The 56,606-nt window shown below is 61.3% G+C and carries 51 protein-coding genes and 1 pseudogene (1 of these 52 running past the window's edge); 24 read left to right on the plus strand and 28 right to left on the minus strand.

The genetic code is table 11. From position 1 onward, the window contains the following. Positions 1-62: 62 nt before the first annotated feature. A complete protein-coding gene (locus tag ACM6IO_RS15565) occupies positions 63-2,645 on the plus strand; it encodes a TonB-dependent receptor plug domain-containing protein (RefSeq protein ID WP_414911799.1) in 2,583 nt (860 codons plus the stop codon). 33 nt (positions 2,646-2,678) lie between these two features. After that, the gene (locus ACM6IO_RS15570) at positions 2,679-3,764 is read left to right on the plus strand and encodes an LLM class flavin-dependent oxidoreductase (RefSeq protein ID WP_192417609.1); all 1,086 of its coding nucleotides are present in this window, start codon (positions 2,679-2,681) and stop codon (positions 3,762-3,764) included. Positions 3,765-3,912: 148 nt separating this feature from the next. Here ACM6IO_RS15570 and ACM6IO_RS15575 read toward each other — a convergent pair whose 3' ends face one another. The 8 genes from ACM6IO_RS15575 to ACM6IO_RS15610 form a co-directional block, all read right to left on the minus strand. After that, positions 3,913-4,371, minus strand: a complete 459-nt coding sequence (locus ACM6IO_RS15575; protein ID WP_414911800.1) for an REP-associated tyrosine transposase — start codon at positions 4,369-4,371, stop codon at positions 3,913-3,915. A 202-nt stretch (positions 4,372-4,573) separates the two neighbouring features. Next, positions 4,574-6,382: a dipeptide ABC transporter ATP-binding protein gene (locus ACM6IO_RS15580; RefSeq protein WP_414911801.1), complete on the minus strand. Its 1,809-nt coding sequence runs from the start codon at positions 6,380-6,382 to the stop codon at positions 4,574-4,576. Further along, positions 6,379-7,224 (minus strand): ABC transporter permease, encoded by an 846-nt coding sequence (locus tag ACM6IO_RS15585; RefSeq protein WP_192229264.1) that lies wholly within the window; start codon positions 7,222-7,224, stop codon positions 6,379-6,381. Before ACM6IO_RS15585 ends, ACM6IO_RS15580 begins: the two co-directional genes overlap by 4 nt. Positions 7,225-7,234: 10 nt before the next feature. After that, positions 7,235-8,296 (minus strand): ABC transporter permease, encoded by a 1,062-nt coding sequence (locus tag ACM6IO_RS15590; RefSeq protein WP_008029155.1) that lies wholly within the window; start codon positions 8,294-8,296, stop codon positions 7,235-7,237. Then, on the minus strand, positions 8,289-9,857 hold the full coding sequence (locus ACM6IO_RS15595) for an ABC transporter substrate-binding protein (protein WP_414911802.1): 1,569 nt from the start codon (positions 9,855-9,857) through the stop codon (positions 8,289-8,291). The genes ACM6IO_RS15590 and ACM6IO_RS15595 overlap by 8 nt, the downstream gene beginning before the upstream one ends. A 10-nt stretch (positions 9,858-9,867) precedes the next feature. After that, complete coding sequence (locus ACM6IO_RS15600; protein ID WP_414911803.1) at positions 9,868-11,067, minus strand: LLM class flavin-dependent oxidoreductase; 1,200 nt, start codon at positions 11,065-11,067, stop codon at positions 9,868-9,870. 144 nt (positions 11,068-11,211) lie between these two features. Beyond that, positions 11,212-11,943 (minus strand): class II aldolase/adducin family protein, encoded by a 732-nt coding sequence (locus tag ACM6IO_RS15605; RefSeq protein WP_223413542.1) that lies wholly within the window; start codon positions 11,941-11,943, stop codon positions 11,212-11,214. A gap of 15 nt (positions 11,944-11,958) precedes the next feature. Beyond that, positions 11,959-13,014, minus strand: a complete 1,056-nt coding sequence (locus ACM6IO_RS15610; protein ID WP_192229260.1) for an ABC transporter substrate-binding protein — start codon at positions 13,012-13,014, stop codon at positions 11,959-11,961. A gap of 454 nt (positions 13,015-13,468) precedes the next feature. Between ACM6IO_RS15610 and ACM6IO_RS15615 the strand changes: the two genes are divergently transcribed. From ACM6IO_RS15615 to ACM6IO_RS15675, 13 genes are all read left to right on the plus strand, one after another. Continuing rightward, complete coding sequence (locus ACM6IO_RS15615) at positions 13,469-14,737, plus strand: acyl-CoA dehydrogenase family protein (RefSeq protein WP_008042551.1); 1,269 nt, start codon at positions 13,469-13,471, stop codon at positions 14,735-14,737. A gap of 396 nt (positions 14,738-15,133) precedes the next feature. After that, on the plus strand, positions 15,134-16,915 hold the full coding sequence (locus ACM6IO_RS15620; RefSeq protein WP_414911804.1) for an ABC transporter ATP-binding protein: 1,782 nt from the start codon (positions 15,134-15,136) through the stop codon (positions 16,913-16,915). Continuing rightward, complete coding sequence (locus ACM6IO_RS15625; RefSeq protein WP_414911805.1) at positions 16,908-18,776, plus strand: ABC transporter ATP-binding protein; 1,869 nt, start codon at positions 16,908-16,910, stop codon at positions 18,774-18,776. Before ACM6IO_RS15620 ends, ACM6IO_RS15625 begins: the two co-directional genes overlap by 8 nt. Before the next feature lie 377 nt (positions 18,777-19,153). Further along, positions 19,154-20,314, plus strand: coding sequence for an LLM class flavin-dependent oxidoreductase (locus ACM6IO_RS15630; RefSeq protein ID WP_192417597.1), 1,161 nt, complete (start codon positions 19,154-19,156; stop codon positions 20,312-20,314). Between the two features lie 20 nt (positions 20,315-20,334). Next, entirely contained in the window at positions 20,335-21,387 is a 1,053-nt protein-coding gene (locus ACM6IO_RS15635; protein ID WP_008029138.1) for an ABC transporter substrate-binding protein, read from the plus strand. Between the two features lie 36 nt (positions 21,388-21,423). After that, positions 21,424-22,482: an ABC transporter substrate-binding protein gene (locus tag ACM6IO_RS15640; protein ID WP_008029136.1), complete on the plus strand. Its 1,059-nt coding sequence runs from the start codon at positions 21,424-21,426 to the stop codon at positions 22,480-22,482. Positions 22,483-22,972: 490 nt separating this feature from the next. Beyond that, positions 22,973-25,243 (plus strand): TonB-dependent receptor, encoded by a 2,271-nt coding sequence (locus ACM6IO_RS15645; RefSeq protein ID WP_008042562.1) that lies wholly within the window; start codon positions 22,973-22,975, stop codon positions 25,241-25,243. 259 nt (positions 25,244-25,502) lie between these two features. Next, the gene (locus ACM6IO_RS15650; protein ID WP_414911806.1) at positions 25,503-27,965 is read left to right on the plus strand and encodes a TonB-dependent receptor plug domain-containing protein; all 2,463 of its coding nucleotides are present in this window, start codon (positions 25,503-25,505) and stop codon (positions 27,963-27,965) included. Positions 27,966-28,193: 228 nt separating this feature from the next. Then, positions 28,194-28,955 (plus strand): ABC transporter permease, encoded by a 762-nt coding sequence (locus tag ACM6IO_RS15655; RefSeq protein WP_008029130.1) that lies wholly within the window; start codon positions 28,194-28,196, stop codon positions 28,953-28,955. Between the two features lie 9 nt (positions 28,956-28,964). Then, a complete protein-coding gene (locus tag ACM6IO_RS15660; RefSeq protein ID WP_414911807.1) occupies positions 28,965-29,726 on the plus strand; it encodes an ABC transporter permease in 762 nt (253 codons plus the stop codon). A gap of 13 nt (positions 29,727-29,739) precedes the next feature. Further along, positions 29,740-30,534 (plus strand): ABC transporter ATP-binding protein, encoded by a 795-nt coding sequence (locus ACM6IO_RS15665; RefSeq protein ID WP_414911808.1) that lies wholly within the window; start codon positions 29,740-29,742, stop codon positions 30,532-30,534. 341 nt (positions 30,535-30,875) lie between these two features. Then, positions 30,876-31,037 carry a hypothetical protein gene (locus ACM6IO_RS15670; RefSeq protein WP_177318177.1) on the plus strand — a complete coding sequence of 54 codons (162 nt, stop codon included), beginning with the start codon at positions 30,876-30,878 and terminating at the stop codon, positions 31,035-31,037. 53 nt (positions 31,038-31,090) lie between these two features. Then, positions 31,091-31,681, plus strand: coding sequence for a helix-turn-helix domain-containing protein (locus ACM6IO_RS15675; RefSeq protein ID WP_162130711.1), 591 nt, complete (start codon positions 31,091-31,093; stop codon positions 31,679-31,681). A gap of 97 nt (positions 31,682-31,778) precedes the next feature. On the opposite strand, the gene ACM6IO_RS15680 is transcribed toward ACM6IO_RS15675, so the two are convergent. From ACM6IO_RS15680 to ACM6IO_RS15705, 6 genes are all read right to left on the minus strand, one after another. Beyond that, positions 31,779-31,994, minus strand: coding sequence for a hypothetical protein (locus ACM6IO_RS15680; RefSeq protein ID WP_414911809.1), 216 nt, complete (start codon positions 31,992-31,994; stop codon positions 31,779-31,781). A gap of 32 nt (positions 31,995-32,026) precedes the next feature. Beyond that, positions 32,027-32,536 carry a hypothetical protein gene (locus ACM6IO_RS15685; RefSeq protein WP_081500240.1) on the minus strand — a complete coding sequence of 170 codons (510 nt, stop codon included), beginning with the start codon at positions 32,534-32,536 and terminating at the stop codon, positions 32,027-32,029. A gap of 492 nt (positions 32,537-33,028) precedes the next feature. Beyond that, complete coding sequence (locus tag ACM6IO_RS15690) at positions 33,029-34,375, minus strand: glutamine synthetase family protein (RefSeq protein WP_223413564.1); 1,347 nt, start codon at positions 34,373-34,375, stop codon at positions 33,029-33,031. Positions 34,376-34,398: 23 nt separating this feature from the next. Continuing rightward, positions 34,399-34,953: a helix-turn-helix domain-containing protein gene (locus tag ACM6IO_RS15695; protein ID WP_008029115.1), complete on the minus strand. Its 555-nt coding sequence runs from the start codon at positions 34,951-34,953 to the stop codon at positions 34,399-34,401. A 26-nt stretch (positions 34,954-34,979) separates the two neighbouring features. Further along, complete coding sequence (locus ACM6IO_RS15700) at positions 34,980-36,269, minus strand: NAD(P)/FAD-dependent oxidoreductase (protein ID WP_414911810.1); 1,290 nt, start codon at positions 36,267-36,269, stop codon at positions 34,980-34,982. A gap of 182 nt (positions 36,270-36,451) precedes the next feature. Then, positions 36,452-37,654 (minus strand): NAD(P)/FAD-dependent oxidoreductase, encoded by a 1,203-nt coding sequence (locus ACM6IO_RS15705; protein ID WP_414911811.1) that lies wholly within the window; start codon positions 37,652-37,654, stop codon positions 36,452-36,454. A 266-nt stretch (positions 37,655-37,920) separates the two neighbouring features. Between ACM6IO_RS15705 and ACM6IO_RS15710 the strand changes: the two genes are divergently transcribed. Further along, positions 37,921-38,478 (plus strand): RrF2 family transcriptional regulator, encoded by a 558-nt coding sequence (locus ACM6IO_RS15710; RefSeq protein WP_414911812.1) that lies wholly within the window; start codon positions 37,921-37,923, stop codon positions 38,476-38,478. 106 nt (positions 38,479-38,584) lie between these two features. Here ACM6IO_RS15710 and ACM6IO_RS15715 read toward each other — a convergent pair whose 3' ends face one another. Next, a complete protein-coding gene (locus ACM6IO_RS15715; RefSeq protein WP_008044852.1) occupies positions 38,585-38,920 on the minus strand; it encodes a hypothetical protein in 336 nt (111 codons plus the stop codon). A gap of 70 nt (positions 38,921-38,990) precedes the next feature. Further along, positions 38,991-39,209 (minus strand): hypothetical protein, encoded by a 219-nt coding sequence (locus ACM6IO_RS15720; protein ID WP_192229246.1) that lies wholly within the window; start codon positions 39,207-39,209, stop codon positions 38,991-38,993. Positions 39,210-39,379: 170 nt separating this feature from the next. On the opposite strand from ACM6IO_RS15720, the gene ACM6IO_RS15725 reads away from it, so the two are divergent. Together ACM6IO_RS15725 and osmE are read left to right on the plus strand one after the other, a co-directional pair. Then, entirely contained in the window at positions 39,380-39,619 is a 240-nt protein-coding gene (locus ACM6IO_RS15725) for a hypothetical protein (RefSeq protein ID WP_008029106.1), read from the plus strand. 14 nt (positions 39,620-39,633) lie between these two features. Beyond that, positions 39,634-39,993 carry an osmotically-inducible lipoprotein OsmE gene (gene osmE / locus ACM6IO_RS15730; RefSeq protein ID WP_008044854.1) on the plus strand — a complete coding sequence of 120 codons (360 nt, stop codon included), beginning with the start codon at positions 39,634-39,636 and terminating at the stop codon, positions 39,991-39,993. 43 nt (positions 39,994-40,036) lie between these two features. Here the strand turns inward: osmE and ACM6IO_RS15735 are convergent, their stop codons facing one another. Further along, complete coding sequence (locus tag ACM6IO_RS15735; RefSeq protein ID WP_008029102.1) at positions 40,037-40,240, minus strand: hypothetical protein; 204 nt, start codon at positions 40,238-40,240, stop codon at positions 40,037-40,039. A 222-nt stretch (positions 40,241-40,462) separates the two neighbouring features. On the opposite strand from ACM6IO_RS15735, the gene ACM6IO_RS15740 reads away from it, so the two are divergent. Beyond that, entirely contained in the window at positions 40,463-40,825 is a 363-nt protein-coding gene (locus ACM6IO_RS15740; protein WP_008029100.1) for an NUDIX hydrolase, read from the plus strand. 6 nt (positions 40,826-40,831) lie between these two features. On the opposite strand, the gene ACM6IO_RS15745 is transcribed toward ACM6IO_RS15740, so the two are convergent. From ACM6IO_RS15745 to ACM6IO_RS15785, 9 genes are all read right to left on the minus strand, one after another. Next, positions 40,832-41,530: an alpha/beta hydrolase gene (locus ACM6IO_RS15745; RefSeq protein WP_414911813.1), complete on the minus strand. Its 699-nt coding sequence runs from the start codon at positions 41,528-41,530 to the stop codon at positions 40,832-40,834. 39 nt (positions 41,531-41,569) lie between these two features. Then, positions 41,570-42,343, minus strand: a complete 774-nt coding sequence (locus tag ACM6IO_RS15750; protein ID WP_008029096.1) for a 1,6-dihydroxycyclohexa-2,4-diene-1-carboxylate dehydrogenase — start codon at positions 42,341-42,343, stop codon at positions 41,570-41,572. Between the two features lie 151 nt (positions 42,344-42,494). Then, entirely contained in the window at positions 42,495-43,508 is a 1,014-nt protein-coding gene (gene benC / locus ACM6IO_RS15755; protein ID WP_192229241.1) for a benzoate 1,2-dioxygenase electron transfer component BenC, read from the minus strand. Between the two features lie 10 nt (positions 43,509-43,518). Then, positions 43,519-44,007 carry a benzoate 1,2-dioxygenase small subunit gene (gene benB, locus ACM6IO_RS15760; protein WP_008029093.1) on the minus strand — a complete coding sequence of 163 codons (489 nt, stop codon included), beginning with the start codon at positions 44,005-44,007 and terminating at the stop codon, positions 43,519-43,521. Beyond that, on the minus strand, positions 44,007-45,368 hold the full coding sequence (gene benA / locus ACM6IO_RS15765) for a benzoate 1,2-dioxygenase large subunit (protein ID WP_192229240.1): 1,362 nt from the start codon (positions 45,366-45,368) through the stop codon (positions 44,007-44,009). Before benA ends, benB begins: the two co-directional genes overlap by 1 nt. Before the next feature lie 273 nt (positions 45,369-45,641). Then, positions 45,642-46,601 (minus strand): AraC family transcriptional regulator, encoded by a 960-nt coding sequence (locus ACM6IO_RS15770; protein WP_008044866.1) that lies wholly within the window; start codon positions 46,599-46,601, stop codon positions 45,642-45,644. A 213-nt stretch (positions 46,602-46,814) separates the two neighbouring features. Beyond that, positions 46,815-47,744 (minus strand): catechol 1,2-dioxygenase, encoded by a 930-nt coding sequence (catA, locus tag ACM6IO_RS15775; RefSeq protein WP_414911814.1) that lies wholly within the window; start codon positions 47,742-47,744, stop codon positions 46,815-46,817. A gap of 54 nt (positions 47,745-47,798) precedes the next feature. Next, a complete protein-coding gene (catC, locus tag ACM6IO_RS15780) occupies positions 47,799-48,089 on the minus strand; it encodes a muconolactone Delta-isomerase (protein ID WP_008029082.1) in 291 nt (96 codons plus the stop codon). Between the two features lie 10 nt (positions 48,090-48,099). Next, positions 48,100-49,248 (minus strand): muconate cycloisomerase family protein, encoded by a 1,149-nt coding sequence (locus tag ACM6IO_RS15785; RefSeq protein ID WP_008029080.1) that lies wholly within the window; start codon positions 49,246-49,248, stop codon positions 48,100-48,102. A 124-nt stretch (positions 49,249-49,372) separates the two neighbouring features. Between ACM6IO_RS15785 and ACM6IO_RS15790 the strand changes: the two genes are divergently transcribed. After that, positions 49,373-50,269 carry a LysR family transcriptional regulator gene (locus ACM6IO_RS15790; protein ID WP_008029078.1) on the plus strand — a complete coding sequence of 299 codons (897 nt, stop codon included), beginning with the start codon at positions 49,373-49,375 and terminating at the stop codon, positions 50,267-50,269. A 351-nt stretch (positions 50,270-50,620) separates the two neighbouring features. Here the strand turns inward: ACM6IO_RS15790 and ACM6IO_RS15795 are convergent, their stop codons facing one another. Together ACM6IO_RS15795 and ACM6IO_RS15800 are read right to left on the minus strand one after the other, a co-directional pair. After that, positions 50,621-51,520 (minus strand): polysaccharide deacetylase family protein, encoded by a 900-nt coding sequence (locus ACM6IO_RS15795; protein WP_414911815.1) that lies wholly within the window; start codon positions 51,518-51,520, stop codon positions 50,621-50,623. Between the two features lie 100 nt (positions 51,521-51,620). Continuing rightward, positions 51,621-52,511 (minus strand): annotated as a pseudogene (locus tag ACM6IO_RS15800) (ABC transporter substrate-binding protein). Positions 52,512-52,865: 354 nt separating this feature from the next. Between ACM6IO_RS15800 and ACM6IO_RS15805 the strand changes: the two are divergent. The 4 genes from ACM6IO_RS15805 to ACM6IO_RS15820 form a co-directional block, all read left to right on the plus strand. Then, positions 52,866-53,852, plus strand: coding sequence for an aliphatic sulfonate ABC transporter substrate-binding protein (locus ACM6IO_RS15805; protein ID WP_414911816.1), 987 nt, complete (start codon positions 52,866-52,868; stop codon positions 53,850-53,852). Between the two features lie 64 nt (positions 53,853-53,916). Continuing rightward, on the plus strand, positions 53,917-54,759 hold the full coding sequence (locus ACM6IO_RS15810; RefSeq protein WP_008043238.1) for an ABC transporter permease: 843 nt from the start codon (positions 53,917-53,919) through the stop codon (positions 54,757-54,759). Between the two features lie 3 nt (positions 54,760-54,762). After that, a complete protein-coding gene (locus tag ACM6IO_RS15815; RefSeq protein ID WP_414911817.1) occupies positions 54,763-55,476 on the plus strand; it encodes an ABC transporter ATP-binding protein in 714 nt (237 codons plus the stop codon). A 469-nt stretch (positions 55,477-55,945) separates the two neighbouring features. Further along, positions 55,946-56,606, plus strand: partial view of an SOS response-associated peptidase gene (locus tag ACM6IO_RS15820; protein WP_414911818.1) — the 5' portion only. 20 nt of this gene lie beyond the right edge of the window; the window shows 661 of its 681 coding nt (coding positions 1-661); its start codon is at positions 55,946-55,948; its stop codon lies off the right edge, out of view.

Consider the following 56,606-nt stretch of genomic DNA (forward strand, 5'->3'; position numbering starts at 1 on the left):
TCGGGGGGTGTCAGGAAACGCCTACAAATTTCCATGAATTATCATCTCGAGGCTCATTTGCCATGCCCTCTATCGCCTTTCGTTTGCCCGTAAAACGCTCCGCCCTGGCCATGGCGGTGATGTCGACCCTGTCGATGCCGACCTTCGCCGCCGACACCCAACTGCAAACCGTCACCGTCCAGGCGAGTGCAAGCGATTCCGACGATGACGCGCTGCCCACCCGGCCGCCCACGTCCGTCTACGGTGGCATCGAAACCAAGGTGCTCGACACGCCGCGCTCCATCACCCAGATCAACGCCGAGCAACTGGCCAGCGACTCGATCCGCAGCGCCGATGACCTGGTGAAATACGCCCCCGGTATTACTCGCGGCGGCGGCCAGAACGCCGGCCTCGCCCCGCAGTTCCGCGCCCAGGGCTCCGAAGTGTTCCAGGACGGGCAACGCGCATACGGCGTGCGCCACCCGGCCAACTTCAACGCCTACGAAGGCGCCGACATCGTCGCCGGCCCGTCTTCGGTGACCTACGGTTCGGTGTCGGGCAGTGGCGGATACGTCAATTACCTGAGCAAGAAACCCAATTTCAACGAATTCAAAACCAAACTCAGCGGCGAACTGGGCGCCTGGGTGCCGGACGGTGAATCCCGCGATTCCAGTAAATTCAGCATCGACAACACCGGGCCGCTGACTGACAACCTCGCCTATCGCCTGAGCATCACCAAGCAGCGCCAGGAAGACTTCTACGACAACGTCGACAACAACTTCGACGCGTTCTACGGCGCCCTCGCCTGGCGCAACGACACTGTGCGGGTCGACTGGAACGCCAGCTACGACAATTACTACGACTACAACATCACCCACGGCTGGAACCGCGCCAACCAGGAACTGGTGGACAGCGGCAAGTACTACGCCGGGCGCGCCACGCCGATCATCCAGAACGGCAACACCCTGTGGTCGCCGGTGCTGGCGTCCGGCGCAGCCGATGCGCCGACCCTCGGCTGGGTCAAACGACAGCGCAACGCACAAGGTCAATACAGCGTGGTCAACGGCAGCTTCCAGACGGCCTCGCCCAACACCCAAAGCAACCCCGGCAGTTTGCGCGGCTGGGTGTATGACCCGACGTTGACGGGCAATGGCCTGACCAGCCTGTCGTCACAAACCGGCCAGCGCGACGAGGATGAAAACAGCTCGCGGCGCTTCACCACACAGCTGCGGGTCGAAGCCGACCTGACACCGACCATCACCCTGGCCAACAGCACCTTCTACCAGCGCTCCAAAGACATGACCAATGCGGTCGGTTCTTTCCAGGTGCAGTCCAAGGACAATCTGTTCGATAACCGCTTCGAATTCCGCTCGCGCAACGAGGTGCAACTCGGCGGCTTGACCCTGCGCGATGACAGCAACACCGGGGTGATCTACCGCCGCGAGTTCAACCAGTCGATCGCCGCCAACAACAATTTCGGCTCGACCATCAACGCCTATGACTTGACCCAGGACCCGTCGGGCAAGAATCCCGGCACTTTGCTGGGCCTCACCGGCTCCAACCCTGCCGGCGGCAATGGCGCCTGGATCGGCCAGCCCGGCGTGGCGCAATTCTCCAACTACTACGGCTGGCTGAATCTGCCGGCGATGTACCCGGCGGGCCACGGTTTATACGCCGAGTCGGTGGCGCCCTACACCGCCGAAAGCACCTGGACCACCAAGACCCTGTTCAGCCAGCACAACCTGCGATTCGGTGACAGCGTCGGTCTGAACATTGGCGCCAGCCGCAGCTGGATCGACGCTGAAATCGAGAACCCGTTCGTGCTGGCCGGTGGCAATCCGCGCAAGGACAGCGACAATTATCGGCTGTTCGCGTTTCAGGTCAGCCCGTACATCAAACCGACCGAAAACAGCACGCTGTATTACACCTTCGATCGCTCATTGGCGGTCAATACCGGGTTCTTCTCCAACGGCCTCGGCTGGGGCAGCGGCGCCGGTGCCAATCAGCTCAACCCGCTGGCCTTCCAGAGCCTCAGCGTGTTGCACGAAGTCGGGCTGAAAATCGAAGCGGTGCCCAACGAACTGTTCATGACCCTGGCCGCGTTCAAGCAGGCGCGGGATCAATCGCCCGACAGCAATAACAACATTGCCCGACTGGTGATCAAGGGCGTGGAATCGACCCTTCGCTACCAGCCGGACAATCACCTGCGCAGCGGCCTCAACCTGTCAAAACTCAGCGCCTACAACGAGTTTGCCTCGCAGGCCGGTTTCGCCTCGGCCGGGTTTGTGCCCGACAACGGCACGGTGTTCGGCGACAACAACAGCCTCAATCAGCGGCCGTCCGGGCGCTTCGACGCGGTGCAGATTCCCGAGTACACCGCCAGCGGTTATGTCGACTATCGCTTTGACTCGGGCTTCGGCGCCGAGCTGTCCGGCTGGTGGACCAGCAGCTGGTATTTGAACCTGAGCAAGACCGTGAAAATCCCCGACGAGTACAACCTCGACCTCGCGGTGTATTACCGCCAGCCGCAATGGAGCACCACGTTGCGGGTGCTCAACCTGACCAACGAACTGAACTTCGTCAGCGGCCTGGCCGGCTCGACCAATACCTTTTTGCAACCCATGCCTGGCCGTACGTTGCTGGCCCAGGTGGATTACCAGTTTTAACGCAGCCGCACCTATCGCTATCAGGAGTGTTCCATGTCCATTGAATTTGTCGGCATGATTTTCCCCCGCCAGTGGTCCGAGACCCGTGGCATTCGCAGTGCGGATTTCGATCTGGACTTTATCCGCCACCACGCCCGCGCCCATGAACACGCAGGCTTCGACCGGGTGCTGATCGCCAGCGGCCCGGGCAGTGCGGACAGTTTGCAGATTGCGGCCTACGCGGCGGCGCACACCGAGCGCCTGGGGTTCATGATCGCCCATCGTCCGGCATTGAACGCCCCCACCGCCGCTGCCCGAGCCTTCGCGACACTCGATCACACCACCGGCGGCGGGCGGATTCGCCTGCATGCGATTACCGGCATCACCGCCGAACCCCAGGAAGGCGACTTCCTGCTGGACAAGACCGAACGTTACAAGCGCACCGATGAGTACCTGGAGATCGTCCGGCGCACCTGGACGGCTGAAGAACCGTTCGACTTCGAGGGGCAGTATTTCAACATCAAGGGCGCCTTCTCGCCGGTCAAGCCATTGCAGCAGCCGCACATTCCGATTTCCTTTGGCGGGTCGTCGGACATTGCCTATCAGATCGCGGTGAAACACGCGGACCTGTATGCGCTGTGGGGCGAACCGCTGAGCGGCGTCGCCGAACAGATCGGCAAACTGCGCGCGGCGGCAAGTGCGGCGGGCGTGGAGGCACCACGGGTGAGCCTGTCCGTGCGCTTGATTCTGGGGGCGACTGAAGAATTGGCGTGGCAGCGGGCGGAGCAGATTCTGGAACAGATCAAGGCCAATCCACAGTTCGCCGCCGGCAGCCCCTGGCAAAAACGCATCAAGGGCACCGGCTCCGAACGCTTGCTCGCCGCTGCGGCACAGGGTGATCGCCACGACCGCGCCCTGTGGATGCCCACCGCCACCGCCGTCGGCGCCTACGGCGACACCACCGCCCTGGTCGGCACCCCGGAAACCGTGGCCCAGGCGTTGCTCGATTACGTCGACCTGGGCGTGACCACCTTCCTCAATCGTGGTTATGACCCGCTGTACGACACCGTCGATTACGGCCGCTGGATCATCCCGGCGGTGCGCGAGGAAGCACGGCGGCGCAAGGCGCGGGTGGCGTAACGTTCACCCTCGAATCGTCGGAACGCCGCCCGCAGCAAGCCGGCTCCTACAGGGTTGTGTCGCGCCACAAATCTGCGTACATACACGGACTCTATAGGAGCCGGCTTGCTGGCGATGGCGGCCTGACAACCACCACCGACTATCCCGGCTACAACCATTTGGCATCCCACAGCGGATAATCATGCACCCGCGTGACAAGCCCCGCGCGCAATGGATTGGCAACGATGTACCGGGCCACCGCCAACAAATCCTCCTCCCGACGAATCGCCCGATCGTGAAAGCCTCTTTGCCAAAGCGCCCCCCTGCGTTGCAGACGTGCATTCACCGCCCTGGCACTGCGCGATTTGGTCGCCAGCATCAACGCCGGCAATGTGCTGTTCTTCAATTCGACCAGCCAATGGAATTGGTCGGGCATCACCACCCATGCCAGTGAGTCAGCCCATTCTTCTGTCTGGGACTGGCGAAACTGTTCCACCATCAAGCGTCCCACCCGCCAATTGGCGAAGACCGGATCACGGTTATGGGTGACGGCAGTGAGCAGGTAGATTTGGCCGGATTCGGAATAGCGCCCGGCGCGCAGGTGGTTGGCGTGGGGAAGATCGGGCATTCCATTGCCCTCCTGTGTTTTTGGGAGAAACACAAGGCTAGTGCGCAGGAGGGAGGCCGTTGCCAGAATTCGGTTCCGGATGTGTCTGGACGATCGCCATCGCCAGCAAGCCGGCTCCTACAGGTTTGTGTCGCGCCACATTTCTGCGTACACACACATACTCTGTAGGAGCCGGCTTGCTGGCGATGGCGATGGTAGCTGCCTACAAAGATCCACCGCCCAACGTCGGCGAATTCTCCAGCAACGTACGCGTATACGCCGCCTGCGGCTGATCCAGCACATCGTCAACCGCCCCCTGCTCCACCACCCTTCCCAGCTTCAGCACCAACACCCGGTCGGCAATCGCGCGAACCACGCCGAGGTCGTGGGTGACGAACAGCAGGGTCAGTCCTTCGATTTGCAATTGCCGCAACAGCGCCAGGATCGAAGCCTGCACCGACACGTCCAGCGCTGAGGTAATTTCATCGCAGATCAGCAGTTTCGGCTCACACACCAGCGCCCGGGCAATGGCCACGCGCTGGCGCTCGCCGCCGGACAGGCTGTGCGGATACAGATCGGCCACCGACGCCGGCAGCGACACCCGCTTGAGCACCGCATCCACGCGCTGGCGCGCAACGTTGCCCTTGATGCCGAAGAAGTGTTCCAGCGGCGCACTCAGGGTCTGGTAAACGGTCTGTCGCGGGTTCAGCGCCCGGTACGGGTTCTGAAAAATGTACTGAATCTGGTGCCGCCCGTCACGTCGGCGGGCCGACAAGCTCAGCGGCACACCCGCATAGTGCAAGTCGCCCTCGGCGTTTTCCCCGAGCCCGGCGATGGCCCGGGCCAGGCTGGTCTTGCCGGAACCGGATTCGCCCACCAACGCCAGGCATTCCCCGGCCGCCACCCGCAGAGAAACGTCGAACAACACCTGTCGATCGTAGGCCACATTCAAGTCTTTGATCTCCAGCAACGGCGCCCGCTCCACCGGCACATCGACAGCCGACACCGGCGCCTGGGCAACTAGCTGCAAGGCCTGAAGATGCGGATCGAGACACGCCACTCGCTGCGCTGAAGACAGGTCGTGCAAGGCCGGCTCAGCCTGCGAGCACTCGGCGGTGCGACGCGAACACCGAGGCGCGAAAGCACAGCCGTGCGGTCGCTGCCCCGGTGCCGGGGCATGCCCCGGGATCGCCTGCAAATCGCGGCGCTGCGCCACATCGGGAATCGCCGCCAGCAGGCCTCGGGTGTACGGATGAGCCGGCCGCGTGAACAACGCTTCACGGTCGGCGACTTCGACGATGCGCCCGGCGTACATCACCATCACCCGGTCCACCAGGTCCTTGATCACCGCAAGGTCGTGGGACACATACACCGCCGCCACGCCGAGGCTTTTGCACAAGCGGCGCAAGGTCGCGAGGATGTGCGCCTGAGTGGTGACGTCCAGCGCCGTGGTCGGTTCATCGAGGACGATCAACTGCGGGCGCAGGACAAACGCCAGCGCCAGCATCACCCGTTGCTGCTGCCCACCGGAGAGCTGATGGGGGAAGCGCCGCAAAAACGCCGGATCGTCCGGCAAGCCAACATCACGCAAGGTATCGACGATGCGCTGCTGTTGCGCCGCACGATCCAGTTCAATCTGATGCGCACCGAGGGTTTCGCGCAGCAGGCTACCAATGCGCAGCGCCGGATTCAGTGCCGTCGCCGGGTCCTGCGCGACGTAGCCGATCAGGCTGCCACGGGCCCGGCGCAACGCTTCGCCCTCCAGGGTCAGCAGCGAATGCCCGGACACCTCGACCTGCCCGCCAACAATCCGCGCCCCGCGTCGGGCATGGGCGAGCAACGCGGTGGCCAGGGTCGTCTTGCCGGAGCCGGACTCGCCGACCAACCCCAGAATCTCGCCCGCCTCAAGGCTGAACGAAACCCCGGACAGCACGTCAATCTGTCCCGCCAACTCGACCCGCAAATCCCGCACCTGCAACACCCCGGCAGTGGTCACCGGCGGGCGGGACTCGATCCCGGCAATCGCATTCATGGCTGTTTTTCTCCGATCCGTGAACTGCTGCGGCCGATGCCTTCAGCGAGGATATTGGTGCCATAGGCGAAAATGCCGATCAGGATCGCCGGGGCCAGCACCGCCCACGGCTGCACCAGCAAACCGGCCTGGTTTTCATTGATCATCAGCCCCCAGTCGGCGGTCGGCGGCGCCACGCCGTAGCCGAGAAAACTCAGGCCCGAGAGCATGCCGACGCCCCAGGTCAGCATGTTGCCGAAATGCACCAGCAGCGGCGTGAGGATGTTCGGCAGAATCTCCCTGAACAGAATCCGCCGCCGCGAGTAGCCCATCATCTGCGCGGCCTCGACGAACTCCTGCCCCGCCACCGCCACCGCACTGCCACGGGCCAGACGGATCACCCCGGGCGTGAAGGCGATGGCCACGGTCAACACGATCAGCCACGGCGCACGACCGAGCATGGAGACGATCAACAACACCAGAATCAGGTCGGGAAAGGCCAGCGATACGTCCGCCAGCCAGGTGATCAACTGGTCGAGCCGGCGCCGGGAAAATCCCGCCAGCAAACCCAGGGTGCTACCGGTCAACAGCGCAATCGAGGCCGCCGCAACGGACATCCACAACACCGAGAGGCCGCCACTGAGCAAGCGTGACACCACGTCGTGCCCGAGAAAGTCATAGCCCAGCAACGCCGCGCCAACCGGGGCGCCGTACACCGAACCAAGCATTTCCGTTGGGCTGTGCGGCGCCAGCCACGGGCCAGACAAGGCCAGTGTCACCACCAGCGCAGTGATCAGCGCGCCCTTGCGGGTTTGCGGTTCCGCCAGCCATACCTGCCAGCGCGAACGTCGGGAGTCAGTCATGTGTTACCTCTCAAGGCGCCTTGGATGGGGAACGTCGCCACCACGGCTGAATGCCCCGGCGGTTACGCTGAATCATGGTCACGCGGCGGGCGGTGCGCAGTTTTGGCGTAAGCAGCACGGTCAGCAGATCGGCGAGCAGGTTGATCAACACCACGCCGAGGGTGATCACCAGCACGATGGCCTGGACCATCGGCAAGTCGCGCATCTGGATCGCCGAATTCAACGAGGTGCCGATGCCGGGGTAACTGAAAATCACCTCGGCCAACAGCGCGCCGCCGATCAGCGTTCTCAGCGTCAACGCCACGCCTTGAATCGCCGGGATCAATGCGTTGGGCAGCGTGTGGCGCCAGACGATGCGCCACTCGGGAATGCCGCGCAGGCGCGCAGCGATCACGTAATCGGACTCCAGCGCCTCGATCATCGATGCCCGCACCATGCGCGTCAGGTACGGCAATGCCGACAGGCTCAGGGCCAGCACCGGCAACACCAGGAACTGCAATTGGCGCAGCAGCGACTTGTCCGGATCGAGGATCGACACCGCTGGCAGCAGGTCCATGTGCGGCATGGAAAACAGCAACACCAGACCGATGGCCAACAGAAACCCCGGCGTGGCTTTAAGGAAGATCAGCAGCGAAAGGCTCCAGCGATCCAGCCGACTGTCACGGCGCAACGCCAGGGAAACGCCGAGCAACAACGCCGCCGGCACCACCACCGCAATGACCCCGGCGAGCAGCGCCAGGGTGTAGCCGAAACGGCCAAACAGAATGCTGCCGACCGGCGCGTTGGAGTCGAGCGACACACCGAGTTCGCCGCTCAGGGCATGCCCGAGCCAGCGCAGGTACTGTTCGAGAATCGGCCGGTCCAGACCCAACTGGCGTTGCAAGGTGAGGATGCTTTCCAGCGGCGCGTCGGGGCCGAGAATCACCCGGGCCGGGTCCGAGGGCAGCGCCTGCGTGGCGATGAACACCACCAGGCTGATGACCCACGCCGTCAACAATCCGTAAGCCAGGCGCCCGATAAACCACGACAGCCAGGCTGGCGTGCGGGGTTCTTTGCAAGAAGGCTCAGGCATGGTTCACCCACAATTCATCAAAACGCCAGGAGGCAAATGTGGTCTGTTCAGGCTGCAAACCGCCGACCCGCACCGATGCCGCGTCGAGCACATCGTTGAAGCCCCAGATCAGCAAGCCACCGCGTTCGTGTTGAATGCCTTGCGCTTCGTGCACCAGCACTTTGCGTTGCTCAAGGTCGGGTTGCGCCAGCGCCTGGCGGTACAGCGCGCTGAAGCGTTCATCGTGGAAGTTGCTGCGGTTGTAGATGGCCTGTGGCGCATCGTTGTGCAGCGCCGACGCGAGAAAGCCCCGGGCCGGTGTGGAGCCCGGCGACAGCAGCCAGTTTTCCCGTTGTGGACCGTTGAACACCGAGCCATCGACCTGGGTGACCTTGATCTCGACCCCGGCCTTTTTCGCCTGTTGCGCAAACACCAGCGCCGCGTTGACGCCCGGCCCCGGCGTGGTGGTCAGCTCCACCCGCAAGTCGGTCTGCCCGGCCTGGCGCAACAGCGAACGCGCCTGTTCCAGGTCGTAGGGACGCTGGGCAATGCTGTGGTTGTAGGTGGGGTCGTGGGGCGAATACAGGTCGTTGGCGATGCGCCCGAAACCGTTGAGGCCACGGTCCACCAACTCGCGACGGTCGGCCAACAGGCGGAACGCCTGGCGCACCCGCTGATCCTGAAACGGTTGCTTCGCCAGATTCAGATTGAACCCGGTGAACGAGGTACTCGGCGAGGCGTACAACCTCAGCCGCGAGTCGGCCTTGAGCAGTGCGCTGTGTTCGGCTTGCACGCCGCTGGCCACGTCAATCTGCCCGGCGCGCAGGGCGGCGGCGCGGGACACCTGGTCCTTGAACTCGATGATCTCCAGTTCATCGGCATAGGGTTGGCCGGGCTTGTAGTAATTCTCGAAGCGCTGATAAAGCGAGCGCTGGCCGGGAATGAAACTCTTGAGTTTGTAAGGGCCAGCGCCGACCGGGTTGCTGACGGGGTCATAATCGGTGGGGACGATGCCGCCGAAACTGATCAGGGTTTCATCCAGCGGGTAAAAGCTCTGGCCTTCCTTGAAGCGGATCTCGATGGTGCGCGCATCCAGTTTGCGCAACGCGTTGCGGTCGATCGCGCCCATCAGACCGGCGAATGGCGACGCCAGTTTCGGGTCGGTCAGGCGCAGGATCGAGAACAGCATGTCATCGGCGCCGATGCTCTTGCCGTGATGGAATTCCAGGCCCGGTTTGATGCGAATGGTCCACGCACTGGCGTCGGCGTTGGGTTCGGCAAACTCGGCCAGGGCCAGGCGCGTGCTGACGTCGGTGTTCCATTCCCAGAACTTGCTGTACAGCGCCCAGCCGCGAATGATCCCGCCGCCCACCGGTTTGTGCGCGTCGAGGTTGCCCGACTGATCGCCATCGATGATGCCGACCCGCAAGCGACCGCCGCGCACCGGCGTGCTGGACAACGCGGCCGCACCGCTGACCTGTGCCCCGCTGTCGCATCCGCTGAGCAGGCTGCTGCCGAGCAACAGGCCGCCACTGACCGCCAGGCCATTGCCGAGAAACCGGCGACGGGAAAATTCGTTCATCGCTGTCTCCTCAGACTCGCTCGGTCACTGCTACACGCCGTGGTGCCGGTGTGCTGACACCCAGTTTCGGCACGTCGAAACCGTGATCCAGATCGAGCAACGGGAACAGCAGATCCGCCACCCGGTGCGCTTCATCGATCAGCGGGAAACCGGACAGAATGAATGCCGATGTGCCCTGCGCTTCGTATTCGCGAATTCGCTCGGCGACCTGCTCGGCGCTACCCACCAGGTAAGTGCCGGCTGCCGGGCCGAGGATGTTGAAGCCGAACAGGCTCGGGCCGAGCCAGACGTTCGGGTAGATCTCCAGGTCCCGGGCCTTGGGCAAACGGCCGGCGCGAATGGCCTCGACGTTGCGCTGGATCTGCGGATCGTCGCTGTGGAAGGTCTCCAGGGTTTCACCGGGCGGCAATTGACGTTCGATGGCCGTGCGCGCGGTTTGTAGCGAGGTACGTTGCAAGAGTTTTTCAGCGTGGGCCCAGGCCTCTTCCTCGGTTTCGCGAACGATGATTTGCAGGCGCGTGCCGAAGGTCAGCTCACGGCCGATTTTCGCGGCTTCTGCTGCGACCTTGCGGAATTTCTCACCGAGTTTCGGTGGGGTGTTGGCGAAGCTCAGGTACACGTCGAGCAGTTGCACCGAATGCGCGACACCCGGCCCCGACGTGCCCGCGCCCCACAGTGGAATGCCAGGCTTTTGCTTCGGCGGATGCCAGCCCCCCAGCGGATGATTCGCGGCAGCCGCTGAACGGGGGGCGAGCTTGACGTACTGGCCGTCGAACCCCGAGGTGTCCCCGGCGTAGAAGCTCTGGAACGCACGCCAGTATTCGAGGCTGAAGTCATAACGTTCGTCGTGGGGGTAATGCACGCCGAGGGTGGCCAGGCCGGCGTCATTGCCGTTGACCACGTTGAACAGCAGGCGGCCGTTGGAGAATTGATCGAAGGTCAGCGCCCACTTGGCCAACACGGCTGGCGACAGTTCACCGGGGTGTTGCGCGACCAGGAAGCGCAGGCGCTTCGTGGCATCAATCAGCGCGGCCGAGACAGCGAGGCTTTCGTTGGGGCTGGAGCCCAGCAGCGAACCGTAGTAACCAAGACGGTCGCTGGCCACGGCGAGTTGTTTCAGATGTTCGAAATCGGTTGTCCAGCGGCCTTCGGGTTCCCACGGATAAGGTCCGTCGGGGGTGGTGAGGTACCAGAGAATTTTTACAGCCATGGGTGTGTTCCTTGTAGGGGCAATGCACCTCTGTAGGAGCCGGCTTGCTGGCGATGAGGCCCTTGAACCTTGCGTCGATCTTTCGGGCCCTATCGCCAGCAAGCCGGCTCCTACAGTGGATGCGGTGGCTGGGGAATCTCCGGGTTAGCTACGACGGTCGATCGCGGGCACCAGGCCCAGCTCGGTGGCTTTGTCGTACAGGCCGCTCATTTTCCATTGCTGGGTCAATACGCCAGGGCCATAGGCGCGGGAGCCGCCGAGGGCGTCGGCGAGCAATTGCAGTTGCGCGCCCTCCTCCAGCAACAGGATGAATTCGGCGGTGGCGCGCAGGCCCTGTTTGCCCCACACGGTGGAGCCGCCGTTGGCTTCGAGAATCGCCAGGTTGAAGGGGTTCTCGGCAATCTTGTCGAGGATGAAATCGACTTCCGGCTGCCGGCGGTCGATGTACACCGGCAACTCCCGGGCGAGCTGATAACGCTGCACCGGCACATAGTGGAACGGCAGCGTGCGGTGGGTTTGCGCCCAGGCGCCGAGGTATGGCGAGTGCACATGGGACACGGTGGTCACATCGGCATGTTGCTGGAACAGTTTGGTGTAGCGCCCCAACCCACCCTTGCCTTTGCCGAAGATCACCTTGCCTTCGAAGTCGGTGACCGTGGCTTGCAGCGGCTTGCGGTAATTCCACGGGCCGCCGTAGTTCACCGACACCAGCAGCTCCTGGCCCGGTACGCGCTCGATGAAACCAACGGTGCCGTTGGCGGTGATGGTGTTGGTTTCACGGAACACGGTGAAGGCTTCTTCAGCCTCGATCAGCACCTTGTCGATGAAGTTCTTCAGTTCTTCGCTGATCAGTTGTTCGTTGATGAGGACGGTCATGGCAATTCTCCAGAGTCAGGCGCGGCGCTTGGCCAACAGTTCATGGGCGGCTTGCAACGGGCGCGGATCGACCCAGTCGGCGATGGAAAAATCGCGTTCGAGGAAGCCGTGCAGGTAAAGGAAGTCTTTCTGGGTATCGAGAAATTCCAGACGCTGTGCCGACAGATCCGGCGCCAGCGTGGTGTGGAATTCACCGCGATAGGCTTCGGCGACACCGGCACTGCCGGCGCGGGTTTCTTCTTCGAGAATCGCGTTCAACGCCTCGCGATTGTTCGCCGCCCAATCGGCGGCACTGAGGGTTTGCGCGAGAAAGCGCACGACCAGGTCGAAATGGTTGTCCAGCAGGCTCTGGTGGACCGTGATCGGGCGCGGCGTGCCATTGTTGATGCGATAGCGCGGCTCGGCGATCAGGTCGAGATCAATGCCCACCACCAGCCCGAGACGCCGCGCGGCATCGGCGGCGGACGCGCCTTTGACGTACACCGCGTCGACTTCACCGCGCACCAGGTAATCGAGGCCCGACCAGAGACGCTGTAAACCTTCCTGAGGATTCGCCGCCTGCTCCTGATTTTGCAGTGCGACTTCCACGAGTTCGACGTCATCGAAGCCCAGCCCCGCCAGGCTCAACGCGCCTTTGTAGCCGTGCAGGCTCATGGCCCGAGCGATGCTGCCGGGGCGGGTTTCACCCCAGGCCGGCAGTGCCAGACGCTTGCCTTTGAGGTCTTGCGGACGACGAATGCCGGAGTCCGGGCGAACCAGGATGGTTTGCCACTCTTCGATCCAGGTCAGGCCGATCAGGCGACTCGGCGCACCAGCGGCGCGTGCCGCCAGGGCCGGTACGTTGCCGCCTTCGCGAAACAGGCCCGGCAACTCGTGATCGTAGTGGTGATGCCCAAGCTGCCGGGCCTCCTGCAAGGTCGACACCGGCAGGCCGTCAGCGGCGAATTCTTCGCTGAGCCAACCGAGTTTGTAGGCGATGCCGGAAGCGGTCGGCACCGGGCAACGGGTGAACCAGATCTGCTCCAGTTCAGCCGGGGCAGCGGGTCGGGATTGTTTGGCAGCAAGCGTCATGGGCAGCTCCGTGGTTGGGCAAGTGTCTGTTGCCAGAGCTATTGCAGCGCCCGTGCCAAGAGCTGAAACGCCCGGTTTACGGGGCTTTGCGCCTGACACCGAGCAAACAACCGACGCTGGTTGCTGGCCTGCCAGCAGCATTGCGCCGCGACTGCTGCTGGCCGAGCAGTCGCCTCCCCGGCATTGCTTCCCCAGCAACACCACCCCGCCCAACCCCTTGCCGGGCGGGCGTTCCAGCCCTTGGCGCAGAACTTGCTCAAGGCCCTTCAACGCCCGTGAAACACCGATCCCTTTGTAGGAGCCGGCTTGCTGCGGGCGGCGTTCCGACGATGGCAGTGCATCAGGCGACATCCATGTTGTTTGATCCGCCGCCATCGCCGGAACGCCGCCCGCAGCAAGCCGGCTCCTACAAGGGTTCACGGCCATCATCAGATCAATGATCAGAGGTACAGCAATGAGCAAGGTCGAACACAACCCCGCCGGACAACTGATACAAGAACAGGCGCCGATCCGCCTGCTGGACAGCGAGGCTCAAGCCATCGCCGTGGCCAGGGACATCGCCCGGGAGATTGCCGAGATCGCCGCCGACGCCAGTCAAAACGGCCAACTGCCAAGGCGTCAGGCGCAGCTGTTGTCGGAGAGCGGCTTGACCGCCATTGGCGTGCCCAAGGCGTTTGGCGGCCTCGGTGCTTCGGTGGAAACCATCGTCGAAACCGTGCGCCTCATCTCGGTGGCCGACGGCGGCGTCGGTCAGTTGCTGCAAATCCACAACGTCATGCTGCGAGGGATTTTTACCGGGTACTCCGACGAGATTCGCGACCGACTGGTTCGCGATGTATTAGCCGGCAAGCGTTTCGGCAATGCCCTGGCGGAAGTCGGCGGCAAGAACAAATTCGCCCTCAAGACCCGCGTCGAACGCCGCGCCGACGGCAAGTTGATCCTCAATGGCAGCAAGTTCTACTCCACCGGCTCTTACCTGGCCGAGTGGATTTCCCTGACCGCCGCCAGTGATGACGGCGGTGCCGGGGTGCTGCTCAATCGCAACACACCGGGCCTGACGCTGGTGGATGACTGGGAAGCGTTCGGCCAGAAAAACTCGGTCAGCGGCACAGTGATTTTCGACAACATCGAACTCGACGAAGGCTTCGTCTCCCAGCGCAAAGGGCCGATGAAACGCACCGGGTTGACCTTCCCGCAGATTCTCCACGCGGCCATCGATACCGGCATTGCCGAAGGTGCGCTGTCGGCTGCGGTGGACTACCTGAATCACAATGCGCGGCCGTGGGTGGAAAGCGGCGTCGATCACGCCAATCAGGAGCCGCACATCATCAAGCAGATCGGCGAATACGCCGTGGCCCTGCGCGGCGCGCAATCGCTGCTGCGCGACGCGGCGCGGGTGTTCGATCAGCACGAACTGGACCCGGACAACAAGGAACTGCAGGACGAGCTGATTCTGTCGGTGGCCACCGCCCGCGCCCACTCCGACGCGGCGTCGCTGAAAATCTCCAGCGACATTTTCTCCCTGCTTGGCGCCAGTTCCTCGCTGAGCAAATGGAACCTCGACCGCTTCTGGCGCAACGCAAGGGTCCACACCACCCACGACCCGATCCGCTGGCGCCTGCACCACGTCGGCAACTACTACCTCAACGGCGTCGATCCCGGCGAATACACCGCGATCCTTAACGCCAAGGAAAAACAGGGCGCGACCAGCCCCGGACGGTGATCCCCCAGACACCGCCTCCCCTTGTAGGAGCCGGCTTGCTGCGGGCGGCGTTCCGACGATGGCGTCCTCGAAATCGATGCAAATCCAAAGGCCCCATCGCCAGCAAGCCGGCTCCTACAGGGACGGCGTTCAACCTGAACAAATGCGAAACCCTGTAGGAGCGAGGCTTGCCCGCGAAGGCGCCCTAAAGCCCTATGCAAAATCCAAAGGCCCCATCGCCAGCAAGCCGGCTCCTACAGGTTCGGCGTTCAACCTGAACAAATGCAAAACCCTGTAGGAGCGGAGCTTGCCCGCGAAGGCGCCCTAAAGCCCCATGCAAAATCCCAAGGCCCCATCGCCGGCAAGCCGGCTCCTACAGGGTCGAGATCGTGTCCGCACACCACACAGAGCTTTTTCATGATCGAAAAACATCCTCTCTTGCGCAGCCTGGCGATTTACCGGGAGATGCCCTGGCGCTTCGCCCTGGTGGCGGCGTTGTACATCGCGGTGAACCTCGGGCTGGTCTGGCAGCAATGGCTGATCGGCCACGCCGTCAACGACGTCAGCGCCGGCCGCGCGGTTGTCCGGCAAGCCGATGGCAGTCTCGACGCCAGCCTCGCCTGGTACTGGTTGTGGCTGATGCTTGCCGTGGCGTTCGGCCGTGGCGTGTTGCAATACGCCGCCAGCGTGCTGTCGCTGGTGCTCAGCCAGGAACTGCTGACGCGCCTGCGCGAGCGCATCCTGCAGCAGGTGCAGAACCTGCACCTGGGTTATCGCTGGCAGCACGGCATGGGCGAAATGATCACTCGCACCACCCGCGATGCCGACAAGGTCCGTGATGCGCTGATCAGCTTCTGGCGCCAGGTGGTGGAAACCCCGCTGGTGGTGCTGGCGACGGTTGGCCTGCTGAGTTGGTACAACCCGTTGCTGGGATTGGTGCCGTTGTTGCTGACGGTGTTCGGCCTGTGGATTTTCGTGCGCCAGACCGAGCGGCTGGTCAGCCTCGACCGCGCCGTCGGCGAGGCCTACGACCGGGTCAATCAGGACCTCAGCGAAGGCATCGGCGGCGTGCGGGTGATCAAATCGTTTGGCCTGGAGCACAGCCGCATCCAGCGTTTCGCCGGGCAGGTGGCGGTGTTCGCCGAGCACGCCCGCCAGGCCCTCGCCTATTCCAGTTCGCGGATTCCGTTGCCTCAAGCGGTCGTCGCGCTGGGGCATGTGTGGATCCTGGTGTACGGCGCGCATCTGGTGGCCACCGCGCAATTGGGCATCGGTGAACTGGTGACCTCGCTGCTGATCGCCACCACCCTGGTGTTCCGCATCGAAGGCATTGGCCGGGTGATGCAGACCTTCGCCGACGCACGCTCCAGCGCCGAACGGATCTGGCAACTGCTGGACGAGCCTGCAGCGATCCGCAGCGGCAACGCGACCCTGCCCGACACGCCGCTGGGGCTGAAACTGGAACACGTCAACGTCAGCGCACCGGGTGGCGGCCTGGACATTCTTCATGACTGCTCGCTGACCGTGCAGCCCGGCGAAATCGTCGCGCTCGTCGGCGCCACCGGCACTGGCAAAAGCCTGTTGGCAAGCCTGTTGCCACGCCTCAGCGACATCAATTCCGGGCGTCTGCTGATCGGTTCGGACAGCGCCGGCTGGCAAGACATTCGCCAGTTGAACCTCGACGAATTGCGACGCCGGGTGCACGTGGTGCCGCAGGAAAGCTTCCTGTTTTCCGACACCCTGGCGGCCAACCTGCGCCTGACCGCACCCGACGCCAGCGATCAACAACTGCGTCACGGTTTGCGCCTGGCCGCCGCCGAAGACGTGCTGGAACGCCTGCCGCACGGCCTGGCCACGCCGCTGGGGGATCGAGGCGTGACCTTGTCCGGCGGCCAGCGCCAGCGTCTGAGCCTGGCTCGCGCGCTGCTTGGCGAGCCGGACATTCTGTGCCTGGACGACGCCACCAGCGCGCTGGATGCGATCAGTGAACGCCAGGTGCTGAACAACATTCGCCAGTTGCGCCGCGATCAGGGCCGGGCCACCACATTGCTGGTGATCTCCAGCAAGCTCTCGACCATCCTCCTCGCGGACCGCGTGCTGATGCTGCAGGACGGCAAAATCACCGCCAACGGCACCCACGAAGCATTACTCAAAACCCATCCGGACTACCGCGACCTGCTAGGGATCGACCATGGCTAACCCAATCGCCGGCAAGGCCTTGAGCGATATCGAAATCGAAGAAATGCTCGCCCGCAAGGCCCTCGACCGCAGCATGTTCAGTCGGCTGTTGCCGCTGCTGAAACCGATTCGCCGGCACATTGTCGGCGTCATCGGCATTGAACTGCTGCTGGTGTTCACGGTGTTTCTGCGGCCGTGGTTTGTCCGCGAATTGCTCGACCGTGGGCTGATTCAACAGAACGATCACTGGCTGCTCGACGAACGCCTGGTGCTGTGGCTCGGCCTCGGATTGGCGGCCAGTTGGCTCGGGCGTTTCCTGCTCGCCGGTGTCTCGCAGTTTGTCGCAGGCAGCGCGGCGATCCGCGTACTCAATGACTTGCGGGTGCGCGTATTTGCCCATGTGCAGAGCTTGAGTGTCAGCTACTTCGACCGGACCAAGGCCGGGCGGATCATTTCTCGCGCCGACCGCGATGTCGACGCCCTCGAACCGCTGCTGATTCAGGGTCCGCCCGAACTGCTGGGCGCGCTGCTGCGCTGTGGCCTGGCTTCGGTGATGTTGTGGCGGATCGACCCGCGATTCTTTCTCAGCCTCGCCGCCACGGTGCCGTTGCTGGTGTTGGCGACCTGGAGTTTCAAACGCATTTCCCAGCGCAACTGGGCCAAGGTCGCGGAAAACCGCAGCCGTTTCACCGCGCATCTGGTGGAGAGCGTCAGCGGCGCGCGCATGTTGCAACAATGCGCCCAGCAAGCGCCCAACTTGCGGCGCTATCGCGGCTTGCTGGATGATTTCAATCAGGCGCTGATTCGCGGCAGCCTGCGATCCAGCTGGTTTGCACCGTTCACCGCGCTGCTCAGCTCCGCCGGCATGGCGGTGTTGTTGCTGGTGGGCGCCTATGGTCTGGCGCAGGCGGATGTCACCGTGGGCCAGGTCGCGGAAAGCCTGTTTTATGTGTTCCTGTTTCTTGGGCCGTTGCAGGAACTGTCGGACCTGTTCGAGCGTTACGCCACCGGATCGGCCTCGGCGCAGCGGATCTTTTTGCTGCTCGACACGCGTCCGGAGATCAGCGACAGCACCACCCCGCAACACTTGGGCAAGGCCCGCGGCGAAGTCAGTTTTGAACGGGTGCGGTTTGCCTACGATGCCGGCAGTTCTTCACCGGTGATCAATGACCTCGACCTGCAGATTCCGGCCGGCGAAGTGCTGGCGATCGTCGGCCCCTCGGGCCATGGCAAGAGCACGCTGGTGCAGTTGCTGACGCGTTTTTACGAGGTGCAGTCGGGGGCGGTGAAGCTCGATGGCGTTGATATCCGCGACCTCACCCAGCATGAACTGCGGCGCAACGTCGGCGTGGTGTTGCAGGACAACGTGCTGTTTAGCGGCAGCATCCTCGACAACCTGCGCCTCGCCGCGCCCCAGGCGGACGATGCCCGGCTGATTGCTGCTGCCCGGGAGCTGGGAGCGGACGAAGTGCTGGAACGCCTGCCGCATCAGTACCAGACCGAAGTCGGGCCGCTGGGCGGGCACTTGAGCCATGGCCAGCGGCAACTGGTGTGCCTGGTGCGCGCCTACCTCGCGGACCCGGCAGTGCTGGTGCTGGATGAAGCGACTTCGGCGGTCGACATCCACACCGAGCGGCGCATTCAGCGCGCGTTCCGCCGCCTGTGCGAGGGCCGCACCGCGATCATCATCGCCCACCGTCTGGCAACCATACGCGATGCCGACCGCATTGCAGTGATCCGTCATGGCCGCCTGGTCGAACAAGGGCCGCACAGCCAATTGATCGACCAGGGTGGCGCCTATGCGGCGTTGTACCAGACCTATCTGCGCAGCGCCGAAGCGGGTGCATCGATCGACGATATCGTCGCCACAGCGCCGGCGTGACGAAAACCGCAATCGCTTGTAGGAGCCGGCTTGCTGGCGATGCGGATTGCGCGGTGTGTCAGGCAGGCCGCCATCGCTGGCAAGCCAGCTCCCACAGGGGATTGGCGTCGTACACGAAACCTGTGGGAGCCGGCTTGCCGGCGATAGCGATCTACAAATCACCACAAAACCCTCTGCTGCACCCCGAACAACCATTGCTGACAGACTGCTGCTACAGCAGCACCTCCCACCGCCGACACCGTTTCTCCCCCCGTCATCCCCCCGCCCCTGCGGCCCCAAACCCACCCCGCCGACCATGGCATGTCCGTTGCAACCACCCCTGCCAAGGCGTCCTCGCACCTGCGCGACGCAACGCGTACTTGAATCAGGAGCATCCCATGAGCACTGAATTTTTCTGGCGTCTGCCGCTGGGCACCGATGGTCCGCAACTGACCACCGACAAACACAATCGTGGCAATCCGGACTATCGACCGGGCAACATCGCACCGGGGCGTTTGCCCAACGGCGAACCGGATGACTTCACTTACATCGACTACATCGCCCAGGTCGCGAAAGCGGCGGAACTGGCCGGGTTCGAAGGCGCCCTGCTGCCCACCGGCCCGGAGCCGTGGATTGCCGCAGCGGCCCTGGCCCGGGAAACCCGCCGGATCAAATTCCTGATCGCCTTCCAGGCCACCTGGACCTTGCCGGCCTATGCCGCGCAACAAGCGGCCATCCTGCAAAACCTCAGTCGCGGCCGCCTGGAGTGGAACATCATCACCGGCGGCAACCCGGCCAGTCAGCGGGCCAACGGTGACTTCCTCGAACACGACCTGCGCTACAAGCGCACCGGCGAATTCCTCGACATCATCCAGGGTCTTTGGCAGAACGAACGTTTCTCCTACGACGGCGATATCTACCAACTGGAGAACGGCGCCCTGCCCCATGGTTTGCAAAACGAACGCAAACCCGGCGTGTATTTCTCCGGTTTTTCCGATGCCGCGCTGGATGTCGCCGCCAAACATGCCGACGTTTACCTGAACTGGGCCGAGCCGATCGACAAGCTCAAGCCGCACATCGAGCGCGTCCGCGAACTGGCGGACAAACAAGGTCGCAGCGTGCGCTTCGGCCTGCGCGTCGACCTGTTCGCCCGCGAAACCGAAGAGCAGGCCTGGAAAGATCTGCGCCGCCAGTTCGACAAGCTCGAAGGCAAGAGCAGCGTGGTCGCCAAAGGCTTTACCAGCGGTTCCGATTCGGTCGGTGGCGCACGGCAAACGGCTTACCACCAGAACGTCGATCGCTTTGATGACCTGATCATTGGCCCGAACCTGTGGGCCGGTTTCGCCAAGGCCAAACCCGGGCCGACCGTGGGCCTGGTGGGCAGTCATCAGAACATCGCCGAACGCCTGTCGGAATACCGCGACGCCGGTTTCTCGACCTTCATCCTCGCCGGCAATCCGCACCTGGAAGAAGCCCTGCGCATCGGGCAGGAAGTGCTGCCGCTGGTGCACCAGCGGCCTGTCGCCCAACCGCAAACTCACTTGAAGGCCAGCGCCTGAGCGCGGCGGGAGAATCATTAATGACGCAAGCCCTCGACACCCTCTGGTACACCCGCTGCCCGGTCCCGACCGGGCTCGGCATCGCCGTGCAAAAAGGCTGGCTGCAAGACACCGTCGGCGCGCTCGGCACCGAGGTTCAATCGCTGCGCGAGTCCACTGACAAAGCGGTTCGCGAATCGCACTTCGATCACACCTTGCGTAACTCGGTACGCCACGGCGGCAACATCCCGGCGATCTGGGCCCGGGCGCAGGGCCGGGAAACCCGGGTCATCGGCCTGTCCTGGGCTGATGAAGTGCAACTGATCCTGACCCGCGCCGACAGCGGCATCAAAACCGTCAAGGACCTCAAGGACCGTCGTTTCGGCTTGCCGGACTGGGCTGGCGCGCAGATCGACTTCACCCGCGCCCAGGCCCTGCGAGGCCTGGAAAACGCCCTGAAACTCGAAGGCCTGCAAGTCGGCGACGTGCAATTGGTGAACTTCCGTTATGACGGCACGTTCAGCGACCCGCAGGTGCAAACCGTCAACGGCACGCCGGTCAGCGCGCAGCGGGTCGAGGGGCGCAACCTGGAACTGGTGGGCCTGCTGCGCGGTGAGGTCGATGCGATTTTCCTCAAGGGCGCGAGTGCCGCCCGGCAGGCCCACGAGTTTGGCCTGCACACGGTGATCGACACCGGTTCGCACCCGGAACCGCTGATTCGCAGCAACAACGGCACCCCACGCACACTGGCCGTGGACCTGAACCTGCTGGACCAGCATTTCGATGTGGCCACCGGCATTCTTGATTCCGTGCTGCGCGCCGAACAATGGGCGCACACCCACCCGGAAGAAACCCGTCGCTACCTGGCTCGGGAAACCAACAGCAGCGAGTACTGGGTCAGCGCCGCGTACGGCGACGACGCGCACCTGCGCCTGCGCACCGAACTCGACGAACAGGCCATCGCCGCGTTGCAGGATTTCACCCACTTCCTGCATCGCTGGCGCTTCATCCCGAAAAGCTTCGACGTGCGCGACTGGATCGATCCACGGCCGTTGCAAGCGCTGCTGGCAACACCCACCGCACTGGCTGGCTAACCCGCCGGATTTCATGGATTGGAACTGAAGACCCTTATGAGCAAACCACTCGATACCCTTTGGTACACCCACAGCCCGGTGCCCACCGGGCTTGGCATCGCCGTACAGTCCGGACGCCTGGCGGAAGCCTTTCTGCCGTTCGGCACCAATATCCAGTCCTTGCGCGAGTCCAGTGAACGGGAAGTTCGCGAAGCTCATTACGACCATCACCTGAAAAATTCGGTGCGTCACGGCGGCAATATTCCAGCGATCTGGGCCTACGCCAGCGGCGTGCAAACCCGCGTACTGGGTTTGTCCTGGAGCGACGAGGTGCAGTTGATCCTGACCACTGCGGAAAGCGGCGTGAAGAGCATTCGCGACCTGAAGAACCGCCGCTTCGGCCTGCCGAAATGGGCCAACGTGCAGATCGATTTCACCCGCGCCCAGGCCCTGCGCGGACTGGAAAACGCCCTCAAGCTTGAAGGCCTGGAGGTGTCCGATGTCGAGCTGGTGGATTACCCCTACGGCGGTACTTACAGCGACGATCAAAAACAGCATGTCTTCGGCTCGGAAGTCAGCCTCGGTGTCACGCGCTTCAGCAAGCGCAATAACGAACTGATCGGACTGCTGCGCGGCGACATCGACGCGATTTTCCTCAAGGGTGCGCACGCCGTGCACCTGGCGAACGAGTTCGGCTTGCAGGTGGTGGTCGATACCGGCTCGCACCCTGACCCGTTGATCCGCTCGAACAACGGCACGCCACGGACCCTGACCGTGGACACGCACCTGCTGCACGAGCATTTCGATGCCAGCGTGAAAATCGTCGACACCGTGCTGCGCACCGAGCAATGGGCGTGGGCCAATCCGGAAGAAACCCGTCGCTTTTTGGCGCGGGAACTCAATACCAGCGAGTACTGGGTGGCCGCTGCGTACGGTGAAGATGCGCATCGGCGTTTGCGCACAACCCTGGATGCGCGCTCGATTGAAGCGTTGCAGGATTTCACCGATTTCCTGCATCGCTGGGATTTCATTCCACGCCGGTTCGATGTGCGTGAGTGGATTGATTTCAGCGTGCTGGAAAAGGTGATTGGTTCGACGTCACGATTGGCGGTTTGAGGTTTTTTTCGTTTGTGAGGGCGCCTTCGCGGGCAAGCCTCGCTCCTACAGGGGTTGTGTGTCGTTCAAATTTATTGTGGCCGACACACATCGCCTGTAGGAGCGAGGCTTGCCCGCGAAGGCGTCTCACGATTCCAACCGTTAATCCGCGTGCGCCGCGCCCCCGTGTAGGAGCCGGCTTGCTGCGGGCGGCGTTCCGGCGATGGCGTATTCAACATCACCGCATTGCTCGCCCAGCAACACACCCCCGCCCCACTCCTGCTGCTCCAGCAACACCCGCCAAGCAACTTTCTGCTGAATCCCCGACAGGCACTTAGCGTCAGACTGGATCCAACTAACTCACTTATTAAAAATCGCCTTTAACAGCAACTTTAAAAAACTATTTAATCGTTATATTTCAATGTATTAGCAAAACTAACACCCCTGAAAAATAATCTGGCACGATCTCTGCTCTACCCCTATTAGCGAAACTTTAACGGGGGAGATTCACATGCATAAACTTAATCCAATCACCAAGAGTATCTGGTTAACCTTGCTGCTGTCCGGGGGGACTGTCAGCGAGGGGCTGCTGGCGGCGCAATCCAAGGACGCGGACAGCGACAAGACCACCACGGAGCCTTCACTCAAGACGGTCACCGTCACTGCTCAACACCGGGAAGAAACCCTGCAAGAGGTTCCGGTGGCCGTGTCGGCGGTACAGGGCACCAGCCTGATAGCCGATGGCGTGCGCAATATCGGCGACATCACCACATTCGTTCCCAACGTAGCGGCGAAGAACCCCGACGGCGATGGCCGGCCGCGTTGGTACATTCGCGGCCTCGGCACCGGTGATACGGGCGCGGCCACGGTGTTCCCGGTGGGGATCTACGCCGATGACGTGTACCTGAACGCGCCGATTGCCGGTGGCGGGCCGTTGTTCGACCTGGAACGCGTGGAGATTCTGCGCGGTCCGCAAGGCACGCTGTACGGCAAGAACACCACCGCCGGCGCGGTGAACATCATTTCCAAAAAGCCGACTTTCGACACTGACGGTTTCGGCACCATCGGCTTCGGCAGCAAGAACGAACGCATCGTCAGCGGTGCCCTCGGCGGCGCGCTGGTGGATGAAAAACTCGCCGCACGGGTGGCGCTGTATTCCGAAGAGCGCGACGGTTTCCAGAAGAACCTCGTCGACGACAACACCTACGGCGACGTCAACAAGAAAGCCGTACGCCTGCAATTCCTCGCCCAGTTGAACCCGGACCTGGATGCCCTGTTGAAGATCCATAGCCGCGAATTCAAAGGCGATGGCAGCAACGGCTCGCTGGCCGTCGGTCGTTACTACAACGTCGGTTATCAACGACCCAACGGGCGCGACACCGCGCTGAACGTCAACGAGGACTCCAAGCTTGATCATGACGGCACGTCGCTGACCCTGAACTGGAATTTGGGTGATTACACCCTGACGTCGATCAGCGCTTATGACTACATCCGCGGCCAGTCCACCAGCGATGCCGACTACACGCCTTTTGAGGTGAACGGCGCAGCGATTTCCGATAACAAATACACCCAGTACTCGCAAGAAATCCGCCTGGCATCGCCGCAGCAGGAGACCCTGCGCTGGCTCGCCGGTGCGCATTACTTCCACGAAGACCTCGACAGCTCGGCCCAGCGCATCATCACGCCCGGCCCGACACCGAACGGCACCGGCTCGAACCAGACCGGCGGCGCCACCGATTTTCGTGACCTCAACTTCGACCACACCACCGACAGCTATGCGTTGTTCGGCAACCTGACCTACGACTTCACCGACGATTTCAGCGTCACCGGTGGCCTGCGCTGGACCCAGGAAAAGAAAGACATCGACCTCAACCTGACCCAACTGACCCGCACCACCGCCAACGGCCCGCTGGTGCCACTGGGCGGCGCCGGCACCAACGGCAATCGTCAGGAAGACAAGACCTGGGAAGCCTGGACGTACGACCTGACGCCGGAATACCGGATCAACGACAACGTGCGCGTGTTCTTCCGTTATGCCCATGGCTTCCGTTCCGGCGGCTTCAACACCGGACTGTCGACCAGCCTTGCGCAACTGACCACGGTTGACCCGGAACAACTCGACGCCTACGAAATCGGCCTCAAGTCCGAGTGGTTCGACCATCGCCTGACGGCCAACGCCAACATTTTCTACTACGACTATTCGGACATTCAGGTGAACCTGCTGACGGTCAACAACGGGGTGTTGACCACCGCGCTGACCAACGGCGCCAAGGGTACGGTCAAGGGCGCCGAGCTGGAGCTCGAAGGCCAGCCGACGGACTACCTGCACTTGCGGGCGGCGGTGTCGTTCCTCGACACCGAATACACCGATTTCAAAAACACTAACCCGACCACAGGCGCCGTCACCGGTGACTACAGCGGCAACAGCTTCGTGCGTTCGCCACGCAACGTGGTGTCGCTCGGCGCCGATTACACCTTCCCGCTGGAGATCGGCGGCAAGCTGGTGGCCGGTGGTGACGTGAGTTTTCGCGACAAGGAATACTTCCTCGCCGATCGCCAGAGCAGCGCCGACAAGACGCTCACCCAACCCCATTACACCCTGGCCAACACCCGCCTGACCTGGTTCAGCCCGGATGAAAAACTCAGCGTCACCGGTTTCGTCAACAACCTCACCGACCGTCGCTACCAGGTCCATGGCCGGCCCAACGGCACCCTCGGTCAGTACGTCATCACCTACGGCGACCCACGCACCGTCGGCCTGAGCGTGACCAGCCGTTTCTGATCCCGGTTCACACACCTATCCTGTAGGAGCCGGCTTGCTGGCGATGGGGCCCGTGAGCCTTGCATCGCCGGTTAGGACGCTATCGCCGGCAAGCCGGCTCCTACAAGGGTCGTGTCGTCCGCAATTTATGTAACACCGCTCAACCTGTAGGAGCTGGCTTGCCAGCGATGGGGCCCTGAAGGCGCGCATCGCCGGTTAGGACGCCATCGCCAGCAAGCCGGCTCCTACAAGGTCCGCGCACTTTTGGAAGGACTCTTTTATGTTCCATCGCACTCCGTTGGCCGGCGCTATTGCGCTGGTCATTGGCAGCCTTGCCGTGCCTGTTTCGGCTGCCGAAACCCAACCCACCGCCAGCGGCGATCACCTGGACACTGTCGTGGTGCTCGGTACCCGACGCAGTGATGTCACCGCACTGGAAAGCGCCGCGCCGGTAGACGTCTTGACCGGCGAGCAATTGCAGCAGACCGGTGCCAGCGACCTGTCCGGCGCGCTCACGGCCCTGTCCCCTTCGTTCAGCTATCCGCAATCACCCCAGGGCGCGTTCGCCGGTTCCATCGCCCAGGGCGCTTCGTTGCGAGGCCTCGCTTCCGACCAGGTGCTGGTGCTGGTCAACGGCAAGCGCCGCCACACCAGCGCCAACGTCACGCGGCAAAGCCTGGTCAATGGTCGTGGCGCCGCCGCGGTCGACCTGAGCCTGATTCCCTTGAGCTCGATCCAGCGCGTCGAAATCCTGCGCGACGGCGCCGCCGCTCAATACGGCTCCGACGCCATCGCCGGGGTGATCAACATCGTGCTCAAGGAAAAGGACGACGGCGGCAACCTCGGCTACCGCTTCGGCGGCTACGACAAGGGTGACGGCATCCAGCGCAAACTCAGCGGCTGGAAAGGTTTCGCCCTGCCCAACGACGGCTTCCTGACCCTGAGTTTCGACGCCGGCAGCCAGGACCCCGCCAGCGACACCAACCCTGACAACCGGATCTTCTACCCCGGCTCCACCAGCATCAACACGCCGCGCGAGCAGAACAACCGCTACCGCACCTGGCGCTGGGGCTCGGGCAATATCTCGGACCAGTACAACTTCGCCGCCAACAGCGAAGTCGGCATCAGCGACGGTCTGACGGCCTACGGTTTCGCCACCTACTCGCACAAAAACACCGACGCCGAAGGCTTCTTCGACCCGCCCACCACCCTGCGCAACAACTACAGCAGCACCGCGTTGCAGCGCTTCCCGGACGGGCGCCTGCCGATCACGCGCTATTCGCTGGAAGACTATGCGCTGACCGGCGGCCTGCGTTACGAAGACGACCTTCTGGGTAAATTCGATTTCGCGGTGAACCATGGCAACAACACCCTGAAGTCCACCGACCGTAACGCGATCAACCCCAGCTGGGGCGCCACCAGCCCGGAAAAAATCTTCACCGGCGAACGAGAGGCCGATCAGACCAACGTGACGCTGGACTGGGTGCGGGATTTCCCCACCGACCTGCTGTTCAAGCCGCTGACGCTCTCGGCCGGCCTGGCCTGGCGTCAGGAGAATTACGAGCTGAGCGCCGGCGAAGCGGCAGGCTGGCAGAACGGCCCGTTGTTCAACACCGTCGACCCGGTCACCGGACGGCGCATCCCGGGTTACTACTCGGGCATTACCCAGGTCGATGCGGCTTCACTGGACCGCAACGTGCTGGGTGCCTACATCGACGTCGAAGGGCAGATCACCGAGAAATTCCAGGCCGGCGTCGCGGTGCGCACCGAGCACTATTCGGACTTCGGCGACACCACCAACGGCAAACTGTCGCTGCGTTATGACTTCACCCCGCAGATCGCCGCACGGGCCACGGCCAGCACGGGTTATCGCGCGCCGTCGCTGGTGCAGAGCGGCTTGTCCTCGTTCAGCGTGCAGGTGGTGGAACAGCCGCCCGGCAGCGGCAACTTCGTCGAAGTGCAGCAACGCACATTGCGCGCCGACAGCCCGGAAGCGGCGCTGCTGGGCGGCAAGTCGCTGAAACCGGAAGAGTCCACCAGTTATTCCCTGGGCCTGGTCTGGCGTCCGTTGGCCAATGCGTCGGTGACGCTGGACGCCTACCGGATCGACATCGACAACCGCATCACCCTCTCCGATCAGTTGCCGGCGGCGGTGGTGTCGCCGATTTTCGCCGGCACGCCCTACGCGAATATCCAGAGCGCGGCCTTCTACACCAACGTTGCCGATACCCGCACCGACGGGATCGAGCTGATGGGTAACTATCAACTGGACCTGCAGCAATGGGGCCGCCTGAACCTGAGCAGCGGCATCAGCCAGAACAACACGAAAATCACCGCGTTGCGCGATGCCGGCAACATCAAGGGTTCGCAGATTGTCGGCCGTACTACTCAGGGCCTGATCGAGGACGGCACACCGGAAACCAAACTGGTGCTTAGCGCCAACTGGCTGTTTGATGAATGGGGTGTGACCGTGGCTCAGCGTCGTTACGGTGAATGGAAAAGCCTCAACGCCACCAACCCGACCCTGGACCAGACCTACAGCCCGCAATGGGTCACGGACCTGGACGTGTCGTACACCTTCAACAAGGCGCTGAAGCTGTCGGTGGGCGCGATCAACCTGTTCGACACGCACCCGGACAAGGCGGAGGGCGCGCAGTTGTACGGCGTACCGAAATACTCGATCACCAGCCCTGAAGGTGCGCAGGGTGCGTTCTATTACACCAGCGTCAGTTACGAGTTCTGAGGCGGGTGCTGATGGGGTGTTGCTGGGGCAGCAATGGATGTTGGCATGGCATCAATGTGCGGTGCATAGGCTGACGTCTTCGCGGGCAAGCCTCGCTCCTACAGGTTACGCATTGTCCCTGTAGGAGCGAGGCTTGCCCGCGAAGGCGTCAGTGCGATCAACCACTCTCTGTGCGATGGCACACCTCTTGCGATACCCCTGCGGTACTTCGCCGAAATAAGACCCGCCATGCGTACCCGACGTCTGTTGTTTTCCCTGACCTGGCTCATCTCCCCTGCCGCCCTGTTGTTGCTCTGGGCGGTGGTGGCCGAGGCCGGGATTTTCCCGCGCAACCTGCTCGTCCCGCCCGCTCAGGTGTGGCAGACCTTCGAGGAATTGTCGGCCAGCGGTGAGCTGCTCGACCACTTGCTCAACAGCCTGTCACGACTGGGGCTGGGTTTCGGCATCGGCTCGCTGCTGGGCCTGGCGTTCGGGGTGCTGATGGCGTTGTCGAAGAACGTCGAGATCTACTGCTCGCCGCTGTTCCACACCCTGCGCCAGATCCCCAGCATCGCACTGATCCCGATGTTTGTGCTGCTGTTCGGCATCGATGAAACCTTCAAGATCATCATCGTCGCCAAGACCGCGTTCTTCCCCGTGGCGCTGGCCGCCAGCGAAGGGGTCAAGGCCATTCCGCGCAGCTACTTCGAAGTCGCCGATGTGTATCGCCTGCGCTGGCCGACGTTTGTCCGCGCGATCGCCCTGCCCGCTGCCGCGCCGCCGATCATCACCGGTTTTCGCATCAGCCTGACCCGCGCCTGGGTGGTGTTGGTGGCCACCGAGTTGCTGGCCGCCGACAGCGGTCTGGGGCAGATGATCGAAATGAGCCGGCAGATGTTGCGCATTGATGTGGTGATGGTCGGGATTGTGGTGACCGGTGTTATCGGTTTCGCCCTGGACTTCACCTTTCGCCAACTGGAACAGCGGCTGTTCCGCTGGCAGACCCGCTAGGAGCCGATGATGATTCGATTGCTTGCCAAATCCCGTGGCCTGCTGCTGCCGCTGTTGTTGATCGGCGGCTGGGAATACCTGTCGCGCCAGGGTGCCGCCGGCGCGTACGCCTTTGTGCCGTTGTCCGCGATCGGCGCGGCGTTGCTTGAACTGTTGGCCAACGGCGAGTTGCTGGTGAACCTGCTGGCCAGTCTGGCCCGCACCAGCACCGGACTGGCACTGGGCATTGTCTTCGGCGTGCTGCTGGGGGTGCTGATGGCGCTGTCGGCAGTGGCCAATCGGCTGGTCGGGCCGCTGTTTCATTCGATCCGCCAGGTGCCGATGCTCGGCTGGATTCCGTTGATCGCCATGTGGTTCGGCAATGGCGAGTTTTCCAAAGTGTTGATCGTCAGCCTCGCGGCGTTCTATCCGATGGTCCTCAACACGTATCAGGGTTTCAACCATGTCGAGAAGCGCTATCGCGAGGTCGGCCAGGTGCTGGTGCTGAGCCGCTGGCAACGCTTTCGTCATGTGCTGCTGCCGGCGGCGCTGCCGAGCATTGCCACCGGCGTGCTGCATGCGCTGGCGTTTGCCTGGGTCACCGCGGTGGGCAGCGAACTGTTCCTGTCTTCGGGCGCTGGCCTGGGCAACCTGATGATGAACGCCGAAGCCGGCTCACGCATGGAAGTCATCGTCCTCAGCGTGCTGTGCATCGGCCTCTGCGGTTACCTGATGACCCTGCTGTTCACTCTTCTTAGCCGCCATCTGCTGCGCTGGCGCAACATTCGCTGAAAGGCCGATAACAATGAACGCAATTGCCCAACACGCTGTGCCACACAGCACCTCATTACACACCGGTGCGCTGCAGATTCGCGGCCTGAGCAAGGCCTACCGGATCGAAGGCCAGCCTTTGCCGGTGCTGCAGCAGATCAATCTCGACGTTCGTCCCGGTGAGTTCGTCAGCATCGTCGGTGCCAGCGGTTGCGGTAAGTCGACGCTGCTGCGGCTGATCGTCGGGCTGGAAGACGACTATGAAGGCGACATTCTGCTGGATGGCAAACGGGTGGTCGGCACCAGCCTGGAACGCGGGATCGTGTTTCAGGACCATCGGCTGTTTCCGTGGATGACCCTGAACCAGAACATTGCCCTGGCGTTGAAAAACCATCCGTTGTCCAAGGCAGAAAAGGACCGTTTGGTGGCCGAGCACATTGCGCTGGTCAACCTCGAAGGTTTTGAAAACGCCTACCCACACCAGTTGTCCGGCGGCATGGCGCAGCGCGCGGCCATCGCCCGCGCACTGATCAACCAACCGAAAGTGCTGCTGCTCGACGAACCCCTCGGCGCCCTCGACGCCCTGACCCGGGTGCGCCTGCAACACGAGTTGCTACGCATCTGGGTGCAACAGCGCTGCACGGTGATCATGGTCACCCACGACATCGAAGAAGCGCTGTACCTGGGCGACCGGGTCATCGTGATGGACGCCCACCCGGGCCGGATCAAGCACGAAATCAAGGTCGACCTGCCCCACCCACGGGACCGGGCTTCAACGGTTTTGCAGGGGTACAAGGAACAGCTGCTTGAGGAGTTGGTGGGGCATTAAACGCTGGACCTGTAGGAGCCGGCTTGCTGGCGATTGAAGCGACGCGGTGTGTCCGATGCGCCGCCATCGCCGGCAAGCCGGCTCCTACAAGGTCATTTGATAAACACAGAATCCTGTAGGAGCTGGCTTGCCGGCGATGGCGTCTGGCTTGACACACCGCGTCGATCCGATCGCCAGCAAGCCGGCTCCTACGGGATCAGGGGGCATCCAGAGCCTTTCTGGCAGCTGGCTTTCAAAAGAACCAAAAGGAATTAATAAATACATAAACAGTATTTATCGTTATAAAAATATCCGCGTAATCTCAGACCATCCCGTCATTCACCACGACAGTGAAGAGCCCTATGAATCCGACCGCCAACATCATCGACTTCGCCAGCTACCGAAAACGCAAACAAGCGCAGCAACGGGCACGGGCCATGTGGGAAATGTACGCACGCAATGCTGGCCTGCAGGCCTTTCAGTGGGTTCAGGCTTCGCGTTCGACCGAGACTCGTCAGGCGTGAATACACAAAACCCCTCGCGCTTTCTGGCGAGCGCTGACGAACCCGTGCTGGACCTGAACAACCTCGAATCACTGGAAGAGGACCCGATCTGCGAGCGGGTCGCGCAAAACCTGCAACGCCTGCGGGGCAAGCGTCACCTGTCCCTCGACGCCCTTGCGCGACAATGCGGTGTGAGCCGGGCGATGCTCGCGCAGATCGAATCCGGACGCAGCGTTCCGTCGATCAAAGTGCTGTGCAAAATCGCCAAAGGCTTGAAGGTTTCGGTGGCCGCATTTCTTGAGCATCGGGCCTTTGAAGGGGTGGCCGTGTTATCGGCGAGCCAGAGCAAACGCCTGGTCAGCGCCAGCGGCGCCTTTGTCAGTCGTGCGCTGTTCCCGTTTGACGTGGCGCGCCAATCGGAATTTTACGAACTGCGCCTGAGCCCATTGGGAGAGGACGTTTCCGAGGGCCATGGCCCCGGCGTCCAGGAGAACCTGGTGGTTTCGCAGGGCGTACTGGAAATCAGCGTCAACGACGAACGCTACCTGCTTTCCACCGGCGATTCGATCCTGTTTTACGCCGACCAGCCCCACCGCTATCGCAACCCGGCGGACAGTGAAGCGGTGGCGTATCTGGTGGTGACTTACCCGGAACGCCTCGACTGACAAAACCGGCTTGCCGGCGATGGCGATCTCAAATACGCCTTCGCCGGCAAGCCTGGCTCCTACAGGGTCGTGGTTACCGCTATTTTTTCGGACGACATCAAACTGTAGGAGCCGGCTTGCCGGCGATGGCGCCCTCAAATACGCCTTCGCCGGCAAGCCTGGCTCCTACAGAGTAGGTGGTCAACTCCAATTCATCGAACGACGCAGACATTGTAGGAGCCGGCTTGCTGGCGATGGCGATCTCAAATACGCCTTCGCCGGCAAGCCTGGCTCCTACAAAAACAGGACAATAAAAAGCCCGGCCAATCTGCATTGGCCGGGCTTTTTAATGGCTGTCGCTCGGGATCAGCAGGTGCAGCACATCATCGGCATGCCATTGCAGCTCATCATCATCGGCATGCTGCAATCGTTCATCATTTTCATCATCAGGGTGCAGCAGTTTTTCATCATGTCCATGTTCATGCCCGCCATCGGCATGATTTTGCACATCATGCCGTCAGCCATCATGGTGCATTCCATCACGCACTTCATCGACGGCATCGGCATGCCCATCATCGGCATTGGCATCATCATGTTCATCATCGGCATGGCCATGGCCGCCTGGGACATGCACATCATGCTCATGTTGCCGCAGTGCATCATCATCGGCATGCCGCAGTTCATCATCATCTGCATCATTTCTGCGCTGTTCTTGAACATCGCCATGTCCATGCCAGCGGCCGGCATCATTTTGCACATCATGCCGTCGTCCATCATTTCGCACGTCATGGTCGCCATCATCATCGGCATGCCCATCATCGGCATCATCGGCATGTTGGCGTTCATCGGCATTTGCATCTGCATGGCGTTCATCATGGTGTTGTTCCCCAAAGGTTTGAATAGTTGGACGAAGCTGATGGCGCCGATTCTAAGGATTGGACCGGGGGCAACAAGATGACCATCGAACAGCGGAATTTGATGCTGGGGCAGCTTTAACGAGGTGGATGGAACGTCTATTTCTGCCATGACCGCCATTCGGATTTGATTGCAGACACAATCCGATCCACAACGCGGATTTCACGGTTATGGATATGCAGAAGAGGTCTATTTAAATAACCGAAAGAAATAATCGTTCTAACTGAACGAATAATTTTTGAAGCACAGCTTATTTCAGGCAAAAAAAATCCCAGGCAGCTGATGGACGCCTGGGATTTAAAAATGCATAAACCGTGGTGGTGAACGCGGTGCGGATATTACGGAATATTTCACCGTGTAACAAGATATTTTGACTCACCACCTGGTTACTAATCTTTCCAAGTCCTTAAATATCCACACTTTTTTTAAGGTCGAGTGACGAAAAGCGGTCAACTACAAGTACCAGCGATATTCACGCGCATTGATGTCCTGCATAAATGCCAAATGGTCCTGACGCTTGTTTTCGCAGTAGACATTTACAAACTCCGCACCCAATCCCTCACGCAACTGCGCGTTGTGTTGCATGGATTGAACGGCCTCCAGCATCTCCAGCGGGAAGTTGATGCCACTGCTGCGATCTTCATTCAACGGTGCTATCGGTTGACGACCGGTTTCGAGTCCTTGTTCCAACCCGACCAGAATCGCCGCCAACACCAGATACGGGTTGGCATCGGCACCGGCGAGGCGATGTTCGATGCGTAGATTCCTTGCGTCCGACTCAGGAACCCGCAGGCAGGCGTCCCGATCTTCAAAGCCCCAACTGGCACGCGTCGCGACATTCACGGTGCCGCTCAAGCGACGCAGCGCATTGTGGTTCGGCGCGAAGATCGGCATGCAATGCGGCAACAGTTCAAGGCAACCGGCCACGGCATGGCGCAGCGGCTGTTGGTCATTGGCCGCTAAAAGGTTATTGCCCGCCTCGTCGTACAGGCTCACATGAACATGCATGCCGCTGCCGGGGTGTTGCAAGTAAGGCTTGGCCATGAAACTGGCGCGGTAGTTGTGCTTGAGCGCCACGCCACGGGTGCTGCGGCAAAACAGCGCCGCCCAGTCGGCAGCCCGCAGGCCGTCATCCAGGTGACCGAAGTTGATCTCGAACTGCCCCGGGCCCAGCTCGGCAGTAATCACCGTGGTGTCGATGCCTTGCGCCCGCGCCGTCTCGACCATTTCATCGAGCACCGGCGCAAACCGCGACAGCCGCTCGATGTGCATGTTCGGCTGATCGTCCGCATCGTCGGTCAGCGGATCGCGCGCAAACTGCGGCAAGCCGTCACGCAACTGGCGATCGAACAGGTAGAACTCCAGTTCGAAAGCCACCACCGGGAAAATCCCTTTGCCAGCGAGGCGCTCCAGCACTTGCGCCAGCACTTCCCGTGGCTCGAAGACGATCGGTTTTTCAGTGCCGCTGGAGGTGATCAACATCTGCCCCAGCGGCTGTTTTTCCCAGTTGACGATTTTCAGCGTACCCGGCACCAACCGACGGGGCGCATCCGGGTCGCCGTCGTTGAAACAGTAGTCGCCGATTTTGAACAGCCCGCCTTGAGTGCCGAGCAATACACAATTCTGCGGCAGCTTGAGCGCGCTGCCGGCGGCGACCTTTTCGAGCATCTCGATCGGATAGCGCTTGCCGTAGAAATGCCCCGGGATATCCAGGGAAATCAGGTCGACGTAGCGCACATCCGGAAAGCGCTGCCGAAATGCGCGCACTTCAGCAACCAGATCAGAGCAGACAGCATCCATCATGTTGTTCCTTGTTGTTTTTATCAGGTGTAAACCCAGAGCACCCGGGTGAGCTGATCGGTGAGATTGCCGTAGCGGCAATGGGTATGGCTGGCGAGTTGAAAGCTGTCCCCGGCCCCCAGAGTGACCGGTTGATTGTCATCCAGCCAAAGTGTCAGTTGCCCTTCGAGCACGTAACCGCCCTGCTCCGAACTGTCATCCATGTGCCGGTCACCACTGCTGGCGCCGGGTTCGAGACGGCTTTCGAGCATCGAGAACGAGGCGCGCATTTTCGGCGAGACCAGGATGTCGGTGATGCCGTCGGCGTAATACAGCGTGCGGCGCTCGTCCGGCCGGGTCACCCACGGCAAGGCCATGGGTTTGGGCAGGCTGTAGAAATAGGTGGTCGGCACGCCGAGGGTTTCGCTGATCGCGGTCAAGTCCGCCACGGTCGGACGTGACAATCCACGCTCGACTTGCGAGAGGAAACCGACAGAGCGACCGATTTTGTCCGCCAGTTCCTTGAGCGTGTATTTTTTGTGTTTGCGCAGGTCCTGAATCAGGATCGCCAGCGCCGAAATCTCTTCTTGCATGTCCATCTGAAAGCTTCCAGAAAATGTGCGTTTCAAAGGCTGTCGCGCAACCGATACCAGGCCTTGCCGATGGCTTCCAGGGGCGCGGCCATGTATTTGCCGCCGGGGAAGCTGCCGTTGACCAGGCCCTGATACAAGCCCAGCTCATCTGCCTGACCGAGTATCGCGTCGGACACGGCGCGAGCCCCGGCCAGGGTCGGCAGCACACCGTGGCCCGAATAACCCTGCAGCCAATAGAGATCGCCGCGTCGGCCAATGTCAGGTGTGCGTTTGAGCGTGAGGTCGATATGGCCGCCCCAGGCGAATTCCAGTTCGACGCCCTGGAGCTGAGGAAATACCCGTTGCAGGAACGGCCGGGTCGCGGCGGCGATGTCCTTCGGCATGCCGCCCAGGTAGGTGCAACCGCCGCCGAACAGCAAGCGGTTATCCGGTGTACGACGGAAATAATCGAGAACGAACTGATTGTCGGTGACACAGACATTGCTCGGCAGGAGCGCGGTCGCCTGTGCTTGCGAGAGCGGCGCGGTGGCCACCTGATAGGTGCCGACCGGCAACACACAACTTGATAGCTGCGGATCGAGCCGGTCCAGATAGGCGTTGCACGCCAGCACCAGCACATCGGCCCGGATGCGCCCGCGCTCAGTGGTGACCACGTACCGGCCACCCTCCTCGCGGTAATTCAGCGCCTTGCTTTGTTCATGAATACGACCACCGGCGCGCTCGATGGCCGCCGCCAGGCCGAGCGCCAGTTTCAACGGGTTCAGGTGTCCGCCTTCAGGATCAAACAGGCCCGCCTGGTAGCGCTCGCTGGCGACCCATTGCGGCAACTGCTCACGGGGAATGAATTGCAATCCATCGTGGCCCCATTTGTGGCTCGCCTCGTGTTGCCACTCGGTCAGCAGGCTCACCCGTCGCGGCATCACCGATGTCCAGAGGTGGCCGGGCCGATAATCACAATCGAATTCATGCCGGTCGGGCAGCGCGCGTAATTCCTGCGCAGCCCAGCGCATGCCGTCCCACAAGCGTCGCGCACGCTCATAACCCAGCGCGGCCTCCAGCGGCGGCATATCGCACGACCAACCGAGAATGGCCTGGCCGCCATTACGCCCCGACGCCGCCCAGGCCACTCGACTGGCTTCCAGCAGCGTCACGCGCTTGCCCGCCAGGGCCAGTCGCAATGCTGTGTGCAAACCACTGAAGCCGGCGCCGATGATCAACACTTCGGTGTCGTGCTCGCCCTCCAACGCCGCACGTTCCACCAAGCGATCTGCGCAAGTGTGAGCGTAGTAACTGGCGACGTGGCGGGTGGATTGCTGGAACATGCGAGCCTCATGAAATTTTATTATTTAAATTTCATGAAAAAATACACACGTTATTTCACGAACGCAAGAACCTGTAGGAGCGAGCCTGCTCGCGATGGTGTGTCAGTCAACCCAATGTGGCTGACACTCCATCGCGAGCAGGCTCGCTCCTACAGGGATTCGGGTGATTTCCGCTCAGCGACTCAAGCGATCGGGATCAGCGGATCTGCTGCGGCCCATGCGGTTGTACGATCCGCTGCCGGCGGGTAGATCCACACGGTGTTGATCTGCGTCTTCAGGTTCTTGCCTTCCTGTTTCACCAGTTTGACCTGACGGTCCCAGCCCTCGGTGTACACCGCGCCCCAGGCACCCAGGTCCAGGCAGGTGACGTATTTGGGTTGGCTGTACGGCGTCGGGTCCACGCCCAGGATCTGCGCGGCAACGTTATTGCCGGCGTGACGCCCCAATACGATGGCGTGTTGGCAGGTCATCAAGGCGTAGTTGCCGATGTCGTCGGACGCGGCATAAGCCACATCGCCGGTGGCAAAGATATCGTCCTGACCGATGACTTTCAGGTGGCTGTCCACGTGCAGGCGGCCCAGGTGATCGCGTTCGGCAGGGATCTGCTCGGTCAGCGAACTGGCGCGCACGCCGGTGGTCCAGACCACGGTTTTGGCCTCGATACGCTGGCCGTCGCTCAGAGTGACGCCGTTGGCATCGACGGAAAGTACCGAAGCCTTCAAGTGCCATTTCACGCCGGTTTCAATACTGGCCTCTTCGATCGACTTGGCGATTTCAGCCCCCATCGACCCGCCAATTTTCTCGCCACGATCGACAATGATCACCTCGACGTCGGCCTGATCGCCCAAAATGGCACGCAGACGTGCGGTCATCTCGGTCGCCGTTTCAATCCCGGTGAAGCCGCCGCCGGCCACCACCACGGTGTTGCGGGCTTTGCTTTCCGGCAGGCTGGCCAGGGATTTCAGATGGTTTTCCAGGCGCACGGCTTGTTCGATCTGGTCGACATCGAACGCATGTTCAGCCACGCCGGCGGTCGCCGGAATCGCCAGACGGCTGCCGGTGGCCAGAACGAGTTTGTCGTAGCTGCACACCTGTTTCGCACCCGAGGCGTCGACATAACCCACGCGTTTTTGCTCGACGTCGATGGTTTGCGCAGCGCCCTTGATGAACTTCACGCCCACCGCATCGAACAGCTCGCCAATCGGCGCGGCCAGTTGGTGCGCGTTCGGCTCATAGAACCGCGGACGCACGCGCAGCTCGGCCTGCGGGGCCAGGACGGTGACTTCTACGTCGTTGTGACCATGAATGTCGAACAGGCGTGTGGCGCTCAAAGCCGTCCACATGCCACCGAAACCTGCGCCGATTACCAGAATGTGCTGTTTCATCTTTAACTCCGTGAGAAGGCCGATCAATAAATTCGTAGAGGTCGTGCGCTTGCCAGTGTCGACCGAACAACTACGACTGTATTGATCCTAGTTAATTAACGCAATCGGTTTTTTCTGATGGTTGCCATCGAAAGGTTCGATGGCTCGACCGAGAGAGCCTTTACCCACGCACAAGGGGTAATGCACAGAGAGATGCGCCGACGGGATTCGTTGCCTGCCTAACCTTCAGCTGCTAACATTTGCGACAAGATTAGTCGGAGATCCAAATGTCTCTTTACAGCGCTGGCGTTGAGTACGGCATTCATTGCCTGATTTTCCTGGTGGGCAATTGCGGCGACAGCCGTGAGGCGAGCGTGCGTGACCTCGCAGAGCTGCAAGGCGTGCCACTGGACTATCTGGCGAAAATTTTCACCAAACTGGCCAAGGCAAAACTGGTGGTCGCCACTGAAGGCGTGCGCGGCGGGTTCAAGCTGGCCCGGCCCTCCGACGAAATCAGCGTGCTCGATATCGTCAATGCCATCGACGGCCAAAAGCTGATTTTCGATTGCCGGGAAATTCGCGGGCGTTGCGCCCTGTTCGAAGGTTCCGCCCCGGATTGGGCGGTGTCAGGCCATTGCTCGGTCCATGCGGTCATGATGACGGCGCAGAAACGCATGGAAGACGCCCTCGCCCAGCAGACCATCCTGGATCTCGCCAGGAAAGTCGGGCGAAAGGCGCCCTCGGAGTTCAGTGCTCAGGTTGATAACTGGATGAGTGATCGCCGGGACAAGAAAAGCGCTGCCCCGGCCGCTGACGAGCAGACCATTGTGGTTACCAACATTTGAAATGTGTTTGGCGACTGACGCCATCGCCAGCAAGCCGGCTCTTACAGGAAATTGCGGTGTCCTTGTAGGAGCCGGCTTGCTGGCGATGGCGATCCATCAAACGTCGCTATAAACAGTCCCGAACCGCCTGACGCAGTGCGCCTGACTTGGCCCATGGCGGCCCTTGATACAGCGAAACCCGGCTGCCGTCTTTCGATTTCACGATATCCAGAATTTCGTCGGCCGTGATGATGCTCGGCGCCTTGATCCGGTAGCCATTGGAAATCGGCGTTTGAGTCGTATTGGAAATCTCTTTCTGCCACGCCGGCAATACGCAGGCGGCATACTCCTTCGGCGCCTTCTCACTGTATTTGCTGACATTCGGCTCACCCGGCACCAGTGACGCAGGCAAGGAGCACCCCGCCAGTAACGCCACCACGACTCCCGCAATCAACGTCCGCATGACGCCCCCCTATTCAAAAAAAAGGAAATGTAGCGCGTCGTCTTGCAGACATCCATTCATTGAGCCTTTCTCAGCGTTTTTCGGTGTTCTGGCCGGGATGCGCAGCGGGCCGTTCGTTCAGGAAAGTCATCCATCGTTCATACGCTTCGTGCTGCCATTGAGTGACCCGCTCCCATTCCGGGCCGCTGAGTTGATGAGCGGAAATCAGCTTCATCATCTCCGTGGTCGCTGCGTCCAGATCGACCATCAGCTCATGCGCGTGAACCCTGAAGTCATCGGTCGTCGTCATTTGAAATTGCCTCGCCCCGGCGGAAATTCGCCACTTCAATACGACAGCAAATCTTTTCGCTCGCGTGCATCTTCCCGACCAAAGGCAGCATTGGCAGTTCGGACGAACAAAACGCCCTGTCGAGGGAAATGGGACTAAAATTTCGTAGCAGAGGTTTTCTGGAGATCGTCATGTGGCTCAACGAATCTGAAAACGAACTTCGACGTGACCTGCAAAGCGTTGCATCGGACCTGAGGTGGTCGGCGGTCGAGCTTCTACGCCTGGCAGATCAGTTAAAGCTGTCTGGCAATGATGTCGATGCGCAGGCGGTGCTGAGGCTGTGCGACCTGTTTCAGGGCGACGAACAGCGATTGGCAGGCTATGCCGAAGAAGTGAAAGCCAAGGCCATCAGTCGCAACAAAGCTCACTGAACAGGAGCGCGGCCATGAACAAGCCTTTATTCGCGCTGGTTGTCGTACTGGCAGCGCTGGCGGGCTGCAGCACTGAATCACGCCTCTATGGCGACCTCCCGTTGGTCGCCAAAGTCGAGACCGGAATGAGCAAGGATCAGGTCGAGCAGATCGGCGGGCCGCCTCACACCATCACCGAACGCACGGCTGTGCCTGGCACTTGCTATGACTACAAGCTGACGAAAGCCGGCCATCAACAAGCGTACAACGTCAGTTTCGATAACCGGGGCAAGGTCGACCACACGAGCTTCATCACCTGTGCGGAATGGAGCCGCCTGCAAACAAAAGCCAGGGAGTCTTCCCATAGCACCGGCGGCGGTGGCGGCGGTTACTGAGCCAAAATGAAAAGCCCCGGAAAAAACCGGGGCTAGAAGCGTTTTACTTGACCGTCGTCTGGTTGCTCGCCGGCCTTTTGGCCCGGGATTTGTAACCGGGAAGTGCCGCGGCAAAGGCCAGTGCCTCTTCCCGGCTGGCAAAAGCGCCCAGTTGGTCACCTTGGGTGCACACCCGCCATGGGCCATTGCTCACGCTAAGTACGTCATAACCGTTCATGTGCATCTTATTCAGCATCGGAACGCTCATAAGTCACCTCCATTTTCGGTACTGATGTCCAGGATTGACCTGCCTACCTTACACCCGCCCTTTGCCGAGGTGCCGACCAGACGTCGCGACAGTATTCCGCCATTCGGTTGCACTTTCAGCCCCTGTGAGACCTCTAACCAGCCAAGAGGCCCGTGCAGCCTTGGGCGGCCTGAATATTGCATTTTTATTACTGTTTTATGACAACAAGCACTCAGGTAACACATGAAAGTACGCGCAACCGTCATTTGTGAGCAGGACCGGCACGTTCTCCTGGTGCGCAAGCCAAGGTGTCGCTGGACGTTGCCCGGCGGAAAGGTCGAGCCCGGAGAAACCGCGGCAGGCGCCGCCATGCGTGAACTTCAGGAAGAGACCGGGCTTGGGGTCGACGACATGCTGTACCTGATGCAACTGGAAACGGGCGGCACCCGACACCACGTTTACGAGGCGTCGGTGCTCAACTCGTCTGAAGCCCGGCCGCAAAACGAAATATTCGACTGCCTGTGGTATCCGCTGGACGCCGTGCAGAACCTGAACACCAGCGACGCCACGTTGCGAATCGTCAGAGCGTTTCAGCGTCGCCTGTAAGGTGGATCAGGCCTTGGCCACTGCCGTTGCCGCCTTGTCGATAAACGCCGCCACTTCGACCGGCATCGAGGCAAGGGAGGCGTGACTGGCGTGCAACGTCAGGATCTCTTTGGCGTTCAACCGCCCCGCCATCCACTGCTGGTTTTGCGGCGCGATCATCCGGTCGTCGGTCGACACCTGATACCACGACGGTTTGTTCTTCCACGCCACCGTAGTGATCGTGTCGCCAAACGTGCCGGCCAAGGGGGCTTTTTGGGTGATGCCCATGACCAATCCTTCGGTTGCGGGCAGGTCCTGGCAGAAGCTTTCGTGGTAAAGCTCCGGTCTGACCCACAAATAACCATCGCTGTCGGGGGCCAGGTTTGCGGCGGCAGCGGGTGGATGCCGTTGAGTGATGGCGCCGGGACTTTCACCTGCATCCGGCGCGAACGCGGCGATGTACACCAGACCCACGACATTCGCTTGATCGCCGGCCTCAGTGATGACCGCACCGCCATAGGAATGCCCCACCAACAGCACCGGCCCCACCTCTTGCGCGACCATTTTGCGCGTGCGCTCGGCATCATCGGCCAACGACGTGAGCGGCATCTCGACCGCGCGGATGCGGGTGTAGCCCTTTTTCAGCAGTTCGGCGATAACCTTGTTCCAGTGGGCGGCACCGCCCCAAAAACCATGGACCAGCACGATCGTGGGTTTTTCACTCATCACGTTGACTCCGTTTGATGGGGTTGTTGGCGAACGCTGTCAGCCCTGGTCGCCACCACCCACCGGCATGATCATGCCGGTGATATAGGACGCTTCGTCGCTGGCCAGAAACAGAATAGCGCCTGCCTGCTCATCCAGCGTGCCATAGCGCTTCATCAAACTGCTGTCGAGCGTCTGGTCGACGATCTGCTGGTACCACACTTTTTCTTCGGCGCTCTGTTCGGCGCTGTTGCGCGGAATCACTCGCGGCGGCGCTTCAGTGCCACCGGGCGCCGTGGCATTGACCCGCACGCCACGACCGGCGGTTTCGAACGCCAGGCACGCGGTCAGCGCATTCACCCCGCCCTTCGCCGCACCGTACGGCACACGGTTGATGCTGCGCGTGGCGATGGACGAGACGTTGACGATGGCGCCGCTGCCCTGCTCCAGCATGAACGGCAGCGCCGCATGGCAGCACCATAACGTCGGGAACAGCGAGCGGCGGACTTCAGCCTCGATCTGCTCGGCTTCGTAGTGTTCGAACGGTTTGGCCCAGATCGTCCCACCGACATTGTTGATGAGGATGTCGAGACGACCGAAGCGCTCGACGGCGGTTTGCATCACACGGTTGCATTCGCCGTATTGCTCAAGATCGGCGGTCAGCGCGAGCACCTGGCTGTCCTTCCCCAATTGCTGCTGCACTTCGAACACCAGTTCGGAGCGGTCGACCAGAATCAAGCGCGCCCCTTCCGCCGCCATGCGCTCGGCAACACGCCGGCCGATGCCTTGGGCGGCACCGGTGATCAACGCGACTTTTTCGTGAAATCTGTTCATGTGTACCTCGTGACGACGGATGCGAATCTACCCTGTGGGAGCGAGCCTGCTCGCGATGATCGTTAACGATTACGCGTGCTTTCTGAATAGACGCGGCGTCCTGGAGACCATCGCGAGCAGGCTCGCTCCCACATTGGTTTTGTGTCGCGACTTATGCCGCGCTGGCAGCGAACTTCTCGTAGTAGAAATTCACCGGCGCAATGCCTTGCTCGCGAATGTACTGGCTGACCGCCTCGACCATCGGCGGCGGGCCGCACAGGTACACATCGACGTCGCCCTCGTTCAAGTGTTTGGGCTCGATGTGCTGGGTCACGTAGCCTTTGAGCGGGTGCTGGCTGTCGGGGCTGGCCACGCAGGCGCTGAAGCTGAAATTCGGGATTCGCGCGGCGAAGGCTTCCAGCCGATCCATTTCCACCAGATCGAAATCGTTGGTCACGCCGTAGATCAGATGCAACGGATGTTCACTGCCCTGCTCGGCGATTTTTTCCAGCATCGCGGTGAATGGCGCAAGCCCCGTACCACCGGCCAGCAGCAACAACGGCCGACGGATGTCGCGCAGATAAAAACTGCCCAGCGGCCCGGCCAGGCTCATGCTGTCGCCGGCCTTGGCCATGCCGGTGAGGAAGCTGCTCATCAAACCGCCAGGCACATTGCGAATCAGGAAACTGACCTCGCCGTCACGCTGCAACGAGCTGAACGAATAAGCGCGGGTCTGCTCGCTGCCGGGAACCCCGAGGTTCACGTACTGCCCCGGCAGAAACGCCAGTTTGCTCAGGGCATCGCCCTTGATCGACAGTGCGATGGTGCTGTCGGACAACTGGCGCACGGCGCTGATGGTCGCTTCAAAACTGGCCTGCTGGGTGCGGCAGACTTCCGAGGAGGCCGGCACCCGCACCACGCAATCGCTCTGGGCGCGCATCTGGCAGGTCAGAACAAAACCCTGTTCGGCTTCCTCAGCCGTGAGCGCGTCCTCGATGTATTCCTCGCCCAGGTCGTAACGGCCGGCTTCGGCGAAACATTTGCACGTACCACAGGCGCCGTCGCGGCAATCCAGCGGAATGTTGATGCCTTGACGGTACGCGGCGTCGGCCACGGTTTCGCCGGCGTTGGCGTCGATGAAACGGGTGACGCCGTCTTCGAAATTAAATGCGATGGAATGAGTCATGACGGCCGCCTCACAGGTGGTAAACATCGATGACCTGGCGAACGTAGTCGTTCTTCAGGATCACTTTCTTGGCCTTGATCAGCGGGTTTTCGCCGCGCATATCGAGGGTGTAGAAACTGCTGCCGAAATAGCTGTCGACGGTCTTGTAGCGAAAGCTCAAGGTGTGCCAGTTGAAGCGCACCTTGCACAGGCCGTCCGCCTGTTCCAGAAGCTCGATGTTGCTGATGTTGTGCGAGGTGCGGGTGTCCGGCACGGTGGCGCTGGAACGCTCGGTCTTGATACGGAAGATGCGGTCTTCCAGACCCGTGCGGTTGCCGTACCAGATCAGCGAAATTTCCCGTTGCGGGTCTTCAGTCAGTTCGTCGTTGTCGTCCCAGGACGGCATCCAGAACGTCGCATCCGTGGCGTACAACTCCAGCCATTCGTCCCATTGCCGGTCATCGAGGTAGCGCGCTTCGCGGTAGAGAAAGTCGCGCACGGTTTCATAGGTGATGGTCATTACACGGTCTCCACGGCAATCAGCTTCGATTGCTCGGCAGCCAGGGCCTTGAGCATGGTTTGCTGCCAATACTTGTGCTGCAACACGAACAGGCCTTCGTCCTCGGTGCGCACACCGCTGAGCAACGGATGCAGGTCAATTTCCTTCGCCGCCTCATCGGCGCCTTCGACCCAGTGCTCGGCGCCACGGGACATGTCGTTCCAGGCGGTCACGCTGCCCTGGTAACCGGTCTGGCAGGAGCGGAACTCTTCCAGATCGTCCGGGGTGGCCATGCCGCTGACGTTGAAGAAATCCTCGTACTGACGAATCCGGCTCGAACGGGCGTGATCGCTTTCGCCTTTGGGGGCGATGCAGTAAATGGTGATTTCCGTACGGTTGACCGAGATCGGCCGGGCGATGCGGATCTGCGAGCTGAACTGGTCCATCAGGTACACGTTCGGGTACAGGCACAGGTTGCGCGAGTTTTCGATCATCCAGTCGGCGCGAGCCTTGCCGAAGTCCTTGGCCAGCTCATCGCGACGTTCGTACAGCGGACGGTCTTCAGGGTTGGCCCAACGGGTCCAGAGCAGCATGTGGCCTTTGTCGAACGAGTAGAAACCACCGCCCTGCTTGGCCCAGCTGCCGGCGCTCATGGTCGGGTTGGTGTCGCCGGCCTCGCGCTGTTTGCGCTGGTTCTGGGTGGCGGCGTAGTTCCAGTGCACCGAGCTGACGTGGTAACCGTCGGCGCCGTTTTCGGCGGTGAGTTTCCAGTTGCCTTCGTAGATGTAGCTGGACGAACCGCGCAGCACTTCCAGGCCGTCGGCGGACTGGTCGACGATCATGTCGATGATCTTCGCCGACTCGCCCAAATGCTCAACCAGCGGCACCACGTCAGCCTTGAGGCTGCCGAACAGGAAGCCGCGATAGGATTCGAAACGGGCGACTTTGGTCAGGTCGTGGGAGCCTTCGCAGTTGAAGCTCGCCGGGTAGCCGGCCGCTGCCGGGTCTTTTACTTTCAGCAGTTTGCCGGAGTTGTTGAAGGTCCAGCCATGAAACGGGCAGGTGTACGAGCTTTTGTTGCCGGACTTGTGTCGGCAAAGCATCGCGCCACGGTGACTGCAGGCGTTGATAAAGGCGTTCAGCTCACCGTCCTTGTTGCGCGCGATGAAGATCGACTGGCGCCCCATGGTGGTGGTGTAGAAATCGTTTTTGTTGGGGATCTGGCTTTCGTGCGCCAGGTACAGCCAGTTGCCTTCGAAGATGTATTCCATCTCAAGATCGAACAGCCGCGGATCGGTGAACATCTCGCGCTTGCAGCGGTAGATGCCTTGTTCTGGATCGTCCTCGAGCAAGGATTGAAGATATTCGGGTCGCAGGGTCATGGCCGCCGCCTCCATTGTTATTGTTCAGGCAAGGCTCATGCTAGGACGGGGCAATGGGGTGGACTATCCGCTGGGTGCAGACCTTTATCCGTTTAGTGCAAAGACCGATGTAGGAGCCGGCTTGCCGGCGATCGACGCAACGCGGTGTGCCAGACACACCACCATTCTGTAGGAGCCGGCTTGCTGGCGATTCAGGCGATGCGGCGTGTCAGATAGACCGCGTCGTTTGAATCGCCAGCAAGCCGGCTCCTACAGTTCGTGGTGTACCTGCGATCACTCGCGGCGTTTGAGGGTGTCCGACGGTAACTCGCCGAACTGTTTGCGGTAGTTGTCGGAGAATCGCCCCAAATGCAAAAACCCATAATCCATCGCCACTTCCGTAACGTTACGCACATTACAGGTCGGGTCGCTCAAACAGGCATTGATACGCTCCAGACGTTTCTGCCGGATGTAGTTTTTCGGCGTAGTGCCGGCGTTGCGTTCGAACAAGCCATACAGTGAACGCAGGCTCATCCGTGCCTGACGCGCCAGTTCTTCACTGTCGATGTCCTGCTTGAGGTGGCGTGCGATGTAGTCGGCAATCACCTCGAACGTGGCCGTCTGTGAGCCGAGGTTGATGCGGCTGACGTTGGTCTGCATCAGGCTGAGCATCTTGCTGACGATGATCTGTGCGTAATGCTCCTGCACTTTGGGAATCTGCTCGGTGGCCTCGGCCTCCTGGCAAATCATCGCCAGCAGCCCGACAAACCCTTCGAGTTCATTGAGCTGGTAACGGTTCTCCAGAAACCGCACACCCTGCCCCGGATAGCGCCAGCGCTGCTCGTCGCACACGGACTCAAGCAACGTCGTGGGAACTTTGAGGATGAATTTTTCGCAATCGTCAGAGTACGTCAGGTCCACCGGATCGTCGGGATTGATCAGCAGCAACTCGCCAGGCGCGAAGTAATGTTCCTGACCGTGCCCGCGCCACAGGCAGTTGCCACGCAGCAACACTTGCAGGTGATAGATGCTTTCCAGTGCGCCCGAGGTGACCCGCACGCTGCCGCCATAGCTGATGCGGCACAGGTCGAGGCTGGCAAACTTGCGATGATTGAGACTGGCCAGGGGTTGCCCGGCGCGCGGCATCAGGATGCAATGATTACCGACATGCTGATTGACGTAGCCCGACACCGCGTACGGGTCGGCATGGTCGAATACGGAGCTGCGCTGACTCAACAGTTGCGCTTGCATCATCGGGTCACTCTCGTTGTTTTTATGGGGTGCGTCGGGTCATTCTAAGGCAGTGCTTGCAGCGGTGTGTCAGTTGATCGACATGTGGAATATTCTGGCCCTTTCGCGAGCAAGCCCGCTCCCACATTTTGACCGTAGTCCCACTGAAGAAACACGGTCGAATGTGGGAGCGAGCCTGCTCGCGAAAGCGGTGTGTCAGTCATCGCCAAGCTGGAATCAATCCTCCAGCGCGCGAACCCGCTCGTGGCGCTGCTGCTCTTGCGGCTGGGCGGACGATTGCAAGGTGAAATCGAATTCGATCTCGGCAAAACGACCGCTGACGCCATGCGCCGCTGCGCGTTGTTGATCATCGCTGAAGGTGATTTTCGCGATCAGCTCGTCACGGGTGGCGTAGGCGAAATCGTCGTGCAGGTATTGATCGCCGTCGAGGTTGATCTGGGTGGTCAGGTGACGATGATCCGGCGCCGAGATGAAGAAGTGCACGTGCGCCGGACGCTGGCCGTGACGGCCCAGTTGATCGAGCAGTTGCTGAGTCGGACCGTCCGGCGGGCAGCCGTAACCCGACGGCACGATGCTGCGGAAGCGGTAGCGACCTTCGGCGTCGGTGACGATGCGCCGACGCAAGTTGAATTCAGATTGCGTGGTATCGAAGTACGAATAAGTGCCGCCGGTATTGGCGTGCCAGACATCCACAATCGCACCGGCCAACGGTTCGCCGGCGGTGTTGAACACACGGCCCTGCATGAACAGCGTCACACCCGGATCGAGGCCATCATCCAGACGCGCTTCACCTTGGGACAACGGCGCACCGGCCACGTACAGCGGGCCTTCGATGGTGCGCGGCGTGCCGCCAGCCTTGCCGGCCTGTTCGTCTTCGGCGTCCATCAGCAGGTCGAGGTAGTGTTCCAGGCCCAACCCGGCCACCACCAGTCCAGCCTCCTGGCGCGCACCCAGCACATTGAGGTAATTGACGGCTTTCCAGAACTCTTCCGGGGTCACGGCGAGGTCTTCGATGATGTTCACCGAATCACGCAGGATGCGGTAGATCAGGGCTTTGGTGCGCGGATTGCCGGCATCGTTGTGCAGGCCGCTGGCCTCTTCGAGAAACTTCTGGGCTTTGGCAGTGTGGGAAATTTTTACGTTCATTTTATGGGTTCCTCATCTTGTAATTATTAGCGTGGCGAACTGAACAGGCCAGGTTCAGCGGTCATCCTCGCGGATGGAAGAAGGATGCCGGCACATCGCGGTGACTTCGATCGCCATGTACGGGTACAGCGGCAATTGCATGAGCAAGTCGTGCAGCTCTTGAACGCTGTCGACATCGAACACGCTGTAATTGGCATAGAGCCCGGCAATGCGCCACAGGTGACGCCACTTACCTTGATCCTGCAGACGCTGGGCCAGGGCTTTTTCGTCAGCCTTGAGCTGCGCGGCGCGTTCGGGGTTCATGTCGACCGGCAAATTCACGGTCATCTTTACGTGGAACAGCATAATGCTCTCCTCAGGCTTGATGAATGGCAGTGGATGTCTTGTCGCGACGGAAAAACGCCAGGCGTTCTTCATCGAGGTTCAGGCCCAGCCCCGGGGTTTTCGGCACGTGCAGCTCGAAATCGCGATAGACCAGCGGCTCGCTGAGAATGTCTTCGGTCAACAGCAGCGGGCCGAACAGCTCGGTGTCCCACGCCAGTTTGTTCAACGTGACGAAGGCATGGGCCGACGCCATGGTGCCCAGACCACCTTCAAGCATGGTGCCGCCGTACAGGCCGATGCCCGCCGCTTCGGCAATCGCGGCGGTCCGCAGCACGGCGCGTGGGCCGCCGTTCTTGGCAATCTTCAGGGCGAACACCGAAGCCGCGCCTTCACGGGCCAGGTTGAACGCATCTTCCACGCATTCGATGGATTCATCGGCCATGATCGGCGCCGGGCTGATGGCGTTCAGGCGCGCCATGCCCGAGCGGTTATTGCGCGAGATCGGCTGCTCGATCAGGTCGATGCCGTTGCTGCCGAGAATCCGGCAGGCGCGTAATGCGACGGCTTCATCCCAGGCCTGATTGACGTCGACCCGCACGCTGGCGCGATCGCCGAGGGCTTTCTTGATCGCGATGACGTGGGCCAGATCGCGATTGACTTCGCCGGCACCGATTTTCAGTTTGAAGATGCGATGGCGGCGCAGGTCGAGCATTTTTTCCGCTTCGGCGATGTCCTTGTCGGTGTCACCGCTGGCCAGGGTCCAGGCCACTGGCAGCGCATCCCGAACGCGGCCGCCCAGCAGTTCGCTGACCGGCAGGCCAAGGCGTTTGCCCTGGGCATCGAGCAACGCGGTTTCGATACCTGACTTGGCAAAGGTGTTGCCACGGATGCTGCGCTCCAGGCGCAACATCGCAGCGTTGACGTTGGCGCTGTCCTGACCCAGCAGCAGCGGCGCGAAGTGCCGGTCGATGTTGGTCTTGATGCTGTCCGGGCTTTCATTGCCATACGCCAGGCCACCGATGGTGGTGGATTCGCCAATGCCTTCAATGCCATCGGCGCAGCGCACGCGAATGATCACCAGCGTCTGGTTCTGCATGGTGTGCATCGCCAGCTTGTGCGGGCGGATGGTCGGCAGATCGACGATGATCGTCTCGATCGATTCAATGGCAGTTGCAAGCATGTCGATACCCGTCAGGTTCTTAAAGTTCTGGAACCGATTCTGGTACGGCTTTTTTCGGGAAGCCAATATAGAATTGGTCTGACTTGATACCTTTAAGGTATGCAAACTGCTTTGCGGAGGCCTCATGGAACTGCGTCACCTGCGGTATTTTCAGGTGTTGGCTCAAACCCTCAACTTCACCCGCGCGGCCGAACTGCTGCACATCGCCCAGCCGCCACTGAGCCGACAGATTCAGCAACTGGAGGATGAACTCGGGGTGTTGCTGCTGGATCGCGGACGGCCGCTGAAGCTGACCGACGCCGGGCGGTTTTTCCATGAACACAGCACTGCCCTGCTGGAGCAACTGGGCAAGGTCTGCGACAACACGCGACGCATCGGCCTGGGGGAAAAAACCTGGCTGGGGATTGGTTTTGCGCCGTCGACACTCTATGGCGTGCTGCCGGAACTGATTCGCCGCTTGCGCAGCGGCGAGCCTCTGGAGCTGGAACTGGGGCTCTCGGAAATGACCACGCTGCAACAGGTGCAGGCGCTCAAGGCCGGTCGGATCGATATCGGTTTCGGCCGCATCCGCATCGACGACCCGGCCATTATCCAGACGGTGTTGACCGAAGACCGGCTGGTCGCCGCCCTGCCCGCCGGTCATCCGCTACTGGCGGGGCCGATCAGCCTGCGCGAGCTGGCGAAGGAACCTTTCGTGCTGTACCCCGGCAATCCGCGCCCCAGCTACGCCGACCATGTGATCGGGCTGTTCGAGTCCTATGGCGTCAGCATTCACGTGGCGCAGTGGACCAACGAACTGCAAACCGCCATCGGCCTGGTGGGCGCAGGAATCGGCGTCACCCTGGTGCCGGCCTCGGTGCAATTGCTGCACCGCGACGACATCGGCTTCACGCCGCTGCTGGAAGACAACGCGACCTCGCCGATCATCCTCAGCCGACGCGTGGGCGACGTGTCGCCAGGGTTGAATCATTGCTTGCGGATGATTGATGAATTATCGCCGCAACAGCTGAACGCTTTGTAAGAGCCCGGCTTGCTGGCGATGGCACCCGTGAGATCGCCATCGCCGGCAAGCCGGCTCCTACAAATTGTGGGGGTGCTCGGGATTGAGGGTGTACGCAAAACCTGTAGGAGTCCGGCTTGCCGGCGATGGCGTCCGCGAGATCGCCATCGCCAGTAAGCCGGCTCCTACAAATTGCGGGGGTGTTCGGGATTGAGGGTTCACGCAAAACCTGTAGGAGCCCGGCTTGCTGGCGATGGCGCCCGTGAGATCGCCATCGCCAGCAAGCTGACTCCTACAGGTTGTGAGGGTGTTCGGGATTGAGGATTATTCATCTGCCGGCGAACGTTATGCGGCTCTCACTTAGATCAACATTCAATGAGCGTCCCCGTCCCAGATCCAGTTCCAGACCCCCGGCAATTTCACCGGCTGCGCACTGTCACGAACGGTGCGCGCCATGGCCGCCCGTTGCAGTTCGGCCTGATCATCGTAAAACGGCTTCTGCGCCGTTTTCACGCCGGTCGCCTGCGCACTGTCGAGAAGGATTTGCAGGTATTCGCGGGCATGTCGGGCGGTGTAGCGATTGAGGTCGTGAAAGGTCACCACCACCGGGATCACCCCATCCACCGTCGGCAATTCACCCAATGCGATGCGCTCGCGCACCTCCGACATCTGCCGCAGCATGTTGGCCCGGCGCCGGGGGCTGGCGTTGAAACCCCAGATCTTGCCGTCGTTGGCGCTCAGGTCGGTCAGCAACACGTGCATGCCGTGCTTTTGATAAGCGGCGAAAACCCGTTTGTCGTAGTTCCAGAAAGGCGGCCGTACCAGAGTCGGCGGCGTGCCGGTGATGGCGGCGATGTCGGCACTGCCTTTGGTCAATGACTGTTCCAGTTCTTCCGGGCTCAGAGAACGGTGATTGGTGTGCCAGTGGGTGGCCGTGTGGAAACCGAGAATCTGCCCATCGGCATGCTCGCGGCGCATGACCTCACGGCCGATGTCGCTGTCGCCCGCCCGTGGCGCGCCGGTCTGCACAAAGAACACCGCTTTGAGGTTCGGCTGCACCGGGTTGGTGGCGAGGCTGTCGAGGATTGTCATCGTCGGGTTCCAGAAACTCGACGCGCTGGGACCGTCGTCGAACGTCAGCAGAAACCGGATCGGTGCTTGCGCGTGCAGACGCTGTTCGGTTTGCGGTGTCATTTCGATGGGAGCAGCGATGCAACCCACCAGCCCGACGGCAATGGCGAGTGCGCTGAGAATCTTGAACAGCTGTTTCATGTTGTGCCTTGAGCCGGACCGTTAAGCCCGCACAGGTGTGCGGGCGCGGTTTGGATCAGGGTACACAGTGTTTGGTTCCGGTGCTGCCCGGCATTGTCGATTACTGGGTAAACGCCTGCTCGAACGAGTTGTCGATAATCGGCGCGGTCGCCAGCGCTGTCGGCAGTGCTTTGACCTTGAACAGAAAATCCGCCGTGCTTTGCAGGTCCTTAGCAGCCTGTGCATCCACCGGGCCGACGGTCATGTGAGCCTGGCGTAACCAGTGACGCGAGACGTTCTGGTCAAGATTGGCCTTCTTCGCCCACAGATCGGCATATTCGTCGGTGTGATTGTCGACCCAGGCCCGTGCCTTTTTCAGGCGAACCAGGAAGTCGGCGATGGCTTCGCGCTTGCTGTCGATTGAGGGTGTCGAAGCGGCGATGGCGCTGAGGCCTGGCATGAGGTTCTTGGCGGTAAGAATCGGTCGCGCGCCGGAGAACAGAATCTGTTGGGAAATGTAGGGTTCCCAGACCGGGAAGGCATCAATGCTGCCCTGAGGCAGCGCGGCGGCGGCATCGATCGGCATCAGCTTGATAAAGTCGACGTAGTCCTCCGGCAGGTCAGCTTATTGCAAGGCACGCAGGGTCAATTGCTGGCTCCAGGCGCCGGGCCAGTAGGCAACTTTCTTGCCCTTGAGATCGGCGATGGTCTTGACCGGCGAATCCTTGGGCACCAGCAAGGCGATGGTGTCCGGGTTCTGCCGCGAGACGCCGATCAGCTTGACCGGCGCCTGCTTTGCAGCGAGGAACAGGAAGCCTGAATCGCCCAGAAAACCCACGTCCAGCGCCCCGGTGTTCAACGCTTCGGCCAGCGGTGCAGCGGCCTGAAAATGCTTCCAGTCAACGGTGTAAGGCGCCCCATCCAGCACCCCCGAAGCCTCCACCGAAGCGCGCACGTTGTAGTAATTCTGATCACCGACATGCAGGACAACGGGCTCAGCGGCGTAGGCCATTGGCGCAGCAAACAACGCACTGGTCAGCAAACTGCGAACGAATCTGGACAGGTTCATCGGGGGCTCCTTGAGAGTGAATGGCATAGACCATAACGCTCTTACTGGATGCTTTTTAAATTCGATTTACGCATAAGCTCATGACTGTCAGTCAACACTGTTCACCCGGCAACAGCGAGCCGACAGACTGTTTTCCCTGCAACACCCTTCTGCTTCATTCCTCGCCTCAACGCCTTGAAAAGGCCTGATATCCAAGACATGGCACAGAGCCTGCAATATTCCTTTTACGCAGGAAGCATTTATAAAAAATGAATTTTTCGACATAAGAAACTCAACGCCTTGTCCGGAGCCGATCCCATGAAGTCCATCTTCCGCTTTCCCAAAGTCAGGTATCTGCTCAGCGCCTGCGCCCTGGCCTTGAGCCTGCAACCCGCCGCGCAGGCTGCTGAAACACCGCCGGCCGAAGTGCATCTGGATTACGCCTACTACTCGCCAGTGAGTTTGGTGCTTAAACACTTTGGATTTCTGGAAAAAGCCCTGCCGCAGACCAAAGTCAGTTGGGTGCTGAGTCAGGGCAGCAACCGCTCGCTGGAGTACCTCAACAGCGGCGGCGTTGATTTCGCCTCCTCCGCCAGCCTCGCCGCCGTGCTCAGCCGCGCCAATGGCAGCCCGATCAAATCGGTTTACGTCTACAGCCGCGCCGAATGGACCGCATTGGTGGTGCGCAAGGATTCGCCCTACCAGACCGTCGCCGACCTGAAAGGCAAGAAAATCGCCGCCACCAAAGGCACCGACCCGTACCTGTTCACCCTGCGCAGCCTGCAACAGGCCGGCCTGAGCAAAGACGATGTGGAACTGGTGCACTTGCAGCACCCGGATGGCCGCACGGCCCTGGAAAAAGGCGACGTCGACGCCTGGGCCGGCCTCGACCCACACATGGCCGCCAGCAAGGTCCAGGCCGGTTCGCGCCTGTTGTATCGCAACACCAACTTCAACAGTTATGGCGTAGTCAGCGTTACTGACACTTATGCGAAAGAGCACCCGCAGACCATCGAAACCGTACTGAATGCGTACGAAAAGGCCCGCGACTGGGCGGTAAAAAACCCTGACGAACTGGCGAAACTGCTCGCTACCGAATCCGGTCTGCCGCTGGAAGTGGCCAAGCTGCAACTGTCCCGCACTGACCTGAGCAGCCCGCAACTGACCGCCAGGGATGTGATCGCCTCCAAGGCCGCCGCGCCGATTCTGGTGTCCGAAGAACTGGTGCGTCGTGGGGTGAATGTCGATCAGGTCATCGATCAGTTGATCGACACCGGCTTCAAGGAAACCGTGGCCCGTCAGTAAATCACCGCCAACGGGGCACAACGAATCCGCGCCAGTCGCGGATTCGTCATGACCGGAGAATCTCATGACCAGCAAAAGCAAAGACCTGCCCCTCGAACTGCCGACGCCACGTCGTGCCGCTCTTTCCTTGAACAATGCCTGGCGTTTGCGTCTCAAGGGTCTGGCGTTGCCGGTGCTGATCCTCCTGGTGCTGGAATTTGTCGTACGCATCGGCTGGTTGCCGTCCTACCAAATGCCGGCGCCCAGCGAAATCGCCCTGACCTTGAGAGACCTCGCCGAAGGCGCGCTGTGGAAACACATCAGCACCAGCCTGTTGCGCGTGTTGCTCGGTTTCGCCATCGGCGCCGGCCTGGCACTGGTGTTTGCCGCCTGGGTCGGTTTGAGCCGCGAAGCCGAAGCCTGGCTTGAGCCGACCTTCGCCGGCCTGCGTTCGATTCCGAGCCTGGCCTGGGTGCCCCTGTTGTTGCTGTGGCTGGGCATCGACGAAACCTCGAAAATCGTCCTGATTGCCATCGGCGCGTTCTTCCCGGTGTACCTCAACGGCGTCGCGGCGATTCGTGACATCGACCGCAAACTGGTGGAAGTCGGGCAGATGTATGGCTTCGGTCGCACACGGCTGGTCCGGCGGATTCTGCTGCCCGCCGCCCTGCCCGGCCTGTTTACCGGGTTGCGCAGCGGCATGAGCCTGGCGTGGATGTTTCTGGTGGCCGCGGAGCTGATCGCCGCGACCAAAGGGTTGGGTTATCTGCTCAGTGACGGTCGCGAGACGTCCCGCCCGGACATCGTGCTCGCAGCAATCATTGTGCTGGCGCTGCTGGGCAAACTCAGCGATGGCATTCTCGCCGGCCTGGAGAAACGCTTCCTGGCGTGGCGCGACACGTTCAACGGCCAAAGCACAGAGGATTGAGCCATGACCGATTATCTGCTGGACATTCGCGTCCAGCGCAAAACTTTCGCCACCACCACTGTGCTCAGGGATATCCACCTGCAATTGCAGCCCCGGCAAACCGTCAGCCTGCTGGGCCCCAGCGGGTGCGGAAAAAGCACGTTGTTGCGGATCGTTGCCGGTCTGGAAAAGGACTTTCAGGGTGAACTGAATCGCAGCGCCGGTGAGGTCGCGTTCGTGTTTCAGGAACCTCGATTGATGCCCTGGCTGACGGTCGAGCAGAACATCGGCTTCAGCGCCGACAACCGATATGACAAGGCCTGGGTCGCACAACTGATCGATGAAGTCGGCCTCGGCGGGTTCGCTCAAGCGTTACCCAAGGCGCTTTCCGGCGGCATGGCGCAGCGGGTCGCCATTGCTCGCGGCCTCTACTCACGGCCCGATGTGTTGTTGCTGGACGAACCGTTCAGCGCGGTGGACGCCTTCACCCGGATGAAACTGCAAGACCTGTTGCTGCAACTGGCCGAGCGTCACGCCATCGCCCTGCTGCTGGTGACCCACGATGTCGATGAAGCGCTGTACCTCAGCGACCGCGTCCTGGTCATGGACAATCGCCCCAGCAGCATTCGCCAGGAACTGGCGGTGCAACTGCCCCATCCGCGTGATCGGCGCGATCCGCTGCTGGCGCAATTGAAGGCCCTGTCGTTGACCGAACTGCAACGGGCGCACGTCATTTGAATCGCCCAGCGTTCCCCGATCCCTAACATCCTGACGATCCGTAGGAGCCAGGCTTGCCGGCGATGGCGTCCGCAAGATCGCCATCGCCAGCAAGCCGGCTCCTACAGGGTTTGCGTGAATCCCCGATCCCGGACATCTCCCAATCCGTAGGAGCCAGGCTTGCCGGCGAAGGCGTCCGTAAGATCGCCATCGCCAGCAAGCCGGCTCCTACAGGTTTTGCGTGAATTCCCAATCCCGAACATCCCTCAATCCGTAGGAGTCCGGCTTGCCGGCGAAGGCGTCCGTAAGATCGCCATCGCCGGCAAGCCGGGCTCCTACAGGGTTCGCGTGAATCCCCAATCCCGGACATCCCCCAATCCGTAGGAGCCGGCTTGCTGGCGATGGCGTCTGTGAAATCGCCATCGCCGGCAAGCCGGGCTCCTACAGGTGAAGCGTCTAAGCTGAAGGTTCCAGTCGGAGGTTTCTTTCGATGTGCGGAAGACTCTCGCAATACCGGGGCATTCATGACTTCGTGGCGGTGCTGAGTATTCCCGACGCGCTAATCAACCATGTCGGCGATGAACCGCTGGCCAGATACAACGCCGCGCCGACGAATCAACTCGCGTTGTTTCATCGAGAAAGCAATGGGCTCCAGGCCGACAAGGTGCGCTGGGGATGGCGGCCGCACTGGGCAAAGGATCGTGCGGCGCCGATCAATGCACGGGTGGAGAAAGTCGCCCACGGTCCGTTCTTCCGCGCAATCTGGCCGCACCGCGCGATTGTGCCGATCGACAACTGGTTCGAATGGGTCGATACGCCGGACTCAACGAGACAGCCATGGCTCATCCGGCGGCAGGACCGCGAACCGATTTTCTGCGCCGCGATTGGCCGGTTTCCCAAAGATGGCGAGGAACCGAGAGACGACAACGGTTTCGTGATCATTACCGCGGACAGCGCCGGTGGCATGCTCGACATTCACGACCGGCGGCCGGTGGTGTTGTCGCCGGAACTGGCACGGGAATGGCTCGATCCCGCCACGCCCCCGGAACGCGCCGAACAGATGGCCTTGTTTCAAGGCGAAGGCAGCGAAGTTTTCGAGTGGTACAAAGTTGGCAAGGCTGTAGGCAACGTGAGGAATCAAGACGCGTCGC

Origin of the sequence: Pseudomonas sp. IT-P44 (assembly GCF_949768225.1) — a bacterium.
Taxonomy (GTDB): Bacteria; Pseudomonadota; Gammaproteobacteria; order Pseudomonadales; family Pseudomonadaceae; genus Aquipseudomonas; species Aquipseudomonas migulae.

Bases quoted from the DNA above. Each gene is read 5' to 3' on its own strand.
- ACM6IO_RS15685 (WP_081500240.1), bottom strand. From the start codon at position 32,536: ATGATGAACGCCATGCAGATGCAAATGCCGATGAACGCCAACATGCCG.
- ACM6IO_RS15600 (WP_414911803.1), bottom strand. From the start codon at position 11,067: ATGGCTGTAAAAATTCTCTGGTACCTCACCACCCCCGACGGACCTTAT.
- ACM6IO_RS15735 (WP_008029102.1), bottom strand. From the start codon at position 40,240: ATGAGCGTTCCGATGCTGAATAAGATGCACATGAACGGTTATGACGTA.
- ACM6IO_RS15810 (WP_008043238.1), top strand. From the start codon at position 53,917: ATGACCAGCAAAAGCAAAGACCTGCCCCTCGAACTGCCGACGCCACGT.
- ACM6IO_RS15575 (WP_414911800.1), bottom strand. From the start codon at position 4,371: ATGCCCGATCTTCCCCACGCCAACCACCTGCGCGCCGGGCGCTATTCC.
- ACM6IO_RS15740 (WP_008029100.1), top strand. From the start codon at position 40,463: ATGAAAGTACGCGCAACCGTCATTTGTGAGCAGGACCGGCACGTTCTC.
- ACM6IO_RS15635 (WP_008029138.1), top strand. From the start codon at position 20,335: ATGACGCAAGCCCTCGACACCCTCTGGTACACCCGCTGCCCGGTCCCG.
- ACM6IO_RS15590 (WP_008029155.1), bottom strand. From the start codon at position 8,296: ATGCCTGAGCCTTCTTGCAAAGAACCCCGCACGCCAGCCTGGCTGTCG.
- benA (WP_192229240.1), bottom strand. From the start codon at position 45,368: ATGACCCTGCGACCCGAATATCTTCAATCCTTGCTCGAGGACGATCCA.
- ACM6IO_RS15750 (WP_008029096.1), bottom strand. From the start codon at position 42,343: ATGAACAGATTTCACGAAAAAGTCGCGTTGATCACCGGTGCCGCCCAA.
- ACM6IO_RS15770 (WP_008044866.1), bottom strand. From the start codon at position 46,601: ATGATGCAAGCGCAACTGTTGAGTCAGCGCAGCTCCGTATTCGACCAT.
- ACM6IO_RS15595 (WP_414911802.1), bottom strand. From the start codon at position 9,857: ATGAACGAATTTTCCCGTCGCCGGTTTCTCGGCAATGGCCTGGCGGTC.
- ACM6IO_RS15725 (WP_008029106.1), top strand. From the start codon at position 39,380: ATGTGGCTCAACGAATCTGAAAACGAACTTCGACGTGACCTGCAAAGC.
- ACM6IO_RS15565 (WP_414911799.1), top strand. From the start codon at position 63: ATGCCCTCTATCGCCTTTCGTTTGCCCGTAAAACGCTCCGCCCTGGCC.
- catA (WP_414911814.1), bottom strand. From the start codon at position 47,744: ATGAACGTAAAAATTTCCCACACTGCCAAAGCCCAGAAGTTTCTCGAA.
- ACM6IO_RS15715 (WP_008044852.1), bottom strand. From the start codon at position 38,920: ATGCGGACGTTGATTGCGGGAGTCGTGGTGGCGTTACTGGCGGGGTGC.
- ACM6IO_RS15700 (WP_414911810.1), bottom strand. From the start codon at position 36,269: ATGTTCCAGCAATCCACCCGCCACGTCGCCAGTTACTACGCTCACACT.
- ACM6IO_RS15790 (WP_008029078.1), top strand. From the start codon at position 49,373: ATGGAACTGCGTCACCTGCGGTATTTTCAGGTGTTGGCTCAAACCCTC.
- ACM6IO_RS15580 (WP_414911801.1), bottom strand. From the start codon at position 6,382: ATGAATGCGATTGCCGGGATCGAGTCCCGCCCGCCGGTGACCACTGCC.
- ACM6IO_RS15640 (WP_008029136.1), top strand. From the start codon at position 21,424: ATGAGCAAACCACTCGATACCCTTTGGTACACCCACAGCCCGGTGCCC.
- ACM6IO_RS15620 (WP_414911804.1), top strand. From the start codon at position 15,134: ATGATCGAAAAACATCCTCTCTTGCGCAGCCTGGCGATTTACCGGGAG.
- ACM6IO_RS15720 (WP_192229246.1), bottom strand. From the start codon at position 39,209: ATGACGACGACCGATGACTTCAGGGTTCACGCGCATGAGCTGATGGTC.
- ACM6IO_RS15605 (WP_223413542.1), bottom strand. From the start codon at position 11,943: ATGACCGTCCTCATCAACGAACAACTGATCAGCGAAGAACTGAAGAAC.
- ACM6IO_RS15650 (WP_414911806.1), top strand. From the start codon at position 25,503: ATGTTCCATCGCACTCCGTTGGCCGGCGCTATTGCGCTGGTCATTGGC.
- ACM6IO_RS15625 (WP_414911805.1), top strand. From the start codon at position 16,908: ATGGCTAACCCAATCGCCGGCAAGGCCTTGAGCGATATCGAAATCGAA.
- ACM6IO_RS15690 (WP_223413564.1), bottom strand. From the start codon at position 34,375: ATGGATGCTGTCTGCTCTGATCTGGTTGCTGAAGTGCGCGCATTTCGG.
- ACM6IO_RS15670 (WP_177318177.1), top strand. From the start codon at position 30,876: ATGAATCCGACCGCCAACATCATCGACTTCGCCAGCTACCGAAAACGC.
- ACM6IO_RS15610 (WP_192229260.1), bottom strand. From the start codon at position 13,014: ATGACGCTTGCTGCCAAACAATCCCGACCCGCTGCCCCGGCTGAACTG.
- ACM6IO_RS15705 (WP_414911811.1), bottom strand. From the start codon at position 37,654: ATGAAACAGCACATTCTGGTAATCGGCGCAGGTTTCGGTGGCATGTGG.
- ACM6IO_RS15710 (WP_414911812.1), top strand. From the start codon at position 37,921: ATGTCTCTTTACAGCGCTGGCGTTGAGTACGGCATTCATTGCCTGATT.
- ACM6IO_RS15570 (WP_192417609.1), top strand. From the start codon at position 2,679: ATGTCCATTGAATTTGTCGGCATGATTTTCCCCCGCCAGTGGTCCGAG.
- ACM6IO_RS15655 (WP_008029130.1), top strand. From the start codon at position 28,194: ATGCGTACCCGACGTCTGTTGTTTTCCCTGACCTGGCTCATCTCCCCT.
- benC (WP_192229241.1), bottom strand. From the start codon at position 43,508: ATGACTCATTCCATCGCATTTAATTTCGAAGACGGCGTCACCCGTTTC.
- ACM6IO_RS15695 (WP_008029115.1), bottom strand. From the start codon at position 34,953: ATGGACATGCAAGAAGAGATTTCGGCGCTGGCGATCCTGATTCAGGAC.
- ACM6IO_RS15805 (WP_414911816.1), top strand. From the start codon at position 52,866: ATGAAGTCCATCTTCCGCTTTCCCAAAGTCAGGTATCTGCTCAGCGCC.
- ACM6IO_RS15795 (WP_414911815.1), bottom strand. From the start codon at position 51,520: ATGAAACAGCTGTTCAAGATTCTCAGCGCACTCGCCATTGCCGTCGGG.
- osmE (WP_008044854.1), top strand. From the start codon at position 39,634: ATGAACAAGCCTTTATTCGCGCTGGTTGTCGTACTGGCAGCGCTGGCG.
- ACM6IO_RS15665 (WP_414911808.1), top strand. From the start codon at position 29,740: ATGAACGCAATTGCCCAACACGCTGTGCCACACAGCACCTCATTACAC.
- ACM6IO_RS15630 (WP_192417597.1), top strand. From the start codon at position 19,154: ATGAGCACTGAATTTTTCTGGCGTCTGCCGCTGGGCACCGATGGTCCG.
- ACM6IO_RS15785 (WP_008029080.1), bottom strand. From the start codon at position 49,248: ATGCTTGCAACTGCCATTGAATCGATCGAGACGATCATCGTCGATCTG.
- ACM6IO_RS15745 (WP_414911813.1), bottom strand. From the start codon at position 41,530: ATGAGTGAAAAACCCACGATCGTGCTGGTCCATGGTTTTTGGGGCGGT.
- catC (WP_008029082.1), bottom strand. From the start codon at position 48,089: ATGCTGTTCCACGTAAAGATGACCGTGAATTTGCCGGTCGACATGAAC.
- benB (WP_008029093.1), bottom strand. From the start codon at position 44,007: ATGACCATCACCTATGAAACCGTGCGCGACTTTCTCTACCGCGAAGCG.
- ACM6IO_RS15815 (WP_414911817.1), top strand. From the start codon at position 54,763: ATGACCGATTATCTGCTGGACATTCGCGTCCAGCGCAAAACTTTCGCC.
- ACM6IO_RS15660 (WP_414911807.1), top strand. From the start codon at position 28,965: ATGATTCGATTGCTTGCCAAATCCCGTGGCCTGCTGCTGCCGCTGTTG.
- ACM6IO_RS15680 (WP_414911809.1), bottom strand. From the start codon at position 31,994: ATGCAGATTGGCCGGGCTTTTTATTGTCCTGTTTTTGTAGGAGCCAGG.
- ACM6IO_RS15645 (WP_008042562.1), top strand. From the start codon at position 22,973: ATGCATAAACTTAATCCAATCACCAAGAGTATCTGGTTAACCTTGCTG.
- ACM6IO_RS15615 (WP_008042551.1), top strand. From the start codon at position 13,469: ATGAGCAAGGTCGAACACAACCCCGCCGGACAACTGATACAAGAACAG.
- ACM6IO_RS15585 (WP_192229264.1), bottom strand. From the start codon at position 7,224: ATGACTGACTCCCGACGTTCGCGCTGGCAGGTATGGCTGGCGGAACCG.